This window comes from Embleya sp. NPDC025285 (assembly GCF_055558835.1).
This window is the reverse complement of the sequence record NZ_JBVHLU010000064.1, coordinates 1-57,671: the sequence shown is the minus strand read 5'-3', so window position 1 is coordinate 57,671 and position 57,671 is coordinate 1. Positions and strand designations below refer to the sequence as shown.

The 57,671-nt window shown below is 69.7% G+C and carries 45 protein-coding genes and 4 pseudogenes (1 of these 49 running past the window's edge); 37 read left to right on the top strand and 12 right to left on the bottom strand.

Annotated features, from left to right (window positions below):
- The 6 genes from ACZ4FV_RS33860 to ACZ4FV_RS33835 all read left to right on the top strand — a co-directional run.
- Positions 1-372: the 3' portion of an SAM-dependent methyltransferase gene (locus ACZ4FV_RS33860; RefSeq protein ID WP_395868602.1), read on the top strand. Its footprint begins 480 nt before the window's first position; only the last 372 of its 852 coding nucleotides appear in the window; its start codon lies beyond the left edge, outside the window; it ends in the stop codon at positions 370-372.
- Positions 373-823: 451 nt separating this feature from the next.
- Positions 824-1,195 (top strand): peptidase inhibitor family I36 protein, encoded by a 372-nt coding sequence (locus ACZ4FV_RS33855; protein ID WP_395868600.1) that lies wholly within the window; start codon positions 824-826, stop codon positions 1,193-1,195.
- Between the two features lie 381 nt (positions 1,196-1,576).
- Positions 1,577-2,281, top strand: coding sequence for a hypothetical protein (locus ACZ4FV_RS33850; protein ID WP_402235579.1), 705 nt, complete (start codon positions 1,577-1,579; stop codon positions 2,279-2,281).
- A 799-nt stretch (positions 2,282-3,080) separates the two neighbouring features.
- On the top strand, positions 3,081-3,278 hold the full coding sequence (locus tag ACZ4FV_RS33845) for a nitroreductase family protein (RefSeq protein ID WP_395868596.1): 198 nt from the start codon (positions 3,081-3,083) through the stop codon (positions 3,276-3,278).
- A gap of 516 nt (positions 3,279-3,794) precedes the next feature.
- Positions 3,795-8,072: an AAA family ATPase gene (locus ACZ4FV_RS33840; RefSeq protein ID WP_465324050.1), complete on the top strand. Its 4,278-nt coding sequence runs from the start codon at positions 3,795-3,797 to the stop codon at positions 8,070-8,072.
- The gene (locus tag ACZ4FV_RS33835; protein ID WP_465324049.1) at positions 8,069-8,917 is read left to right on the top strand and encodes a hypothetical protein; all 849 of its coding nucleotides are present in this window, start codon (positions 8,069-8,071) and stop codon (positions 8,915-8,917) included. The genes ACZ4FV_RS33840 and ACZ4FV_RS33835 overlap by 4 nt, the downstream gene beginning before the upstream one ends.
- A gap of 760 nt (positions 8,918-9,677) precedes the next feature.
- On the opposite strand, the pseudogene ACZ4FV_RS33830 reads toward ACZ4FV_RS33835, so the two are convergent.
- Positions 9,678-10,112: pseudogene (locus ACZ4FV_RS33830) on the bottom strand (MSMEG_6728 family protein); the annotation flags it as partial.
- A gap of 440 nt (positions 10,113-10,552) precedes the next feature.
- On the opposite strand from ACZ4FV_RS33830, the gene ACZ4FV_RS33825 reads away from it, so the two are divergent.
- Positions 10,553-10,861 (top strand): DUF4190 domain-containing protein, encoded by a 309-nt coding sequence (locus ACZ4FV_RS33825; RefSeq protein ID WP_395868590.1) that lies wholly within the window; start codon positions 10,553-10,555, stop codon positions 10,859-10,861.
- Between the two features lie 275 nt (positions 10,862-11,136).
- Here ACZ4FV_RS33825 and ACZ4FV_RS33820 read toward each other — a convergent pair whose 3' ends face one another.
- Complete coding sequence (locus ACZ4FV_RS33820) at positions 11,137-11,979, bottom strand: NmrA family NAD(P)-binding protein (protein ID WP_395868588.1); 843 nt, start codon at positions 11,977-11,979, stop codon at positions 11,137-11,139.
- 788 nt (positions 11,980-12,767) lie between these two features.
- A complete protein-coding gene (locus ACZ4FV_RS33815; protein WP_395868586.1) occupies positions 12,768-13,943 on the bottom strand; it encodes a MalY/PatB family protein in 1,176 nt (391 codons plus the stop codon).
- Positions 13,944-14,148: 205 nt separating this feature from the next.
- Here ACZ4FV_RS33815 and ACZ4FV_RS33810 point away from each other — a divergent pair, with 205 nt between their 5' ends.
- From ACZ4FV_RS33810 to ACZ4FV_RS33780, 7 genes are all read left to right on the top strand, one after another.
- A complete protein-coding gene (locus tag ACZ4FV_RS33810; protein ID WP_402235588.1) occupies positions 14,149-14,655 on the top strand; it encodes an Lrp/AsnC family transcriptional regulator in 507 nt (168 codons plus the stop codon).
- A 321-nt stretch (positions 14,656-14,976) separates the two neighbouring features.
- Positions 14,977-15,309, top strand: a complete 333-nt coding sequence (locus ACZ4FV_RS33805; RefSeq protein WP_465324048.1) for a hypothetical protein — start codon at positions 14,977-14,979, stop codon at positions 15,307-15,309.
- A 258-nt stretch (positions 15,310-15,567) separates the two neighbouring features.
- Positions 15,568-16,572, top strand: a complete 1,005-nt coding sequence (locus ACZ4FV_RS33800; protein ID WP_465324047.1) for a hypothetical protein — start codon at positions 15,568-15,570, stop codon at positions 16,570-16,572.
- 403 nt (positions 16,573-16,975) lie between these two features.
- The gene (locus ACZ4FV_RS33795) at positions 16,976-18,460 is read left to right on the top strand and encodes a glycoside hydrolase family 18 protein (RefSeq protein ID WP_402235595.1); all 1,485 of its coding nucleotides are present in this window, start codon (positions 16,976-16,978) and stop codon (positions 18,458-18,460) included.
- 105 nt (positions 18,461-18,565) lie between these two features.
- On the top strand, positions 18,566-18,784 hold the full coding sequence (locus tag ACZ4FV_RS33790; RefSeq protein ID WP_465324046.1) for a hypothetical protein: 219 nt from the start codon (positions 18,566-18,568) through the stop codon (positions 18,782-18,784).
- Positions 18,785-19,507: 723 nt separating this feature from the next.
- Positions 19,508-21,328 carry a protein kinase family protein gene (locus ACZ4FV_RS33785; RefSeq protein WP_402235598.1) on the top strand — a complete coding sequence of 607 codons (1,821 nt, stop codon included), beginning with the start codon at positions 19,508-19,510 and terminating at the stop codon, positions 21,326-21,328.
- Positions 21,329-22,071: 743 nt separating this feature from the next.
- Entirely contained in the window at positions 22,072-22,899 is an 828-nt protein-coding gene (locus ACZ4FV_RS33780) for an MBL fold metallo-hydrolase (protein ID WP_395868573.1), read from the top strand.
- A gap of 370 nt (positions 22,900-23,269) precedes the next feature.
- Here ACZ4FV_RS33780 and ACZ4FV_RS33775 read toward each other — a convergent pair whose 3' ends face one another.
- The gene (locus ACZ4FV_RS33775; RefSeq protein WP_402235601.1) at positions 23,270-23,608 is read right to left on the bottom strand and encodes a hypothetical protein; all 339 of its coding nucleotides are present in this window, start codon (positions 23,606-23,608) and stop codon (positions 23,270-23,272) included.
- Positions 23,609-23,647: 39 nt separating this feature from the next.
- Between ACZ4FV_RS33775 and ACZ4FV_RS33770 the strand changes: the two genes are divergently transcribed.
- Positions 23,648-24,658: a WD40 repeat domain-containing protein gene (locus ACZ4FV_RS33770; RefSeq protein ID WP_395868571.1), complete on the top strand. Its 1,011-nt coding sequence runs from the start codon at positions 23,648-23,650 to the stop codon at positions 24,656-24,658.
- Positions 24,659-25,295: 637 nt separating this feature from the next.
- Here the strand turns inward: ACZ4FV_RS33770 and ACZ4FV_RS33765 are convergent.
- Entirely contained in the window at positions 25,296-26,507 is a 1,212-nt protein-coding gene (locus ACZ4FV_RS33765; RefSeq protein WP_465324045.1) for a phosphotransferase, read from the bottom strand.
- A gap of 737 nt (positions 26,508-27,244) precedes the next feature.
- Here ACZ4FV_RS33765 and ACZ4FV_RS33760 point away from each other — a divergent pair.
- Genes ACZ4FV_RS33760 through ACZ4FV_RS33745 form a run of 4 tightly spaced genes read left to right on the top strand, consistent with a single transcriptional unit; the run spans position 27,245 to position 30,978 of the window.
- The gene (locus ACZ4FV_RS33760) at positions 27,245-29,590 is read left to right on the top strand and encodes a sensor histidine kinase (RefSeq protein ID WP_465324044.1); all 2,346 of its coding nucleotides are present in this window, start codon (positions 27,245-27,247) and stop codon (positions 29,588-29,590) included.
- Positions 29,587-30,021 carry a roadblock/LC7 domain-containing protein gene (locus ACZ4FV_RS33755; protein WP_395868560.1) on the top strand — a complete coding sequence of 145 codons (435 nt, stop codon included), beginning with the start codon at positions 29,587-29,589 and terminating at the stop codon, positions 30,019-30,021. Before ACZ4FV_RS33760 ends, ACZ4FV_RS33755 begins: the two co-directional genes overlap by 4 nt.
- Positions 30,018-30,401, top strand: a complete 384-nt coding sequence (locus ACZ4FV_RS33750) for a DUF742 domain-containing protein (protein WP_395868558.1) — start codon at positions 30,018-30,020, stop codon at positions 30,399-30,401. Before ACZ4FV_RS33755 ends, ACZ4FV_RS33750 begins: the two co-directional genes overlap by 4 nt.
- Positions 30,382-30,978 (top strand): GTP-binding protein, encoded by a 597-nt coding sequence (locus tag ACZ4FV_RS33745; protein WP_395868556.1) that lies wholly within the window; start codon positions 30,382-30,384, stop codon positions 30,976-30,978. Before ACZ4FV_RS33750 ends, ACZ4FV_RS33745 begins: the two co-directional genes overlap by 20 nt.
- Positions 30,979-31,382: 404 nt before the next feature.
- Here the strand turns inward: ACZ4FV_RS33745 and ACZ4FV_RS33740 are convergent, their stop codons facing one another.
- A complete protein-coding gene (locus ACZ4FV_RS33740; RefSeq protein ID WP_402235613.1) occupies positions 31,383-32,075 on the bottom strand; it encodes a hypothetical protein in 693 nt (230 codons plus the stop codon).
- Positions 32,076-33,071: 996 nt separating this feature from the next.
- Here ACZ4FV_RS33740 and ACZ4FV_RS33735 point away from each other — a divergent pair.
- A complete protein-coding gene (locus ACZ4FV_RS33735) occupies positions 33,072-33,713 on the top strand; it encodes a hypothetical protein (protein ID WP_402235614.1) in 642 nt (213 codons plus the stop codon).
- Positions 33,714-34,346: 633 nt separating this feature from the next.
- Here ACZ4FV_RS33735 and ACZ4FV_RS33730 read toward each other — a convergent pair.
- Positions 34,347-34,979 (bottom strand): TetR/AcrR family transcriptional regulator, encoded by a 633-nt coding sequence (locus tag ACZ4FV_RS33730; protein ID WP_402235616.1) that lies wholly within the window; start codon positions 34,977-34,979, stop codon positions 34,347-34,349.
- A gap of 62 nt (positions 34,980-35,041) precedes the next feature.
- On the opposite strand from ACZ4FV_RS33730, the gene ACZ4FV_RS33725 reads away from it, so the two are divergent.
- Together ACZ4FV_RS33725 and ACZ4FV_RS33720 are read left to right on the top strand one after the other, a co-directional pair.
- The gene (locus ACZ4FV_RS33725; protein ID WP_402235617.1) at positions 35,042-35,332 is read left to right on the top strand and encodes a hypothetical protein; all 291 of its coding nucleotides are present in this window, start codon (positions 35,042-35,044) and stop codon (positions 35,330-35,332) included.
- A 32-nt stretch (positions 35,333-35,364) separates the two neighbouring features.
- A pseudogene (locus tag ACZ4FV_RS33720) lies at positions 35,365-35,877 on the top strand (ATP-binding protein); the annotation flags it as partial.
- A gap of 308 nt (positions 35,878-36,185) precedes the next feature.
- Here ACZ4FV_RS33720 and ACZ4FV_RS33715 read toward each other — a convergent pair.
- Positions 36,186-36,737 carry a MarR family winged helix-turn-helix transcriptional regulator gene (locus tag ACZ4FV_RS33715; RefSeq protein WP_402235620.1) on the bottom strand — a complete coding sequence of 184 codons (552 nt, stop codon included), beginning with the start codon at positions 36,735-36,737 and terminating at the stop codon, positions 36,186-36,188.
- Positions 36,738-36,800: 63 nt separating this feature from the next.
- On the opposite strand from ACZ4FV_RS33715, the gene ACZ4FV_RS33710 reads away from it, so the two are divergent.
- From ACZ4FV_RS33710 to ACZ4FV_RS33690, 5 genes are all read left to right on the top strand, one after another.
- Complete coding sequence (locus ACZ4FV_RS33710) at positions 36,801-37,115, top strand: pentapeptide repeat-containing protein (protein ID WP_465324043.1); 315 nt, start codon at positions 36,801-36,803, stop codon at positions 37,113-37,115.
- On the top strand, positions 37,112-38,797 hold the full coding sequence (locus ACZ4FV_RS33705; protein WP_465324042.1) for an N-acyl-D-amino-acid deacylase family protein: 1,686 nt from the start codon (positions 37,112-37,114) through the stop codon (positions 38,795-38,797). Before ACZ4FV_RS33710 ends, ACZ4FV_RS33705 begins: the two co-directional genes overlap by 4 nt.
- Positions 38,794-39,048: a hypothetical protein gene (locus ACZ4FV_RS33700; RefSeq protein WP_465324041.1), complete on the top strand. Its 255-nt coding sequence runs from the start codon at positions 38,794-38,796 to the stop codon at positions 39,046-39,048. The genes ACZ4FV_RS33705 and ACZ4FV_RS33700 overlap by 4 nt, the downstream gene beginning before the upstream one ends.
- 31 nt (positions 39,049-39,079) lie before the next feature.
- A complete protein-coding gene (locus ACZ4FV_RS33695) occupies positions 39,080-40,291 on the top strand; it encodes an amidohydrolase family protein (RefSeq protein WP_395868540.1) in 1,212 nt (403 codons plus the stop codon).
- Positions 40,292-40,739: 448 nt separating this feature from the next.
- Positions 40,740-41,657: a DUF6891 domain-containing protein gene (locus tag ACZ4FV_RS33690; RefSeq protein ID WP_465324040.1), complete on the top strand. Its 918-nt coding sequence runs from the start codon at positions 40,740-40,742 to the stop codon at positions 41,655-41,657.
- A 1,183-nt stretch (positions 41,658-42,840) separates the two neighbouring features.
- Here ACZ4FV_RS33690 and ACZ4FV_RS33685 read toward each other — a convergent pair.
- A complete protein-coding gene (locus ACZ4FV_RS33685) occupies positions 42,841-43,260 on the bottom strand; it encodes a hypothetical protein (protein ID WP_402235630.1) in 420 nt (139 codons plus the stop codon).
- 397 nt (positions 43,261-43,657) lie between these two features.
- Here ACZ4FV_RS33685 and ACZ4FV_RS33680 point away from each other — a divergent pair, with 397 nt between their 5' ends.
- The 4 genes from ACZ4FV_RS33680 to ACZ4FV_RS33665 all read left to right on the top strand — a co-directional run bounded on the left by ACZ4FV_RS33680 (position 43,658) and on the right by ACZ4FV_RS33665 (position 48,384).
- Entirely contained in the window at positions 43,658-44,104 is a 447-nt protein-coding gene (locus ACZ4FV_RS33680) for a DUF4259 domain-containing protein (protein ID WP_465324039.1), read from the top strand.
- A 471-nt stretch (positions 44,105-44,575) separates the two neighbouring features.
- Positions 44,576-45,301 (top strand): HEAT repeat domain-containing protein, encoded by a 726-nt coding sequence (locus ACZ4FV_RS33675; RefSeq protein WP_465324038.1) that lies wholly within the window; start codon positions 44,576-44,578, stop codon positions 45,299-45,301.
- Between the two features lie 252 nt (positions 45,302-45,553).
- Positions 45,554-46,540 (top strand): tetratricopeptide repeat protein, encoded by a 987-nt coding sequence (locus ACZ4FV_RS33670; protein ID WP_402235638.1) that lies wholly within the window; start codon positions 45,554-45,556, stop codon positions 46,538-46,540.
- A gap of 497 nt (positions 46,541-47,037) precedes the next feature.
- On the top strand, positions 47,038-48,384 hold the full coding sequence (locus tag ACZ4FV_RS33665; protein WP_465324037.1) for an alpha/beta hydrolase: 1,347 nt from the start codon (positions 47,038-47,040) through the stop codon (positions 48,382-48,384).
- 481 nt (positions 48,385-48,865) lie between these two features.
- Here ACZ4FV_RS33665 and ACZ4FV_RS33660 read toward each other — a convergent pair whose 3' ends face one another.
- A complete protein-coding gene (locus ACZ4FV_RS33660) occupies positions 48,866-49,699 on the bottom strand; it encodes an arylamine N-acetyltransferase family protein (protein WP_395868526.1) in 834 nt (277 codons plus the stop codon).
- A 607-nt stretch (positions 49,700-50,306) separates the two neighbouring features.
- Here ACZ4FV_RS33660 and ACZ4FV_RS33655 point away from each other — a divergent pair.
- Entirely contained in the window at positions 50,307-51,065 is a 759-nt protein-coding gene (locus tag ACZ4FV_RS33655) for an LPXTG cell wall anchor domain-containing protein (RefSeq protein WP_395868524.1), read from the top strand.
- Positions 51,066-51,247: 182 nt separating this feature from the next.
- Here ACZ4FV_RS33655 and ACZ4FV_RS33650 read toward each other — a convergent pair whose 3' ends face one another.
- Positions 51,248-51,604 (bottom strand): CAP domain-containing protein, encoded by a 357-nt coding sequence (locus ACZ4FV_RS33650; protein ID WP_465324036.1) that lies wholly within the window; start codon positions 51,602-51,604, stop codon positions 51,248-51,250.
- Positions 51,605-52,497: 893 nt separating this feature from the next.
- Positions 52,498-52,641 (bottom strand): hypothetical protein, encoded by a 144-nt coding sequence (locus ACZ4FV_RS33645; RefSeq protein ID WP_465324035.1) that lies wholly within the window; start codon positions 52,639-52,641, stop codon positions 52,498-52,500.
- Between ACZ4FV_RS33645 and ACZ4FV_RS33640 the strand changes: the two genes are divergently transcribed.
- The 5 genes and pseudogenes from ACZ4FV_RS33640 to ACZ4FV_RS33620 form a co-directional block, all read left to right on the top strand.
- Positions 52,628-52,798, top strand: a complete 171-nt coding sequence (locus ACZ4FV_RS33640) for a hypothetical protein (RefSeq protein WP_465324034.1) — start codon at positions 52,628-52,630, stop codon at positions 52,796-52,798. The genes ACZ4FV_RS33645 and ACZ4FV_RS33640 overlap by 14 nt on opposite strands.
- 207 nt (positions 52,799-53,005) lie before the next feature.
- Positions 53,006-54,307: a phosphatase PAP2 family protein gene (locus ACZ4FV_RS33635; protein WP_465324033.1), complete on the top strand. Its 1,302-nt coding sequence runs from the start codon at positions 53,006-53,008 to the stop codon at positions 54,305-54,307.
- 567 nt (positions 54,308-54,874) lie between these two features.
- Positions 54,875-54,985, top strand: a pseudogene (locus tag ACZ4FV_RS33630) (transposase); the annotation flags it as partial.
- 129 nt (positions 54,986-55,114) lie between these two features.
- The gene (locus ACZ4FV_RS33625; RefSeq protein WP_465324032.1) at positions 55,115-57,175 is read left to right on the top strand and encodes an alpha-galactosidase; all 2,061 of its coding nucleotides are present in this window, start codon (positions 55,115-55,117) and stop codon (positions 57,173-57,175) included.
- Positions 57,172-57,671: pseudogene (locus ACZ4FV_RS33620) on the top strand (MFS transporter); the annotation flags it as partial. The gene ACZ4FV_RS33625 and the pseudogene ACZ4FV_RS33620, both read left to right, overlap by 4 nt.

Sequence of the window (57,671 nt, the reverse complement as noted above, 5' to 3'; positions counted from 1 at the left end):
ATCGACGTCACCGAACCGACCGCGGCGCTGTTCGTCTCGGTACTGCACTGCCTGCCGGACAGCGATGAACCGGCGGCTCTGGTCGAACGTGTCATGGACCGGCTCGCCCCGGGCAGCTTCGTCGTCATCTCGCACCTGGTCTCGGCAGACTCGGAAGTACGCGAGCGTCTCAGCGAATTCATGCTCACCGCTACCCAGGGCAATTGGGGCCGCGTCCGCGAGGCGGCGGACGTCGAGAGCTACTTCACCGGCCTGGAACTGCTCGACCCCGGCCTCGTCGAGGTATCCACCTGGCGCCCGGACGGAACGCCCGGGCCGGCCCAGGAGACCGCGGAATGGATCGAGTTCGGCGGCGTCGCCCGCAAGCGCTGATCGCGCGGGTCGACATCGGTCGGTCGCCGGATGCCGGGGCCGGTGGGTCCCGCCGGGCCTCTCCGAGCCCCTCGACCCCCGGGGCGCCCGAGCCATGCGCTCGAGGACGAACACGTGCCGTGGTGCCCATGCAGGTCGGCCCGCCACCACCTTCCACCCTCGGAAGCCTTCGCGGCCGTGACGGCGGAATTCGGCACCGCATGCCGATGCGCAGGCCAATGCGGCGCATGCGAGATGCTCGGCGACGCCGTCACCGCGGGTACGGCGCCACCGGAAGCCCACCCTCCGCAACCATCCTTTCGGGTGATCGTTGGCTCGGGCCTGCTTGGAGGTGGATGCGGATGCGTAGAACCCTGACATCGACCCGTCTCGGACCGCCGACGCCGCGAGTGGGCGACAGGGCCGAAATGCGTTTCGTCGGCGCCTTCGGGATGTGAAAGGAAGTGGCATCATGGCCTTCAGGACGCGCAGCGCCGCAGTAGTCACCGCATTGCTGGTCGGAGCCGTCACGATCTCAGCCCCATCTGCGACGGCACGGACGGACGCGTCGGCGTGGCCGTGCAACTCGAACAAATTCTGCATCTATTACGGTACGAACGGCACCGGCGCGCACTACGAGCTTGAGGACGGCGCCTCCGACCTGAGTGTCTTGTCGGGCCGGTTGAACGACCACGTGTGGTCGGCCCGGAACAACACCAAGGACGACTGGTGCCTGTTTCGCGATGCCGGGTACAGGAACAAGATCCTCAACATCCTCGACGGCCAGAGCACGAACCTGCCGTCGCCGCAGAGGAACGAGGTGAGTTCCGTCCGGCGGTGCTGACCGCGTCCGCAAGCAATACGCGAAAGGGCGCCTCGACCGGGTCGACACAAGATTGTGCGACCACCCGGGCAGCGGTAACACCGTCTGCCCGCCGCGCCGATCGGCGGATCGGGGCGCCAAAGCACCCTGCGACAGGCCGTCAAAGGAACCCCGTGATCGACCTCGTTGCCCCACGAGCGCGACACGGTCATGTCCATCGCAACGAGGCGTCGGGGCCGTCCGTCGCGGGCGGCGCTCGACGATCGGACAACGGGCGCGTTGTCATCGATGTTGCCGAGAGCCCTGGTGATGTGACTTCATGGGAGTCTCGATGAGTGTCCGGGTCGAAGTCGTCGCACGGGTGGCTCTTGCGCGGCGTTTGCAGAGTCACGATGGAGGGGCATGTTCGAGCGCATGAGGGCGAGTTGGGCCGCGCGTAGAGACGCGAACGATGCCCGCCTGGCCGGTCTGACGCCGGACGCGACGGCGATGGCGGTACGAATCGCCCGAGAGATGGTGTACGGCAGGCGTATCCAGGCAAAGTACGACCGACGGGTTTGGAAGGCCAACCGCCGGAACCCGGAGGTACCTCGAACAGCCCGTCCAGGTATGGAATCCGTCAAAGAAGCGAAGCGCGAGCTTCGCCGGGCACGGCGAGACGATCGCCTGCTGCGACGGGCGCATCGACGAGGGCGCAACGCGACGACGAGGACCGGGGATTCGTCACCATCGGGCCTTGACGCCCAGTTCTTCGAGGCCAAAGTCGACCATCACGTCGCGCATTTCGGAGAGTTCGCCGCGAGAGCCGGCATGCAACACTTCGGCGAAATCACCAGATTCGAGGAGGCCAGGAATCCTCCGGACGCCTCCGCCGCGATCTCCTCGGTAACGCGCGACCCGTCTGCCCGAGTACGCACCGCGGACACCGTGCCGGCCCTCTCCGTCGTGGCCCTGGGCCTCAAGCCCGCCGCGTGGAAGGCACCGCGGACGCCACTGACGCCGTCACAGGTCAACCATCGCCGTTCCGGCGTGGAGATCACCCCCTTCGTCACCGAACAAGGATCCCGCAAGGGCGCCATCATCGAGCGAAAACTCTGGCTGTCGTAGTCGCACGGCGATCACCGGCCACGCGGGCAACGCGCCTGCATTCACGGAACGGCGGGTTCGGAGGCAGGCCGTGCGCCTGGTCGTTTCCGCCGCCGATGTGTTCGAGGCGGGTTCCGGCGTCGGCCGGCGCACGGCGCGCCTGGCGTTCGTCGCCCGGCGACCGCCCGGGGCCGCGCGGCCGCGTGCCTCGGCCCCGACAGCCGCGCCGGCAGCGCCGTGCGTGGATTCCTGCGGCGCTGGCTCCGGCGCAGGCGAGGTGCGGCGTCGGGTCCGCGTCGTGGGAAGACGGCCCGGGTGGCGAGGCCGGAGATGACATGCGCGGCGAAGGCGGTCTCGCCTGCGGCCTTGGCCATGCGCAGGGCCGGGACGAACTGCCGTTGCGCTGCACCGTGGACGCCGGATAGCAGAGTTGTCGCTGGGCTGCCCGGCGGAAACCGGACCCGGCCCTCCTCCTGATCCACGGCGACCACCTCGGCGGTGACCCGCTGCCCGACTTGCACAGCCGCAGAGGGACTCCGACGCCAGGACGTGTCCAACGACAAGTTGCTCGGCGAGCCATCCCCGGTCCTGACCGCCGCGGCTCACTCGTGCCGGTGGGAGTGGATGGCGGGCAGTCCCAGACGAATGACTGTCTGCCGTGCAGCTGCTTGTCGATCCAGTCGGGCGGGCTTCCCTGCCGCCGTGCGCGCGGCCTCGTGTCACCGCCGTCACCGTCGGCCATGGCCGGTGCAACCACCCGGGCAAGCCGGCGGCCCCACAAGCCGGCCTTCACCTTCGCCACCAGACGCTTCTGCCGGCGATGACCGCGTACGGCGTGGCGAGCTGCCCGCAGGGGCTGCTGAGCTTCTACGCCGACGACGTACGCACCGAACTCGGCGGCACCGCCGGGAAACTGCTGGTCGGGATCTCGTTCGGATACGCCGACGACTCCGCGCCGGTGAACCACATCGACACCGGACGTGCCGCACTGGGGGAGACCACGACATTCCAGGAATGACGGTGAAGGAGCGGGACGGCTTCGCGTCGTCCACCAGGCCCGCCGGATCGAACGGCGCGGGCGAAAGTCCTTCCTCGAACGGCTCCCACCGCCCTTCCGACTCGGCGCCGGGGACGACGAGTGCCGGTTCCACCGCCGGCGCCCCTGACCCACACCGCTGTTGGTGGCCGCCGTGTGGGCGGGTGTCGCCGGGCTTGTACAGCCGCTATCGGCAGTGACCTGCGTCCGCCGGCGGATGAACGTCGGCGACAAGGTGAGGGCGGCCAAGGATCTCGACGGGTGGGTGCAGGCGGCGGTGCCGAAAGCGGGATCAGACGGTCGTGTTCCTCCGCGCGGATCGGCACGTTGCACCGGTGCGCGTCCTCGACCGGGTCCTGCGCCCGGTCTCGGCGCCTGCCCGCGGGAACCGGGAAGTCTCCCGGCGTTGTTGGGCTGTTCGTCGTTGTTGCGTCCTTTCGAGGGTGCGGTCGGGCAATGTCTGCCAGGCTGGTGTCTCCTGTCGGGTGGGGGGCGTGAGTGGGGGTTGTCCGAGCGTTGGTGGTGGGGATCGGGCGCTTCGCGGCGGGGATCGGCGAGGTTCCGGTCGGCGCGGTGGCGTGGTCGGACCTGCCGTTCGTGGACGAGGTGGTGCCGCCGGTCACGGCGGCGCTGAACCGCCTGGGCTACACCACCGAAGTGCACAGGGACGTGGGCGCCGCCGCGTTGCGCACGGCGGTGGACGAGGCATTGGGCGCCGCCCGGGTCGTGTATGTCGCGTCGCACGGGGACGCGGATGCCGCCAACCCGTACCGGGTGGACGTGGTGCCGGCCGACGCGTGCGTGGGTCGAGGCACGAACGTCGCGCAATGGGTGGACGACGCGCAGCGATTGGGGTCTCCGACGCTCTTCCTGTTCGACCTGTGTCGGTCGGGGCGGGCGGCGTCGTTGCCGCACATGGTGCACGGATCGGACACGCCGGCGTACGCGTGGGTGATGACGGCTTCGGGTGCGGGGCAGGACGCGTACGACGGGCGGTTCAGCGTCGCGTTGGCCGAGGTGTTCGAGGAGGTGGCCCGCACGGGGTTGGACACTGATCCCGCCCGGTCGCACGTACCGTTCTCGAAGGTGGCCCGACGGGTGGCGCAGCGGGTGGAGCGTATGCCCGGGATGGTGCAGAGCGTGCAGAGCACGGCGATGGTGCTGGCCGAGGACGAGCCGAACCTGCCGTTCTTTCCCAACCCGGTCCACGACCCCGACGCGGCGCGCCTGGCCGGTGTCGAGCCCGCGCTGCGAGTGTTTCTCGATCCCTCGGACGTGCGGCACTTCACCGACAAGGCCGGGGTGCGGTTCACCGGCCGGCGCTCGCAGTTGCGGGTGCTCGCGCCGTGGTTGGACGACGTCGCGGTGGGTGGCCTGCGGGTGGTGACGGGCAATCCGGGAGTGGGCAAGTCTGCGCTGTTGGGGGCGTTGGCGTGTGCGTCGCATCCCGAACTGGTCGCGGTCGCGGGGCATGTGCGCGAGCGGCTGGACGCGCGGGACGCGTCGGGGTGCCCGTCGATCAACGACCTCCTGGCCGCCGTGCACGCCCGAGGGCGCACGTCGGCCGAGGTGTTCGCGTCGGCGGCCCGTCAACTCGGCATGGATCCCGGGCCGGACGTGCTCATGGACGCGACGGTGTTCATCGCTCTCCTGCCCGCGACGGGCGAGGTTCCGGTGGTGATCGTGGACGCCTTGGACGAGGCTTCGGAGCCGGTGGCGTTGTGCGCGAACCTGGTCCGACTGGTGGGCGTGGCCCGTGCCGACGGCACGCCCGCGGTACGCCTGTTGGTGGGGACGCGGCGCAGGCCGATGTTCACCCCGCTGCTCGACCGCGCCATCGATGTGGGCGGCCTGCTGGACCTGGACGACGCCCATCCCGACGAGGTTCGCGAGGACTTGGCGGACCACTTGGGAGCCCGCCTGGCCGACATCTCCGCGTTCGGCCCGCCCCGGATGCGCGCGATCCGTCATCATCTCGCCCGGGCGATTGCCGATCGCCTCGCCCCGAACCCGGATCGCCGTGCGGAGTGGGGCGCGTTCCTCGTGGCCGGGATCTTCACTCGTCACCTCACGCAGGTCCCCGCACCGGCCGACCCGGACACGGCCGGGCGGTTGGGGAGTTCGGCGCCCACCACACTGCCGGCGGTGCTCGACCTGGATCTCGCCTCGCGTCCGGACGGTCCGGGCGTCCGCGCCATCCTGTCCGCACTGGCCCTGGCCCGGGGTGCGGGGATGCCCTTGGAAGTGGCGCTACCCCTGGCCGGATTGTTCGCCGACGTCGATCCCGATCGCGCCCGAACGCTGGTCTCCGAGGCGTTGTTCTACCTGCGTGCGACCCCCGACCACGACGACACGCTGCTGTACCGCCTCTTTCACCAGGGACTCGTCGATCATCTCGTGCGACAGTCGACGACGGACCCCCTTGCTCCCACGCCCGATGACGTCCTGGAGCACTTTCTTGCGACGCACACCACCCACGACGGCCACGTGCGCAGCTGGGACACCGCCCCTCCGTACCTCCTGCGGCACGCTCCGGCGCACGCCGAAGCCGCGGGCCGCCTGGAGGAACTCCTCACCGACACGGAGTACTTGGTCCACGGTGACCCGATCGCCCTCGTGCGTGCCTTTCCTCGCGCCGGCGGCACCGATGCGCTGTCGGCGCGTGCCGTCTACCGCGCCTCGATCGGCGTGCACCGTCAGGCCGATCCCGGCACCCGCCGGCGGCTCCTGGCCACCGATGCCATTCGCTACCGAGCCGCCGCTCCCGCGAGCACGCTCGACGACCGGATCGAGACCGGCGTGTGGACGACCGTCGCCGCCACCGGTGGAATCCTGAACCCCGCGCTTCGCGACACCATGACCGGACACACCGATCTGGTGGTCGCGGTCGCGTGCAGTGTGGTCGGCGGGCGTCCCGTCGCCGTCACCGGCTCCAACGACCGCACCGTGCGGGTCTGGGACCTCACGACCGGCACACCGTTGGGCGAGCCCGTCATCGGACACACCGGTGCGGTGGTCGCGATCGCGTGTACGGTGCTGGGCGGGAGACCCGTGGCCGTCACCGGTTCCAAGGACGCCACCATGCGGGTCTGGGATCTCACGACCGGAGCACCTGTGGGTGAGCCCCTCCTCGCCGGACACACCGGTGGGGTGGTCGCGATCGCGTGCACCGTGGTCGCCGGGCGGCCCGTCGTCGTCACGGGTTCCAACGACACCACCGTGCGAGTCTGGGACCCGACCACCGGCACACCCCTCGGCGAACCCCTCACCGGACACATCAGCACGGTGGTCGCGATCGCGTGCACCGCGATCAACGCGCGGCCCGTCGCCGTCACCGGCTCCCACGACGCCACGGTGCGGGTCTGGGACCTCACCACCGGCACGGCGCTGGGCGAACCCCTCACCGGGCACACCGACTGGGTGAGAGCCGTCGCGTGCACCCTGGTCGACGGACGCCCCGTCGCCGTCACCGGCTCCGACGACCGCACCGTGCGGATCTGGGACCTGACCACCGGCACATCCCTGGGTGAGCCCCTCACCGGACACACCGGCGCGGTGCGCACGGTCGCCTGCACGGTGATCGATGGACGGCCCGTCGCCGTCACCGGCTCCGACGACGACACCGTGCGGATCTGGGATCTGACCACCCGGACACCCCTCGGTGAAGCCCTCACGGGGCACACCGGTGCGGTGATCGCGGTCGGTTGCACGAAGCTCGAAGGGCGGCCTGTCGCCGTCACCGGCTCCGACGACCGCACCGTGCGGATCTGGGACCTCACCACGCACACACCGCTCGGTGAACCTCTCACCGGACACACCGACTGGGTCGACGCGGCCGCGTGCACGGTGGTCGGCGGGCGTCCCGTCGGTGCCACCGGCTCCCGTGATGCCACCGTGCGACTCTGGGACCTGGGCACCGGCACACCGCTGGGTGAACCCTTCATCGGACACACCGACTGGGTGGTCGCGGTCGCGTGCGCGGTGGTCGGTGGGCGGCCCGTCGCGGTGACCGGCTCGTGGGATGCCATCGTGCGGGTCTGGGATCTGAACACCGGTACACAACTCGGTGTACCCCTGACGGGGCACACCGGCGGGGTGGTCGCGGTCGCGTGCGCGGTGGTCGACGGACGTCCCGTCGCCGTCACCGGCTCCAACGACACCACCGTGCGGATCTGGGACCTGACCACGCACGCTCAACTCGGCGAGTCCCTCACCGGACACTTCGGCGGGGTGGTCGCGGTCGCGTGCGCGGTGGTCGGTGGGCGGCCCGTGGCCGTCACCGGCTCCGACGACGACACCGTGCGGATGTGGGACCTGACCGCGCACGCTCAACTCGGCGAACCGCTCATAGGACATGCCGACTGGGTGAGAGCCGTCGCGTGCACGACGATCGCCGGCCGGCCGGTCGCCGTCACCGGCTCCCACGACGCCACCGTGCGGGTATGGGACCTGACCACGCAGACTCAACTCGGCCAACCGCTCAAAGGACACACCGACTGGGTGAGAGCCGTGGCGTGCACGACGATCGACGGACGACCCGTCGCCGCCACCGGCTCCAACGACCGGACCGCGCGCGTCTGGGACCTGGCCGACGGACGGTGTCTCGACCGGATTCCCCTGCCCTCGGCGTGTGTGGCTCTCGACTGGGGCCCGGACGGTCGCCTGTTCGCGGGCTTCGGCCGGGACATCGCGGTATTGCACCGAAAGCCGCACCACCCGGGCGAGCGCCCGGTGCATGGAACAGGCACCGACTTCTTCCCCAGGGAGAGCTCGTGACAGCGGCGATCGTCGGCGTGCACGGCATCTGGAACCGCCGCCGCGGCGAGACTCCCGAACAAGCCGCCGAAACCCTTTCCCGGATCTGGGCCACACACCTCGCCACCTCCCTGCGACGCGCCGGAGGCGGCGCGTCGCCGCCCGACGTGTCCGTGGCGTACTACGCCGACCTGCTGGTCAAGTCCGGCCGCCAAGGCGCCGGCGACGACCTCGACCACCTCGACCCGTCCGAGACCGAATTCGCGCATCAGTGGTTGGACACGTTCGACCTGCCCCGGGGGGTCGCAGCGGGCGAGTCGACCGTCGAGGTGCGCCAGGCCGTCGAGACCCTCGCCCGCATGCGCCTTCTCGGCCCACCCGCCACCAGGTGGTTCGTCGCGGGGTTCTGCCGGGAGGTCCCCGCCTATCTGAAGAACCCCGACAGCCCGGCCCGCGCCGTCGCCCGGGCCAGGGTCACCGACGCCATCGAAGGAACCGGCGCCCGCGTCGTGATCGCCCACTCCCTCGGATCCGTCGTCGCCTACGAGGCCCTGTGGGCACGCCCCGACCTGAGGATCGACCTCCTGGTCACCCTCGGCTCGCCCCTGGCCCTGCCACACGCGGTCCTGCCCCGCCTTCGCCCGGCGCCCATCGACGGCCGCGGCGCCCGCCCGCCCGGAGTGGCCCGCTGGGCCAACCTCGCCGACCCCGGCGACATCGTCGCCGTTCCCAGGGGCGGGATCGGCCGTACCTTCGAGGGTGTCGACACCGACGAGCACACCGTCATCGGCGCCTTCGACTTTCACTTCGCCAAGAACTACCTCGCGCACCAACGCCTCGGCGAAATCCTGAACTCCACGCTCTGACACCTCCGAACCGGCACATCACGAGGCTCGGTCGAGCGCACCGGTACCAGAGCTTCCCGAGCTTCCCGATCTTCCCGGACAAGGCGACCGCGAGTTCCATTCGGAAGGTCGCGGACTCCTCCTGCGGGAAGCAGGTCCGTGGCAACGGCAGTTCGGCTGCCGCGCTCCGCGCGTTCATGGGCGACCGCCAAGCAGCACCGGATCGTGCCGAGCGACGGTCCACGCTGAGGCATCCGCGGTCGGCTCACGTCGCCCGCAGCCGCAGGACGGGTACCCCCTTCGGACGTGCGGGCCGAATCGGGCCGTCACCGTGGTTCACCACGAGCAGTCCCGGTTTTCCCCAGCGATCCACGATCGGCTGGCCGGGCCGCAGAAAACGTACCCGCACCGGTGCTCTCGCCTGGTCGTGCACGGCCTGGAGGGTGGCCGGGTCCGGTGCCCGGGCAATCGACCCGCCCGTTGCGGGAGTGTCCTCGGGGACGGGCACCCGGGTGCTGTCCGTGGCCTCGTTCGCGTCGGGCAGCGGCGTGCCGGTGAACCACACGGTGGGCCCCGCCCGCCCCAGGCTCACGAGCAGTGCGAGGTCTCGTCCCTGCGCGCCAGACGCCTCGGCCTCGAAGTCGCGTCCCCGGGTGATCGCCCGAAACGCCCCTTCCTCCAGCGTGGTTGCCCGATCGCGATCCAACACCTGCAACGCGGGGGCCAACTCGAACGCGGCCGCCGCTCCCACCGGCATCGGCCACCGGGGGAAACAGGGGAGCGGCCACACATACGGCAGATCGGCGGGCACATCCGGCCCGTATTGCCGCCGGTATCGTGCCTCGTCCTTGGCCACCAGCTTCGATCTATGGCTGAGGTGCAGGGCTTCATCGCCCAGCCACGGCGGCAGCATGCCCTCCCGGTACAGGCGGGGCCGGTGCGGGACGCGACCCGCGGTGAAGTCGAGCAGTTGCGCGGCGACCGTGTCGCGGAATCCACGACGGGTCCACTCGGCGCACATGGCGAGGCCGTAGCAGACCAGTGCCGGGACGAATCCCCGCCACATCGCGACGGCGGGGTGATGTTTCCAACCGTAGGTCGGCCAAACCAGCGCCCGCAGGATCTGGAAGGTCTCCACGCGCTGCTTGCCGAGTCTGCGATCGTCGAGTGACCTCGCGGTCGCCTCGAACCCGGGGTCGGGCAAAAAGGTCTGCACATCCGCTCCTTCGCAAGGATCGGATTCGAGTACCCGATCCGACACCGCGGAACCGGTTGTCGACCGGCGCCGTGCGCGTGCGGAACGACAGCGGTGTGGGCAAGGGCGCCCGTCACCCGATCTGCGCCGAGAGCGCGCGCGTCCCGTGCCACACCGCACTCGTAGACGAGATCTGCGGCGATGCGGAGTGCATCCCGCGGCCGGATCCTGGGCTGGTATGGGGGCTCCCGACTCGGATCGGAGGCGCTTCCCGCCGATCCCTCGGGATCGTGGTCAGGCGGTCGAGGTCGCGTATCGGCCTGTTCCGTCGGGGAGTTCGTATCGCGGCCGTTCGCTGTTCGGGTGCTCGGTACGCATTGTCGTCGGCATGGGAATCCCGCGTCGGGGCAGGCGTCGGTCAGGCAGGCACGACATTCGATCAGTACGGGAAGGGCGTCGACATGACGGGCTATGGCGGTTCCTACGAACGCACCGGCCGGGCGGCATCGGGGGCTCGCACCGGCACCAACGGTCTCGCGGTGGCGGGTCTGGTGTGTGGGGTCGTGGGCGTGTTCCTGTTCAACATCATCCTTGGCCCGCTCGCCGTGATCTTCGGTGCGGTCGGGCTGCGGCGCAGCCGTGCGGGCGCGGGTGGGCGGGGCATGTCGATCGCCGCGATCGTGCTCGGTGTTGTGGACGTCCTACTGTTCGTGGTCCTCCTGATAGCGGCAGCGAACAACGGCGGCAGTTTCTACTTCAACTACGGCTGAGCGCCCTACGGTCCGCGCGTAATCGACGGCGGAGCCACACCCATTGCAAATCTTGGGTGCGGCCCCGCCGTCGATTCACGCGCTTGAACCACCACTCGATCGATCCCGCGCCTGCGGGCGTTCCCAGTCCTGAGCCGGTGCGGCCGTCCACGCGCCGGACGTAGTCGCCGGCATGCGGTGGCAGCTGATCCCGCCGCGGCGCCGGTCCGTCGTTCGCCGGCCGTTCTCCTGTGTCCGGACAGGGGTGGGGAGTCGGGGGCGGGTTCGTGCGCAGGTCAGGAGAAGTCCGCGCGATGGTCGGTGGCCCATTGGGCATAGGTGCGTGCGGGGTGTCCGACGAGTCGTTGGACCGTGTCGTTCACCGGCGCGGCTGTGTCGACGGTGGCGGCCATCAAGTCGAACAGGGCGTCGACGAATGGGGCGTCCAGGAAGCGGCTCATCTGTTCGCGGACGGGGCCGTCGTCGAGTTCCTCGAGGGCCAAGGGGCGCCCCAGTGCCTCGCCGAGGACGCGCACCTGCTCGGTCTGGGTGAGGGAGGCGGGGCCGGTGAGGTCGTAGGTGCGTTGGGCGTGGCCGTCGCCGGTGAGGACGGCCGAGGCCGCCTCGGCGACGTCGCGCTCGTGGACCACGGAGGCGGCGGCACCGGCATACGGGGCGCGGACGATGTCGGATTCCTTGAGCTGCGGGGCGAAGCTCAGCGTGTTGATGGCGGGGAACAGCAGGCGCAGGAAGGTCCAGTCGAGACCGCGGGCGACGACGGCCCTTTCGACTCCGGCGTGGTAGGCCGCGATCACGTCGGACTGCACGGAGTCCGCGTCGCCGACCACCGCTCCCGAGGAGAGGAACACGACGTGCCGGACCCCGGCGACGGCGGCCTCGGTGAGCAGGGTGCTCGGGTCCATTCCGTAGGGAAGGACGAGGAAGACCTTCTCGACGCCGTCGAGGGCCGGGCGCAGTGATGCGGCGTCGGTGAGGTCGCCTCTCACCACGTCGACCCCGGCAGGCAGGCCGGCGTTCTCCGGCGTGCGGGACAACGCCCGGACCTTCGTGCCTGCGGCGGCAAGGGTCTCGACGGTCTCACGCCCGAAATGCGCGGTTGCTCCGACGATCAGAATCACGACGGCTCCATAAGGGTTGGGCTGCTTGAACGGCACGACTGTAGCCACGCATGCGGAAGGTTCCGTTCCTATATGGAGCCCGGCCCGGAGCGGCATCAGCGCGTGACGCGTCCATCGATCGGGGTGCTTCGCGCACCGCGGCCGAGCTGCGCGAGGACCTGGGCGGCGCGCAAAGGGGCCTCGAAGCCGCCTGGGCGGGGTGTACGGCCGACGACCGGGGCCGGCCGGTTCGCTTTCGTCATGCCACCGTGCTGGACACGGTGAGGGCGCGTTGGCGGGAAGCCGAGTTCCGCGCGGTCGATCTGGGCCTTGGCTGCTCTCCTCGCCATTGGTTTGCCGAATTCGCGCTCCACGCCCTCGACTTCCTTGAGCCGAGGACACCGAACGGAGTCCGACTCGTCCTGCACGCGGACGATGCCGCGTTCACCCCTACTTCGGGGGCGGGGGAGCCGGTGGAGGTCCGCGGGGCGCCGGCCGATGTGGCGGCATGGATGACGGGCCGGGCGCCGGCCGGGGACTGCGGGTGTCGACGGGAACACCGCCGGAACCGGGACCCTGGCCACCCGACCCGGCGGACTGACCGTTTGGCGTGGAGGTCGTCCGCCGCAACCCCGACGACCGTGGCCGCGGCTTCACGGTCGTCGCCTGGCGCCGGATCGTTGAGCGCTCCCTCGGTCGGCTCGTGCACCATCGTCGGCTCGCCCGCCACTACGAGGCCTGTCCACGCCGTTCCGAAGCCACGATCCGGCTTGCGATGATCGACCTCATCCTGGCCGGCGCGCGCTCGGCTACCTCGTCGCCGGGTCGGGGGCGCGTCGGTCGACGGCGGTGCGCATGCGGTGCAGGATCTCTTCGAGGACTCCTCGGGAGGTGGCGAAATTGAGGCGGGTGAAGCCGTCTCCGCCGGGTCCGAAGTCGGAGCCGGGGCTGAGCCGGACCCCGGCGTGGTCGAGAAAGAACGCGGTCGGATCGGTGTCGAGTCCAAGCGCGCGGCAGTCCAGCCAGGCCAGGTAGGTCGCCTCGGGAAGGTGGTGGCGAATCCCGGTGGGCAACGACTCGGCGACCATGCGGCGGTTGCGGGTGAGGGTCGCCCGGGCCTCGGCCAGCCAGGCGTCGCCCTCCTGCCACGCCGCCAGGGTGGCCAACACACTGAGCGAACTCACCTCACCGAACAGCAGGGGCGGCTGACTCTCCAGGGCCCGCCGGACGCGCTCGTCCCCGACGTGCGCGACCGAGCAGCGTAGACCCGCCAGGTTGAACGCCTTGCCGGCCGAGGTCAGGGTGACCGTGCGAGCGGCGGTGTCCGGGCTCAAGGAGGCGATCGGGATGTGCCGGTTCGGCTCGTAGGTGAGGTCGGCATGGATCTCGTCCGAGATGACCAGGAGGTCGTGGCGGGCGGCGATCTCCGCCAACGCGGAGAGCTCCCGATGGCTCATCACCCGCCCGGTGGGGTTGTGCGGGTTGACCAGCAGGAGTACCCGGCATCCGTGACGGGCCACGTCCTCGGCCAATCGCTGCGTGTCGAAGGACCAGCCGTCGCCGTCGTCGACCATCGGGATCGGGAGAAGCCGACGATTCATGTCGGTCAGGGTCTGCAGGAACGGCGGATAGGCCGGCACGTGCATCGCGACGGTGTCCCCGGGACGGGTCGCGACATGGAGAACGACCTGGAGCGCCTGAATCAGGTCCGTGAACAGACGCACGTGTCCGGGGTCGAGCACGAAGTCGTGGCGGCTTTTCATCCGTTCGGCGAAGGCCTGGTTGAGCGGGTTCGCTTCGGGGTGGTCGTCCCACGCCGGGTAGCCGAGGTCGGCGTCGAGATTGCGCAGGAGCGCGTCACGCACCGGGGCCGCGACGGGGAAGTCCTGATCCGCGATCCACGCCGGCAGAACACCGGGCGCGACCGCGCCCCACTTGACGCCTGGCCGCTGCCGCAGGGACTCGAGGGTGACAGCGTCGAACACAGGGGGCTCCGATCCATTGAAGGCCGGCCGCAGAGCAGGGCGCCGGCGCCTCGCCCGCCCGTCCATCGGGGGGCGGTCGCAGGGATGCTGCGGTGGCGGCGGGAAAGCCGCTCTCGGGCGCGGAATGCGCCTGGGTTCGATGATCGTAGGACGGACAGCGGTCCATGCGATTGACGATTTTGGCGGCTTGGTGCAACTTTATTGCGTGCCCCCGACCCCCTTTCTCGACGAGATCGATCACTTGCTGCTCGACCTCGTGCAGACCGACGCGGCCCAGCCCCTGCACGAACTGGGTGACAAAGTGGGACTGTCGCCGAGCGCCGTACAGCGCAGGATGAGCCGACTGCGCCGCACGGGCGTGATCCGGGCCGAAGTCGCCGTCGTCGATCCACAAGCGGTGGGACTGGGCCTGACGACGGTGGCGCTCGTGGAACTGGTGGAGAACGACGACGCGCAGCACACGGCCTTCTGCGCACGGCTGCGCGCGGAGCCGACGGCACAGCAGTGCTACTCCGTCCTCGGCCAATGGGACTACGTCGTCGTGCTGGTGACGCCCGACCTCACGGCATACCGCGAGGTGTCCCGGAAGCTCTTCATCGAGGACAAGACGGTGCGCAGGTACGAAAGCCTCCTGACGCACGAACAGGTCAAGTCGGGATTCAAGCTTCCGCTCCCCGGCACCGGGGGGCCGGGGAGCGCGGGTCATCCGTGACGTCGTCTCGCGCTCTGCCGGCGCTGCGGGCGCTGCGCGAGGGCCGATGCGGACGGGACCGCCGGACCGTACGGGGCGCGGCGTCTGCCGCAACGGCCGGTCTGCGGGCGGCAATGCCGCCGGCGCGCCGCCGGCCGGGGACCGGACGACCGCGCACACGGGCCGATCGGCTGCGGCGACACATTCGACGGTAAGGCGTCGGGTGACAGTCGATTGTCCGTCGAGATACGTGGAGTCCACAGGCCGGCCGCAGACCGCCCCCCGTTGGTTGACTACGTGCTGCGGTCGGACACCGGAGCGCGTCTCCTCCAGGGGGCACTCATGCCGACGGCCGTCATCCTCCGCGACGGCAGGGTGGTGGCCGGGGCCCTGGTGGCCCGGCGGGGACCGAACGCCCCTGAACGGTACGGTTCGGCGATGAACGCCGTTGAGTGGAATTTCACCGATCGTACGGAGATCTCCGGCGGGGTACAGGTCGATGACTACCTCTGTGGCTCGCCGACTTGGCAGAAAATCGGGCAGAACCCACAGCAGTACCAAGTCGCCATTGCCCTGGGGCCGGCCTTCCCGACCGTCGACGGGCGCGTTACGGAACCCCTGGCACCGGGGCCGCCGGCTCAGATTCATTTGGTGACGGTAGCCGCCTTGGAGTAGATCGGTCGGGACCCCGGAAAAGCTGAGGTCCCGGCCGGCCGACTCAACGACTCGGACTGACCGTGATCGCCGCCGGACCGGGCGCGCAGGGCCGGTTGTTGGGTTCGTCGTGGGTCGTGGGTCGTGGGTCGTGGTCGTGGTCGCCGGTGTCGTCGAGGGCCGTGCTCCTCGACCCTGCTTCAATGATGGAAGCTCCAGCGTCATTCTCGATCAAGGAAACAATCCATTGCACCGGACACTCAGGCTGCTGCGGTCACCATGGTGATCACCGAAGACGACGTGAGTACCGCGACGCTCGTTGTCGGGATGGCGTGCCCATCCTGGCGTCGTGACCTCTACCTGACGTTGGAAACCCCGAACAACACCGCGCCACTGAGGAACGCGATCGAGCGAGCGGCGGCGACGGCGGCCGTGTCCGCCGCGGAACTTCGCCGGATCGTCGAGACGGTCGTCGCCGAAGGGCACGAAGACCTCGGCGCCGGATTCCTCGACAACCCGAGCATGTCCGAGGCGTACCTTCTCCAACTGTGCGACCGTGGCGTGCTCATCGGTGCGTTGGGGCATCGCACCGGGCCTCGAAGCCTGCTGTTGCGCATGTGTGAGGTCCACCGGTACCCGGAGTCGATCCTGACCGTGGGGCTGGAGTTCTATCGCGATCCCGCCGTCCGGCCCGACGAGTTCGCCGCCTTCGTCCGCCGGTACCACGATGTCCCGGGTGGTTGGCTGCTGCGGGCGCTTGCCGAGATCGATCCCGACTCGACGCTCAAACAGACCGCGTACGAAGACATACTCGGCGCCGCGTCGACGGACCTCGCGTGGAACGCGGCCGCGTTCCACGCCCGGCACCTGGCGAACGCGGAGGCAAGCGACGCCGTCCGACTCGCGGACTTCCTCGACCGGCACCCCCACGCGCACGTCCTCGCCCTCGTGCTCGAGTCGCCCGTCCCGGACCCGGCACGCAACGAACTGCTCGAAGATCGCGCCCGCGCCTCGACCGACCCGCACGTCGCCGACGCGCTCCGCCGTCGCGAACACCGCAGGCTCGCGTCCAGTTCGTCCCTCGACGCAGAGGAAGCCGCCGTACTCGCCGCCGGCGATGCCCCGGACGTCCTCGTCCTGCTGGCCGCCAATCCGCGAACCCCGCGCCCGATCCTGCGCGAGTTGAGCCGCCGACGCGCATCGCGAGGCGCCCGAGCCATCCGCAACGCCGCCACGGATACCCTCCGCCGCACAGCCCGAGGCGAAGAACCTCCCGCACCCTGACACGTCCGAACGCGCGGCACGCGGCGCCGGCCGGGTTTCGTCCTGCGGATCATGTGCGGAGCCGGATGATCAATGCCGCGCCTACCGCGGCGCTGCTCAACGCCGCGTCGTCGGGGAGGGGGCGTAACGAAGGATGAATATTTCCAGGCTTCTGCCGTCGAGGGTCGGATGTCGTGGAACTCTGGTCCAGACCAATCTGGTTCAGACCATTGACCGGTGGTTCGGACCTTTCCTAGGCTCAGGCAGCCGCGACGGGTATGTCGAAGCTCACGACGCGCCCGCGTGGCGGCGCAGCGTCCCCGCACGTTCGGACCGAGTTCGAGGAGTTCCCTTGAGCACAGGCACCGCACGACCCGTCGCACACTCGCGAGACCCCGACCGGCCGGGCACCAGGCGCGGTCGTATGCTCATCGCTCTGCTCACGACCCTGCTGTTGCCCCTGGGGGCCATGGTCGGCCTGACCGGGCCGGCCCATGCCGAGGGCACCGGCGGCTCGGAGACGTCCGAACGGGGCTCCGACTGGGGCAGGGACCGGCCGCCGACCGCGCCGGGCAGGCCCCACGCGAGCCACGTCACCGACACGTCGGTCAAGCTCTCCTGGCGCGCGGCCTGGGACGACCGGGGCGTGCGGAACTACGACGTGCTGCGCGACGGCGTCAAGGTCGCCACCGTTCGACACACGTCCTATGTCGACCGCGGCCTCAACACCGGGACCGGCTACACCTACACCGTCGTCGCGCGCGACACGAGGGACCAGGTCGGTCCCGCCGGCGCCCCCCTGAAGGTACGCACCACCGGCGAAGCGAAGATCAAGCTGGGTTACTTCACCAACTGGGGCCCCTACCTGGCGAAGAACATCGACACGTCCGGCACGGCCCGCAACATCACCCACATCAACTACGCGTTCGGCAACGTCGTCGGTGGCAAGTGCGTGGTCGGCGATCCCTGGGCCGACTACCAGAGGCCCTACGCCGCGGCCGACAGCGTCGACGGGGTCGCCGATACCCCGGAGCAGCCGCTGAAGGGCCACTTCAACCAGCTGCGCGAGCTGAAGAAGAAGTACCCGCACATCAAGATCCTCTACTCGTTCGGTGGCTGGACCTGGTCCGGCGGCTTCACCGAGGCCGTGCAGAACCCGGCCGCGTTCGCCGAGTCGTGCCACAGCGTGGTCGAAGACCCGCGCTGGGCCGACGTGTTCGACGGCATCGACCTGGACTGGGAGTATCCGAACGCGTGCGGTCTGACCTGTGACGCGAGCGGCTTCGGGTCGATCAAGACCCTGCTGGACGCCACGCGTGCCCGCTTCGGCACCGGCAACCTGGTCACCGCCGCCATCACGGCCGACGCCGCCCCGGGCGGCAGGCTCGACGTCGCCGACTACGGCGGCGCCTCGGGGGCCGTGGACTGGTACAACGTGATGACGTACGACTTCTTCGGGCCGTGGATGGCGCAGGGCCCGACCGCCCCGCACTCGCCGCTGACGTCGTATCCGGGTATCCCCGTGCCGAGCTTCAACTCGGCGGACGCCATCGCCAAGCTACGGACGAAGGGCGTACCCGCGAAGAAGCTGCTGCTCGGCATTCCCTTCTACGGCCACGGGTGGACGGGCGTCACCCAGAGCGAACCGGGCGGGACCGCGACCGCGCCCGCGTCGGGTGACGGAAGCTACCGCGCGCTCAAGGTTCGTTGCCCCGCCACCGGCCTGGCCGGCGGCACCTCGTACGGCCACTGCGGCAACGAATGGTGGGGCTACGACACCCCGGCCAGCCTCGCCGTCAAGACGAAGTGGGCCAAGGAACAGAAGCTGGGCGGCGCCTTCTTCTGGGAGCTGAGCGGCGACACCGAGAACGGCGAACTCGCCGCCGCCCTCAACGGCGGACTGGGATAACCCACCCGCCGCACCCGAGAACGGTCGCGGCCGGACCCAGCGAGGCCGGCCGCGACCGTGCCCCACCTGCAACTGCGGGGCGACATCGGCAGGATCGGGGACCCGTTGAACGTGTCCGTGCCCGGCGACGGGAACCCGCACGATGTCGATCTCGCCACCCCGTTCCGGGCCCACGCCGCCACCAACGGATCCGACCGGTTCGTCGCCGAGCTCTACACCGGTAGCGACACCGATGGCGAACCCGCACACACCCTCGCCAAGGGGCAAACCGCCGTCTTCGCAGGCGGCCACGACGTGGAAGCGATCCGCTTCGTCGAAGGGTGAGAGCACCCCGGACCGCCGGCAACCCGCACGACGCGTCGCTCGAGAACCACTCCCGCGCTTCTTCCCCGCGTACGACGTCACACCCGGCCGGTCCCGCGACCCGCCGGTGAGGTCCCACGAGGCTGCTGTTCGAGGCGAGTACGTGGTCGGCGACACGGCCGGCTTCGGCCCGCGGGTCGGCAGCACCGAGGCCCGGCGCCCGCCGCGCCGCTGCACCCCGGCCGGATCGTGCCGCGGTCGACCGGCGGCCTGCGGGCCGCCGAATCGCGGGACAACTGCGCCCGTGGGCCGGTTCGCCCCGGCGAACCGGCCCACGGGCGGGAGGTCGCCGCTGGAATCAGTCGCGGGCCCAGGCTCGACTTCCGCCCCTTGGAGCGTGATCGGGGGCAGGCCAGGGCGATGACGGCGGTCGCGGTGGGGGACCAACGGGTGACGTCGGTGTCGATCAGGACCTGGGCGGCGTCATCGACAGACCCGATGTCCGAATGGCGCGTGCTCTTCCTGTGGGGATGTGGGCCCTCGCGGAGCCAGGTCCTGACAGGTGCGGCACGCAAGGGCCGTCTTTTCGCGAGGGCGGATGGCGAAGGGCCGGACGCCACACGGATGGCCGGGTCGGTCTGCCGGGCGAGAGCGCGGCGACGGGTACCCGCGCCTTGGCGTACGTGCGGTTTCGCGGCTCGGTATGCTTCGCGCCACGCCACGTGCGGCGGATCGGGAGGCCGAGTGAGTTCCAGGCGTTCTTCGGTGCCCCGTTCGGCGGACGGTGCCGATGTCGGCGAAGACGACGAGTTCGTCGTCAGCGGACTGCACAACCGCGCCGAGGGCGGCTTCAACCAGGTCGACATCACGGTCGAACGCTTGCCCGCTCCGGGCGGGGAGACGGCCCCGATCCTCCGCGTCGAGCGGGTGCAGAAGACCGCCGGAGACGCCTACGACTTCGTTGTCCTGCCATCCGGGGCGGTGCATCAGGCCGTCTCCGGTCACCCGGCGATGAGCTGGGTGGACCCGCTGGTGTATCAGTGGACCGATGGCGATGGCCGGGTACACCAAGAGCTCCTGCATGCCGGGGACACCGAGGCGACGCAGGCCGATCAGAGGGACGGCGAGTCCGCGCAGGCCGAGTGCTATGCGGACATGGCCGGCGTGGAGACAGCCCGGCTCGAACAGGCCCAGACCGCGGTGATCGATGCCATGCGTGACCCCGCCCGCCAGGAACACCCGCTGGTATTCGACGGCCCGTCGACGTGGGACGCCGGCCGGGTACCGGCGTTTTGGCGGTTGTTCGGCGAACTCGAGCGGCGGATCCCGGGCCTGCTCAGGTCCTGGGGCGTCCCCCCGATCGAGGAACTCCGCGCCGTGCTGGGGCCGCACATGCCCGCCACAACATCCGACGGCCCGCCGCGAATCGTGCACAACGACCCCAAACCGGGTAATCGTCTGCACAACGGCGTCCTGCATGCCGTCATCGACTGGGATATGGCCGCGGTCACCCGTGCCGCCCCCTCGCACGCCGCGGTGATGGACCTCGCGCAGGAACTCAACCTCACCGGACGAAACGCCCTCGCCCCGACCACCACGCCGCAGCAGTGGCGCCCCACCGCGGACCGCTGGATCCACGCCAACCCCCAAGCGGGCGTGGGATCCGCCGCCACCCGCGCCACCCACCCCCAGCAGGGGCACATCCCCTCGGACCATTTCGCGCGGGAGAGCGCCTACCGGTTGGCCTACTCCTTCGCCTGTGACCTCCTGCGCGGCACCGAGGGTCGCCTGTCACCGGACATAGGTGCGCGGGCCACCCGCTCCCTGCTGACGATCCTGGGCCTGCCCGCCGCTCCCGCGGAACGCATCGCGGCCGACCTCGCCCACACCGCCGGGCGGTTCCCGGTGATGCGGGCCTGGGAACTGCGCGGCGTCCTGCCCACCCCCGGCCCATGGAACGCCGCCGACCGTGCGGCCGCGCAAATCACGATGAACACCGGGATGTTCACCGCCCTGCGGAAGATCAACGGGGCGCAGATCCAGGCCGCGGCGGAAGTAGCCCGCCTCAGCGGGCGGAACGCCCGGCAGGTGCTCGACGGCACCGAACTGTCAACGTCCGTCGCACCGCGCCTTGCCGCGGATACCAGTGCCGCGTTCGGCCTTGACATCGCTCTGCGCCGGGCCAACCTCGACCGCCGCGCCACCGAGGCTCTGGTGCGCGGCGCCCAGTCCGGCCAGGTGTCGCTCAACGACCCGACCACCTGGGGGCGCGCGCCTGGCATGCCCCACCAACATCAGGCCCGATTCACCCCGGCCCGCCACGACCGCTCGCCCTCGGCAGGCACCCCCACGACACAACCGGCCCCGTCAATCGCCCTCGTGAACACGTCGGCCGCCAAAGGCTTCTCGCCGGTGCGCGCATTCGAAGCCAAGCCGGCACTTCGCTCGGAAACCGCCCCCAACGCCCCGCACGCCGGGATCGGCACCGGGCATGACCCGGGTCGAACTGCCGCATACGACAAGGGATTCGGGCACAAGCCGACCCGCCCGTCGCGCGGGCGATGAACGGCCGGCCGACCAACCGTGCGGTACTCGCGGCCGGTGCTCCGTCATGCGCCTACCGGGTCCCACCGCGATTGCCCTCCTGCGGTCGTGGACGGTCAGGATCGGCCGGCTCGCCCGGCACCAGCTCTCGCCGTCGAGCTCTGCGGCGGCCTCGTCCAAGGCATCCCAGCCCAGTTCGTCGGGGATGCCGGCACGGAGTGTCCGGGGCAGCGGCGTCACCATGTCGATCTCGGTCAGTGGCTCGGCCGGTTCCGGCATCGGTGCCGCGCTGCGGCCGGCGTCCTCCAGTCCGCGGAGGGCCGAGATCACGTCCTCCAGGCCGCCTGTCGAGGCCGTCCCCAGTGACGCGGCGAGGGTTTGACAAAACGTGGGCTGCACGGGCTGCTTCGGAGAGGTGATGCCGCCGACTATGACAGCGCCTGCCGACGGTCGTATCGGGGTCGGTTCGTCCAGGATCCAAGGGACATCCGCATCGATACCTCGGTACCGGATGTCGACGGAATTCGCCCCGCGCCGGTGTGGTGGTGTCGGCGGTCGGGTCTAGCGTGCGAGTCCTGGCAGTAGGGCTCGGAGTACGTCGAGCCGGTCCCTTCTCCGACCCCGGGGCCCTGAGGGCGGCAGCCGAACCGTCCGCCGGTCGTGAGGTTCGCCGTCCCGGCCGGTGTGCCGGAAGGCACATACCACCACCGTCAGGCCATACGGTCTCGACAAACGGTTGGCAATCACAAGCGGAAGGAGTCCCCATGCTGAGGCGGGTCGCGGAGGGCGTGCTGGTCCACCAGAGTGCGTTGCTTCGGAACAACACCGTTGTCGTGCAGGGCAGGGCGGGCGTGTTGGTCGTCGACCCCGGCATCACGGGCGACGAGATGGCCTGCCTCGCGAACGACCTTCGCGAGTTGGGGCAGCCCGTCGTCGCAGGCTTCGCGACGCATCCCGATTGGGATCACGTGCTCTGGCACGCCGATCTCGGCGAAGCGCCCCGTTACGGTACGGCCGGCTGTGCGGCTCATATGCGGGATGTGCTGTCGAACGCGGACTGGAAGGCCCGCGTAGCCGAGGGATTGCCGCCGGAGATCGCCGAGGAGACACCGCTGGACCTGTTCGGCCTCGTCACCGGTCTGCCCGCCGGAACCACGTGGATTCCCTGGGACGGCCCTCGAGTCCGGATCATCGAGCATCCGGCTCATGCCCCGGGCCACGCGGCGCTGTTGATCGAGGAACGCGGCGTTCTCGTCGCCGGCGACATGCTTTCCGACGTCCTGATTCCGATGCTCGACGACACCGCCGACCCGATCGAGGACTACCTCGTCGGACTGCGGCTGCTCGAGGGCGTGGCGGGCGAGGTGGATGTCCTCGTCCCCGGTCACGGGTCCGTCTGCGGGGCCGACCGGCTACGCGCACGCATCGACCGGGATCGGGCGTACGCCCATGCCTTGCGGGAGGGTCACACTCCCGACGACCCGCGCATCGGCCCAGCGGCAGAACCCGGCTGGGAATGGGTGCGCGACATTCACACGGGGCAACTCCGGCGCCACGCCCAGAGAAGCGAGCACGACGGGACGCCCGGCTAGCGATCGGAACCTGTGTCAGATCCCGGATTTGAGGGTCGGTTGAGTCGTACGCCGGTGGGGCGTCCGAGGACGTCGGACAGGCCGGGAAGCGGGATTGTCCGGGGTGCGGCGAGCGGCTGCGGCCGGGAGCGGGACCCCGGGCGGTGTACTGCTCGGGGGCGTGTCGGGCCAGGTCGTGGGGGAGAGGGCGGCGTCTGCGGTTGCGCACGGTCGCCGAGACGAGCGGCGTGGGCGAGGCAATGTGCCCGGTGTGCGGGGCGTGCCGGGTGGCCGGGGTGGACCGGCGCTCGACGGCGCTCCATTGCTCGGGTCGGTGCAAGGTGAGGGCCTGGCGCCCTGTCGACTGAACTATCCGCGGTATTTTCGCAGGTCAGGGCATGTTTCTGTGAGCGCTCCTGCGGCCGGATCCGGCGCAGCGGACACGGCTTGCCGAGATCAGCGAGAACCTGGCCGCCCGCATCGCCGAGGCCGAACGCGAAGCGTGGCTCGGCGAGATCGAGGGACTGCGGATCAGCCTCGCCGCGGCGCCCGCGACAAAATCGCGCAGCTCGACGCCGAAGTAGCCCGGCGGCAGCAGCGCGTGGACCTCGGCGTCCCGACGTTCCGCCGAATTGCCGGCCTGACCGTCGGGGACGAGATCTGTTAAAGCTGCATCGATCTGATGTCCGGGTTCTGGCCGGCCGTCGATCTGCGGCAGTAGCCAATGCACCGGCCTCAGTGGAACCGTGCATCGGCTAGATTCCGCTGCATGCCTGACAACTCGCCCCTGCTGGCCAGCAAAATACCTTCCTCGACGCGAATCGAGGACCTCGCGGTGGTAACGATGAACGGCGATCCCCTGGTCGTCTGCGTGGATGTGTCCTACCGCGTGTGGACCTGGGATCCGTTGCGGGATGTCTGGCGGCAACGGCCACTGCCGTTCGGATACGACCAAGACATCATCGACGACTACCCCGATGCCGAAAACCAGATCGACCAGGTGGCGGTGACCGTTGCCGGCGGGCGCGTGGTGCTGGCCGCCGGTCACGACGAACAGCCCGTCTCCTTCTGGGACTTGGAAACCGGTGAGCTGCTTCGCCGCGCAACCCTTGGCGAGGACGACTACCTTGGGGCCGTCGCCACCGTGCGGGGTCCGGGGCCGGCCCGGTTCGTGTCCTCGGGACACAACTCCGATGTCCTCCTGCTGTGGGAGGAGCCCTTCGACTCCTGGACACTGCTTGCGGAGGACGTGCACGTCTGGAGTCTCGCCACCGCGGAGATCAACGGCCGCTCACTGGTCGCCGGAGCCGATGGATCGAGCGTGTTGGCCTGGGATCTCGCCCGACCCGACCGGAAGCAAGTATTCAACACGACCGAGTCGACTTGGGCCGTCTCGTGGTCCCGCGTCGAGAACCGACCTGTGGTGGTCGCGGCGGCCGATCCCGGGCAACTGTGGGTCTGGGAACTGCCCGACACGGCCGAAGACCGCGAACATGAGGACGACGCGATCAAGCCGCGGTACGAGCCGATCAACGGCCATGACGGCCGGATCGAAGCGGTGGACACCGCCATGGTCGGCGGCCGGCCCTTGGCGGTGACCGGATCCGAGGATGCGACCGTGCGCGTCTGGGACCTGGCCGAAGGCGTCGCGGTCGGCGGCCCACTGGTCGACCACGAAGGCCGCGTGCTGGCCGTAAAGACCGCAGTGCTGCGTGGCCGCGATGTCGCGCTCAGCGCCGGCCAGGACGGCGTGATACGCGTTTGGGGTCTGCCCACATGATCACGAGCCGCCCCAAGTACCCCTACTTGGGGAGCTGCGCCGACGTGCGGTACGGATGGTCGGTGAAGTCCGTCTGATGACCTAGCGGATCAAGCAGATCAACCATGTGCGTCTGCACCGGCCCGCCCAGCCAAGTACTGATCCAGCGCAGTCAGTTAGGAAAAGGGAACGTAGGGAACCATTCGCGGACGGGGCACGGTAACCGCAACGGGAACGGTGCGCTTCTCGGGTTTCATCCAATTTCGTTCAGTTCCGGGCGAGTTGATGTGATCATGCGGTTTCGGGTCGTCCCTGCTATGGAGCGGGTCCCGTTATCTCCCCATCAGCCTCACCATCCTGACCCGCGCGGCGCGACGACACGGACACGACCTGCGGCGTAGTGCCCGAGTGACGACGATCCGCTCACGTTCGCCGTCGATTACGTCCGCGTCCACCGGAAGTCACGCCCCGCCACGCGAAGCCCCACCGCGGTCACCGACCCGGTCCTCGCGTACGAGCCCCGAGGCAGCCGGAGTTCCAATACCGCGGTGGGGTTTCGCGGCCCGTGTCTTTTCGAGGTCGAGGGTGGGCGGCGATCCCGCCCGCGTTCACCCGGCGTGCTCCGGTCGACCCGTCCCCGTCGAGATGGCGCCACGGGCTACCGGTCGACGGTGTCGAGCGCGTCGAGTGAGTCCAGGTCCACCAGGGCGTTGGTTGTGCGTTCGATGACGCTGAGGCTGGTTTCGGATGGTTGCATCTTCGGTTGGAGGGGGCCACGTCCGATCGTGTACAACCAGGCGAAGCAGGGATAGAACGTCTGACGACGGTAGGCGAGCCACGCGGCGTCGAAGTCCGGTGCCTTGACGCCGGCCGTTTCGAGCTTCTCCAGGTAGAGGCTCAGCAGATCCTTTTCCCAACTGCGCCGGTCCTCCACCGCCAGCGCGGTGGTGACGGTGTAGGTGTAGTCGAAGGCCCAGTTCCCCCGCATGACGACCTGCCAGTCGGTGAAGCCCATCCGGCCGGCGGAGGTGACGTATGTGTTGCCGACATGGCCGTCGCCGTGCAAAAGGGTCTGCGGGCCCTCGTCGGCGACCCGAAGCGACGCTTCGAGCCCTGCATAGAGAGAGTCGAACAAGGGTGTCAGCGCGTCCGGAATCACGGCCGCGGCTCGTTCCGTGCCGACTTTGGAGCGCTTCCGCATCTGGATCAGCCGATCCAGATTGTGGAAGTGATCACTGGGTTGCTTCAACCAGGAGGCGTGCTCGGTGAGTTCGGGGGCCTCCCAGTAACGCGCGTGCCAGGTGGCCATACTCGCGACCAAATCCTCGATTTGCGGGCGCGAGATGGGCGTTCGGGGCGTGCAGAAGGTGGCCCCCTTGGTCTCGCCGAGGTCTTCCATCAGCACGATCGACCGTCCGGACGCCTTGTCGGCGGCTCCGTGGTATCCATGCGGCGCCTCGATGTCGAGATCGTTCCGCAGGTGCTTGAAGAACCCGGGTTCTCCTTCGAGGACATCCGCCAGTCCCAGCGTCAGGCGCTGGGTGAAGGAAGCGGTGGTCTTCGCGAAAAGTGTCTCCGGAAGCCCGGCACGGCCGCCCGCCTCGTTGTAGGCGACGTGGATGCGCAGGCGGGTGGACGTACCGCTGGTCGCGTCCTCGACCCGGAACGACTCGATCGCCGTGCCGGGATGCCCCTCACACAGGACCGCCGTCAACCATTCCCTGGTGATCTGTCGGCCGAAGACCGGCACATCGGTCGGCCCGTTCACACGTGGCGACGAGATTCGCTCCAGGAGGAAGTGGCGACCGTAGCGCAGAACTCCCTTGGCCATGTCGAGGGCGGGACTACCGGCGTGTGTTCGGGGTGCCATGAGCGTCCTTTGCGAGATCGGGTCGGGCTGATGCCGTGGTCGGCGGGTGGCGTCGACATCGGGACGACTGGGCCGTGGCGGTCCACACGGCGGGTGCGAAGGCACCGTCGGGCAACGGGACTTCACCGTGATCGAGAACCCTCCGGCGACGGCCGGCCGGAAATCGACTCACGATCCGCGGATTCGGGCAACCGTGGCCGATGGCTCCACCGGGACGTGCAAGGGGTGCGGTCGGCCCGCAACGCCGTGACCGAACCCGTCCGTGAACCCGCCCGAAGCCACCCTGCGGCCCCGGGCGTTCGCCACGCCGGCGGCAGACTATCCAGAACATCTCGTCGAAAAAACGCAGAGGTACGAAATGCGCCGGCGCTGTCCGAAACACGAACGCTGTGGCTCAATTGTGGCGCGTCGCCACGCGGCTGTGATCAACTTTGCCGGCAGGCGCCACGGGTTATCCACACGGCCCGGCGGCTTCGGCTTGCGATGCGGTACGACGATGAGCCCGGTTCTTCCAGAGGAAGGACAGTCTGCCCGAGGCATGGAGAACCAGACGGGGGCGGTGCGACACGACTCCCGCGCCCATCCGGGTTCACCACGTCGGACAGCGGATTCGCGACTTGTCCATGGCAGCTCGGCAACCGCCCTAGCCCCACGAAGAGAGCATGAACCTACTCAATCGGGCGCACGGCCCGCGGAACCGAACCAGGCGCCGCGCGTCGATCCGCACGCTTCTGATAGTGCTCACGGTCATCCCCTCCCTGACGTTGTTGCTGTTGTGGGGCTTCACAACGCAGCGCTTGTGGAAACAGAGCGACAACCTCAACAACCAGTACAAGCTCTCTCAACGGGCGGGATTCCCCACGCTCCTGGTCCTGGGGGCACTGCAGGAAGAACGGCGGCTCAGTGCCGCGTGGCTCACCGCGCCTGACGATCCGCGGACCCTCGGGGCCCTCAAAACCCAACGGGCGCAGACCGATTCGGTCGCGGCACGATTCGAGACGCTCGCCCGGAAGGGATTGCCGGACTCCCTCGGCGACGTCCGGCGACATGCGAACACGATCCGCAGTGCCCTGTCGCTGCTGCCGGAGGCGCGCTCCCGCATCGATGCCCGCCAAGGCGGGCAGACCGACCTGCTGCGCTTCTACGACAATGGCGTGAATCTGCACGTCACGATGTTCAACGCGTTCACGTATCTCGACGACGGCCCGTTGGTCTTCCTGTCCCAGATGCCGGTCAACGCCTTCCGCGCCGACGAGATGATCGCGCGCGAAGACGTGCTGCTGATGTACTCGCCGAGGAACGGCGTCATGCCGGCCGCGGACTACGCCGAGTTCCTCCAAGCCGTGGGCAGTCGACGCACGTTGTACGACCAGATGCTGACGTTCACGCCCAAGGACCTTCGAGACGCGTTCGTCGCGATCACCCAAACTCCCGCCTGGGAGCGGATGGTCGCCGCCGAAAACTCGATGATGACCGCGCGTCCGGTCGTCTCCGGGAAAGAGCAGGGGTTCACCGTTCCGGTACGGGCGGCCGAGTGGCGCGCGGCCATGGACGAAGTGAACGCGGCACTCGACCGGTTCGCCAATCAAACAGCGCTGCGGGCCAACGGCGTCAACAAGGACAGGGCCGACGAACTGGAGCTCACCGCACGGCTGGTGGCGGTCCTCGGACTCCTCGCGGTGGTTGTCGTGGCGGTTCTCTGCTGGCGCATCACCCGCTCGCTGCGCCGCCGACTGCTCAGCCTCCGGTCCGCGACCGTGGAACTCGGCGAGGAGCGCCTGCCCATCGTCGTCGAACGGCTCCGCCGCGGGGAATCGATCGAGGAGGCCCGCGCGGCTGCGGGCGGCGCCGAACTTCCCTACGGCAACGACGAGATCGGTCAAATCGCGCACGCGTTCAAGGCGACCGAGCGGGTCGCTCTCGACAGCGCCGAGCAACTCGCCCACGAACGTCAGGGCTATGCCAAGGTCTTCTACAACGTCGCCCTGCGCACCCAATCCCTGATCAGTCGTCAGCTCAGTGAACTCGACGGCATGGAACGACGCCACCAGGATCCCGACGTACTCAAGGACCTGTTCACCCTCGATCACCTCGCCACCCGCGTCCGCCGGTACGAAGAGAACCTCGTCATCCTGAGCGGGCACCAACCGCGACGTCGGTGGAGCAAGTCGGTGCCGGTGATCGACGTCGTGCGCAGCGCGCTCGGCGAGATCGAGGACTACGAACGGGTGACGGTCACCGCGGACGCCGGCACCGCCCTCGCCGGGCCGTCGGTGGGAGCGGTGGTCCACCTCCTCGCGGAACTGATCGAGAACGCCATTTCCTTCTCGCCGCCGAAGACGCCCGTGCAAATCCGTGCGTCCAGCGCCGCCAAGGGCGTCGTGATCGAGATCGAGGATCGTGGTCTCGGCATGTCCGACACCGAATTCGACGCGATCAACGCGAACTTGGCCAATCCGGCTCCGTTCGAGGTGGTGGCGCTCGCGAAGGACGTGCGCATCGGCCTGTTCGTCGTCGCCCAACTCGCCGCGCAGCACGACATCACGGTGACCCTGCGCAGTTCACCCTACGGAGGGACCCTCGCCATCGTGTTTCTCTCCGGAGAACGGAACGTCGAACCGTCGCCGGAACCGGGTGACGACGAGGCCGGCAAGCGCGAGGAATCGGGGCCCGAACCGAGCAGTGCCCGGGGCGAGATCGACGTCGCCGAGTCGTCCCAGGACGCCCCGGCGACCGTGCTCGAACCGCCCTCCTCGCCGCAGCGACAGACCGTCACCGTGATGCCCGCGCGGGGCGAGGAAGAACGGCCCTCGGGGCGCAGACCCCTACCACGGCGAGTACCCCAGGCAGACCTGCCCGCACCGCTGCGGGGGGAGGCCCCGGTACCGGAACCGGCGAAGGAGCCACGCGAGTCGACCCCGAGGTCCCCCGAATCGGCAGCCGCGATGGTCAGCGCCTTCCGGACCGCGTCCGAACGCGCCCGCGCGGGACACCAGGCCCCACAAGTAGTCCGTACGGACGCCGCGCCGGCGTCGGACGGAGATCCGATCGACAGCACATCGGCGATTGAGGAACCACGATGAGCCAGCCCACGACCGCCACGAACAGCCGACTCGACTGGCTGCTGACAGACCTGGTCAAGCGCGTTCCGCGGACCAGGCACGCCGTCGTCCTGTCCGAGGACGGCCTGATGATCAGCCAATCCGAGACGTTCGGACGCGACGACGCGGAACAGCTCGCCGCCGCCACCTCGGGACTGCAGAGTCTGGCGCGGAGTATCGGACGGGGGTTCCAGGGCGGAGCCGTCTCCCAGACGCTCATCGAGATGGAGGACGCCTTCCTCTTCGTCACCTGTGCCGGCCGCAGCGCACATCTGGCCGTTCTCGCGGACAGCGACGCGGACGTCGGCATCGTGGCCTTCGAGATGAACACCCTGGTACAGAAGGTCGGTGAATTCCTCGGCACGGCTCCTCGGGACGACGCCGACGACCCGTCGAGAGGTGGGCCTGGGTGACCGACCTCACCGAGCCGGCCTGGGATGACGAGGCCGGACCGCTGGTCCGTCCCTTCACCTTGACGCAAGGACGCACCCGGGCCGCCCGGGACGACCTGACGCTCATCACCTTGGTGACGACCGTCGAGAAGGACGCCGAAGGAGCCGCGGAACGCCGGGAGTTGTACCCGGAGCACCTCGCGATCCTGCGCATGTGCCGTGAGCCTCAGGCCGTTGCGGAGATCGCCGCGCGTATCGACCTGCCGGTCAGCATCGCGAAGGTGATCATCGACGACCTGTTCGACGCCGGACACGTCCACGTCCGCCCACCGGTCGCCATGGCCCGGATCCCCGACCTCGAAATACTCAGGAAAGTGCGTGATGGTCTCCGCAGACTATGACCCGGGCGGCGGGGGTGTCCCCGCGAACGCAGCCGCCGTCAAGATCCTCGTATCGGGCGGCTTCGGCGTCGGCAAGACGACACTCGTCGGCTCGATCAGCGAGGTCCCGCCGTTGCGCACCGAGGAGGTGATGACCTCGGCGAGTGCATGTGTCGATGACCTCGAAGGCATCGAGGAGAAGGTCACCACCACGGTCGCACTCGACTTCGGTCGTATCACCGTCAACGACGACCTCGTGCTCTACCTCTTCGGCACACCCGGCCAAGAGCGCTTCTGGTCCATGTGGAACGACCTGGCGGTCGGTGCGCTCGGCGCGGTCGTCCTGGTCGACTCGCGTCGGCTGGGAACCAGCTTCGGCAGTATCGACTTCTTCGAACGCCGCGGTATTCCCTTCGTCGTGGGGATCAACAACTTCCACGGCCGGATGGAGTACACCGAGGACGAGATCCGCGAGGCGCTGAGCCTGAATCCTCGGGTGCCGAGCATGGTCTGTGACGTCCGCCGCCGGGATTCCTGCCGTGACCTGCTGCTCACCTTCGTCGAGCACATGATGGCCGAGGCCGGCGCCCCCGGGTAGGCCGCCACGACGGCTTCGCCCGCCGTCCGAAGACTTCGGACGGCGGGCGAAGCCGCGAGCGGCGTCACCGCCCCGAGGCAGGTGTGGAGGCCCGACCGTTGGTCCACCGGCACGACCTCGGCGCCGACGATCTCGCGTGGTCCGTCGTGGGGAGCCACCGTAAGGGTGAGAAGCTCAGCACTCATCACGGGATCCTGGAACAGACGAAACGCGTGCGGGATCGACTCCGTCGCGCCGGCGTCGTGCCGACCCCGCCCGCGTGCCCGCGCCGGCGTCCGGGCTCGTGTGCACGCGCCGGTGCACAGCCGGACGTTCAGCCGAACGCGAGGCTGCCGGCTCGGACACCGTCGGAGGGCGCCCGGGTACGTTCGCCTCGGCATCTTCGTCGGCCGGGGCGGCCTCGGTCACAACCTCTCGAGCACGAACATCGCCAGAGGCGGGGTGACCTCGGGGCCCCAGTCGAAGGTGCCCAGATCCTCGCCGTCCGTTCCGACGAGGTCTCCGTCGATGGCGATACCGAACAGATAGGGGCCCTTCCGAAAGACGACGTCACCGGAGACCAGAAACGCGTCATCGGCGCCGAAGGTGCGGCGTAGGTCCTTGAAGATCGAATCGTATTTCGACGACCGAGACTTGCGTTCCGCGTAGTCGGCCGCGAGAACCGGCTCCGTGTTGACGTCGAGGAGGTTGAGGTCGAGCTTGATCGGGTCCTTGACCGGATCGGCGGCCTGTCCCGTCTTCACCGCGAAGTGGCAGGTGTTGTTGTGCACGACCGGGCGGGGATCGTCCTTGTCCGCCGGTACCACTTCGCCGGTTGCGATCACCTCCGTGGCCCCGGGTATGGCCGCCTTGACCTCCGCGGCCTTCAGGAGCATGCAGGCGTCGGGCCAGGTCGACGGATCGTTGACGACCGGCGTCCAGGGGCCGGTGCGCTGCGGCTCCGGGGCGGCGGTCGTGGGCGCGCCGCCCGGCGCGGACGGTGCGGCCGAGGAGGTCGCGCCGGTCGTGGGCACGGCTGCCGGCGGCGATGCGGGATCCGGGTCCGAGTCGTCGCCGATGACGATCACGGCGACGGCGGCGATGACGCCGACCGCCACGGTGGCAGCGAGTCCGACGACCAGGCCACGCCGACCGCGCGGCGGAGGGGCGGGCGGCTGCGGCGCACCCGGATGGAACCCGGCCGGCGTCGGCTGCCAAGGCGGACCCGAATAGATCCCCGGGGGCGGAGTAGGCGGACTCATGCCGGGCTGGGGCCCGCCCGGTGGAGGCGTCTCGGGCCGCGGTGGCCGTCCGGGGTAATCGCCGGACATGGATGGACCTCCCGGACCTGAACGAACAGTGCGCAACAACCATGATCGTTGGCGGACATCCGGTCAAGCAGGGCGGTTCCGGGCGTGCGGAATACGGATGAGAACGCGCAAACGGGCCTTTGGAGGTGGTCGAGACGACTGTCTCACCGTCCCACGACGCTGATTCGCCGGTCGGGTGAGGTGCCACGAAGGTTCCGGACAGGGATCCGACAGGAGTACCAGGCGGCTCGGCCGAGCCGACGGCGTCTGTGCGTACGGCCCGACACCACGGCGTGGACCTCGCGGGCAGAGCGGCCTGGATGGGAGGAGTTCGAGTGGTCGTCCTCGCGAGGTTCTTCGGATCGCCGCGCGGCCGTCGAGGCCGACGCAGCCTTCGTGCGTCGCGGCGGAGCGGCCGCAAGTCGGGAATCCCCGCCGGAGGTTCGGCTCGCCTTTCGGCAGAACGGGATATGCGCGCCATGTCTTGGTTCGGGCGTCTGCGGCCGGGCTTTCGCCGATGGTCATCCCTCGTCGTGGTCTCCGGGGGCCCGCTCCGGGAACCGCCGCCGGTGCGGTGCCGTCCATCCGGACATCGACGTCGATACGGCTTCGGCCCGGGTCGACGATGCGAATACCCCACACAAGTCACACAGGGGTCGGAGCGGGGGGCCCGGTCCAGTCGGCGGTTTCCGCGAGGGGGGTCCTGCGGACGACTGGGCGGGATCCGGCACGGCCTGAAGTCCACCCGGCGCGCGCGTGCGCGGGGTATCGAAGCTTTGGGAAACGCGGGGATCCGGAGACAGAATGCGTTATCGACAGGAACAGCCCTATCAGTCGTATCCGCAGCAGATGCCGCCGCCCGGGGGCGAGCGCAGACGCGAGGAGGGACACGGCAGGCTCATGCTGGTCCTCACACTGGTGGGTACGCTCGCGACCGTGCTCAGTGTGCTGGTCGCGCTGGGCATCGGCCCGCTCGACGTGACGGGCGACGGCGGGAGCGGGGGAGGGGTCGACAACCCGCGTGCCGGTGGGGACTCGGGTCTCAGGGACGACGGCAAGCCGGCGCAGACGGGCGCGGCGTACGTCGAGACGGTGAACAGGATCTGTGGCGACAAGATCGACGGCATCACGCGACGGGTCACCGAACTCAACCAGGCCGTCGCCGATCAGGACCTGAACGCGGTCGGTCTGAGTCTGTCCCAGGCAAGTACGGAACTTGCCGCGTTGACGACGCGCATCAAGGGCGTTGCCTTGCCGACCGACCCGAACGAGGCGCGCCCGCTGCGGGAATGGCGGGACCTGTACCAAGCCAACGCCGAGGCGATGAGCAAGGCCTCCAGCGAATGGCAGGACGGCAGCTACGAAGTCGCGAGCGCCACGTTGGAGGGCGCGCCGAGCGCGGCGGCGGACGCGAAGGGGGACGAGGTGCGCATCTCCTGCCCGTGACGCCCGTGCCGTGCTGCGGACGGTGCGGTCGGCGTGATGAGGGGTGCCGGGGCCGGTGGCCGCCGGTCTACGTCAACCCGGCCCCGGCGCGGGTGGTTCACCGACCCACGGGCCCCGGCGGTAGGAGCGGGAGAACCGCTCCTTCCGTCACCGGTGAACGCTCGCCGCCGCGTACCGATGCCGTTCTGCCGAACGCATCGAGTTGTACGCGGACACACGGGGGTCGCCGGCCGGCGGCACGGCAGAGCGGGGACTACACGCGGCGGAGCGGGCGGGCCGGGGTCACGTGCCGCAGGTGGACGAGGATGTCGACCCACTCGGCCAGGGATCCTCCCGTCATGTGGTGGGCGGTGTCGTGGGCCGGGTCGTGGCGCGGTCCGACGACCCGGGTCTTGGCGGTCCGGGCGAGCCAGTCGGCGACCGGGTGCGGGGGTTCGCGTGAAGGCCGGCCCCGACGAGGCGGACCGGATCGTCCGGGTGGGCCTGGTTGAACGCGCGCATCCACCGGAGGAGGGCCAGTGTTCAAGTCCAGTAGAGGTCAAGCACCGCGTCAGCCTTCCGCTACGGGAACGATGGACGGCCGGCGGGGTGTCCGGCCGCGTCGTCGACGCCGTTGCCGGCCGCTCTTGCTTGTCAGATGAGGAGTAGTCGGCACCATGTGTCGGCGAGCCATTGTTCGAACCTTTCGGGTGGCCAGCGGCGGTCCTCGACCAGCAGGCAGTAGAACTCGGGCGAGTTGGTGGCCCAGATGACGTCGGCCACCTCGTCCGGGTCGAGTTCGGGTCGCAGTTGTCCGGTGGCTGCCAGGTCGCGGGCGAGCAGTCGCATGTTGTCCGCGCGGCGCAGGGTGATGTCCTGCCAGATCCTGGCGACTTCGGGGGGTCCGGTGCGGGCGACGCGCAGCAGCGGTGCGAGTCGGGCGTGCATCTCCCGGATGGCCCGTGCGTAGCGGCGAAGTTTGCGGGCCGCGTCCGGCTCGGCGCGCATCTCGCGCACGTAGTCGCGTCGAGCCGCGGGAACGGCGTCGTCGGTGCCGGAGACGGCGGCCTCCACCAGGTGCAGGAACAGCGCGGGTTTGCGGCCGGCGACCGTGTAGACGGTGTCGACCGCGACGCCCGCGGACTCGGCGAGTTGCGCCATGGTGGTCGCCGCGTAGCCGTGTTCGACGAACAGCCGCGTGGCCGCGTCCAGGATCGCGCGACGGGTCTCCTGCGCCGCCGCTCGGCGGCGGCTGGTGTCGTATTGCCTCTTGTGCTCTCTGTCCACACGGTCGATGCTAATCGTATTCATCCGAAAGAGCTTCGGTTGAATATGAGGGATGTGGTTCCGTGACGTACGCGTTCACCTTCGAGGTGCCGATCGACCCGGCCACCTACGCACGCATCAAGGAGGCGTTGGGGTCGGAGAAGCCCCCCGGGCTGGTGGCCCACCTCGTCCACCGCACACCGGGCGGGCTGCGGTACACGGATGTCTGGGAGTCGGAGGCCCACTGGAGGAGGTTCGCCGGGGAGCGCCTGCATCCGGTCGTGGATCGTGTGGTCACCGCGGCGCTGGGTTTCCGCCCCCCCGAGCCTGTGGTCGAACACCTGGAGATGGTCGACGCCTGGATCGGCGACTGACACTCGCCGACAGCGGCAGCGACCGCCCGCCAAGGCTGGCCCCGCTTCACGACCCCGCTCGGGACCTCGACGAAGCCGCCCACAAACTGGTCGCGAAGATCGGCCCGGCCAACCCGGCCGACGACATCGCCCTGCTTCTGGCGCGGGTACGAACCGTGGCCTCCCGTGACGTCGCGGCCTGGGAGATCCCCGCCGATCCGGCCGCCGTCGCCGGTGCGCGTGAGCTGGTCACCCGACAACTCACCGCGTGGGGGCTGGAGGACGCGGCCTTCACCACCGAACTCGTCGCCAGCGAACTCGTGACCAACGCGATCCGCTACGCCGGCGGGCCGGTGGTGCTACGCCTGATCCGCGACAAGATGCTCGTGTGCGAGGTGTCCGACCCCAGCAACACCCAGCCCCGGCTGCGGCGTGCCAAGTGGAGTGACGAAGGCGGGCGAGGCCTGTTCCTGGTCGCCCAACTCACCACCCGGTGGGGCAGCCGCTACGGCCCCACGGGGAAGACCATCTGGACCGAGCAACCCCTGGGCGGCATCATGCCGTAAGGGCAGCCGTGGCCCCGGTGCGCGCCGTGTCCCGCGCCCTCGCCCTGCGAATCCCGGCTCGCCCCCCACCGACATCGACGTCGGCGTTCTGCCGGTGGCCGCGCGAGTGCTCGGACGCGTCTGGGACATGGGGGCCGGACGGCGGGCCCGGCTCTGGTCCGCGGTGCCGTCGGAGACCATTCCCCGTCGGGTTTGGTAGGTGGTTCCGGCGTTACGGCTCCACCCGGATTCCGCACCGAGTGCTCGCGGGAAGGGCTGTTCATCCGTGGGTTCGGCATCCGCCGACGTTCGAACCGGGGCATGTCCGATCAGGTCGGCGTTTCTCCCGCGGCCGCCCGGCGGCTCAGTGTCGCCTCCATGGCGGCGGTGACGTATTCGAGCAGTTCCGCCAGTTCCGAGCGCTGGCGGCCGGAAAGGCCGCTGAGGACCTCCTGCATGAGCGCGTAGCGGTCGCGCTGGATCCGGCGGCTGATGCGGCGACCCGCGGCGGTGGCCTGGACGATGACGTACCGCCGGTCGCCCTCGTCCGGCCGCCGTTCGGCCAAGCCGAGTTTGAGGAGGCGGTCGGTCGTGCGGCTGGCCGCGCCCCGGTCGATGTCGAGTGCCTCCGCGAACTCGTGCATGCGCCACTCGGGCCGCGACGCGAGGGTTTCCAGCGCGTCGACCTGGGTGGGAGTGAGTTCCTTTCCGCCGGAGCCGTACAGCGAATGCGCCAGCTCGGCGTGTGCCGGGCTGCGGGAGAACTGCTGGATGGCCCGGATCACACGGTCGCCGGAATCCTCGCCGCCGGCGTCCGCGGCGGCGGGTTCGGCCGGGGGTCGGGAAGCGTTCGGTGTGCTGCGGGCACGGCGATCAACCATGGCAGAACGGTACCGGTTGACCGGTGATTCCCCTGGTCCGAGGTGCCTGTTCACATTCAAGGAATGCCTAGGGCAACTCTTGCCTTAGGCATCTACTCCGGATACGTTGCGGGCAAGGAACGGGCGAGGCCGTCGGGGATTCCCCGGCGTTCCGCAGGCTCGCAGAGACGCCGCGGCACGCCGGAGGACCCGCCGGTCGTCGTGGACGTCATGGCGGCCACCACAGACCACCGTCCGGGCGCGGTGCGCACCCACCTCCGGCGAACCCACCTCCGGCGAACCCACCTCCGGCGAACCCACCTCCGGCGCACCGACCTCCGGCGCACTCACCTCCGGCGCGTCCGGCGCCGAACGCAACGACCGGGAGAACAGACATGAGTACCAACGACATCGCCGTGCGCGGTGGGAGGGTCGTCGACGGCACCGGCGGACCTTCGCGCCGCGCCGACATCGGCATCCGCGACGGGCGCGTCACCGAGATCGAGGACACCGTGACGGGCCGGCACGAGATCGACGCCACCGGGCGCCTCGTCGTGCCGGGCTTCCTCGACATCCACACCCACTACGACCCGCAGGTCCTGTGGGACGGGCTCCTGACGCCGTCGTCGTGGCACGGGGTCACCGCAGTCGTGGCCGGCAACTGCGGCTACAGCCTCGCCCCCGCCCGTCCACAGGACCGCCGTTCGCTGCTCGGCACGCTGGAGATGGTCGAGGACATGCGCGGCGCGACCCTCGCGGCCGGGGTGGCATGGGACTTCGAGACCTACCCCGAATACCTGGACGCCGTGCGGCGGCGCGGGACGGCGATCCACTTCGGGGGATTCGTGGGGCATACCGCCGTCCGCACGTACGTGATGGGCGAGGGGGCGTACGAACGCCCCGCCACCGACGACGAACTCGCCCGAATGCGCGCTGTCGTCGCCGACGCGCTCCGCGGCGGCGCTCTCGGATTCTCCAGCGACCGCGCCGGCTTCCACCTCGGCGACGGCGGCCGCCTGGTCCCGTCCATGGTCGCCACCCAGGAGGAGGTCGAAGCGCTCGCGTCCGTCACCGCCGAGGTCGGCCTCGGCATCGTGCACATCGCGACCGGGGAGAACTACCGCTGGGTGTACGACTTCCAGCGCCGCCTCGGCCGCCCGCTGACCTGGACGTCGATCCTCACCTACCCGGAGGGAACGGCCTCCCGGGCGCCGTACCGGGACAAGCTCGCCGATCATCTACGGGGCCGCCGTGACGGCGCGGACGTCTGGGCGCAGGTCACCTGTCGACCCATCACCCAGGAGTTCTCCGTCGCCGAGCCGACCTCCTTCTACGCGCTGCCCGCGTTCGCCGACCTGGTCGCCGTGCCCGTCGACCGCCGCGACACCGTCTTCCAGGACCGGACCTGGAGGGCGCGTGCCTGGGACGAGTTCGAGAGCGGCCGGTGGCTCGACCCGCGCTGGCAGACCATCACGGTCACACACTCGCCCTCGCGCCCGGACCTGGTCGGCGCGCCGGTCGCGGCGATCGCCGCCGAACGCGACACCACGCCCTTCGACGTCATCTGCGACCTCGCCCTCGACGACGCTCTGGCGAGCCGCTTCACCGTCACCTTCGCCAACGACGACAAGGACGGCGTCACCACACTCATCCGCGGCGAAGGCTGCATCATGGGCCTGTCCGACGCCGGAGCGCACGTCGGACAGATCTGCGACGCCGTCATGCCCACCGACTTCCTCGCCAACTGGGTCCGCGACCGCGACGTCCTGCCGCTCGAACACGGCATCCACAAACTCACCGGGGAGATCGCCGACGTGCTCGGCGTCGACCGCGGACGGCTGCGCCCAGGGGGCCACGCCGACCTCGTCGTTGTCGACTACGACGCCCTTTCCCCGGGCCCGACCCGACGGGTGCGCGACCTGCCCGCCGACGGAGAACGCCTCATCGCCGACGCGCCCACCGGACTCGACCACATCCTCGTGGCCGGCGTCGCGATCCGCGAGCACGGCACGCAGGTCACCGACCGCTTGGACCGCCTGCCCGGCACCATCCTGCGCAGCGGCGCCCGGGACGCGGAGTGAGCACGATGCCCTGCGACCGCTCGGCCCCCATCACGATCCGCGTCACGGACACGGACCGGTCCAGCCGCTTCCACCGGGACAACCGCCGCGTCACCGAAGCGCGCGAACCGACCATCGACCGCTCGCACTCGTTCGAGGAACACGGCATCACCGGCGCGACGCCGCACGCCCTCTTCCTCCGCCGCGACGGCGCGGTCGTTGAACTCGACGGCCACGCGGCCCCGCTCGGCACCCCCATCAGCGCGCCCTGATCACCGCACCCCGAATCTCCGGAGGCATCCCATGGCCGACCTGCTCGAACGCATCCTCGCCTACGCCGGTCCGAAGGGCGACCTCGTGCTGCGCGGCGAAGTCCCGACCGGCACGAACCGATTCCACATCATCTCGGTCGACGACCATCTCATCGAAACCCCCGACCTGTTCCGCGACCGCGTGCCCGCGCGCATGCGAGACGCCGCGCCGCACCTCGAACGCGACGCGGCAGGCAACGACTGGTGGGTGTTCGACAACGAACGCGTCCCGCTGCTCGGCTCCGACGCCATCCGCGGCTGGGAAGCGGGCAAGGGCTACCTCGGCCCGGTCAACTTCGACGAGCTGCACCCCGCGACATACGACGCGGGCGAACGCGTACGCCACATGGACGCCGCCGGCATCGCCGCACAACTCAACTTCCCGTCGGCGCCGTTCGGCTTCGCCGGACGACGTTTTCTCACCATGAGGGAGCACGACCTGGGGCTCGCTTCCCTGCGGGCCTACAACGACTGGCTGCTCGACGCCTGGATCACTCCGTACCCCGAACGATTCATCGCCTGTCAGCTCCCTTGGCTCGGCGACCCCGAACTCGCCGCCGCCGAGGTCCGGCGCAACGCCGAACGCGGCTTCGTCGCCGTCACGTTCAGCGAGAACCCGGAGCGTCTCGGGCTGCCGTCCCTGTACAGCGACGCGTGGGATCCGTTCTTCCGCGCGTGCGAGGAGACCGGCACGGTCGTGAACCTCCACGTCGGTTCGTCCTCCGAGACGATCGTCCCCTCCCGCGACTCGACGGCCGCGGTCCTGGGCGTGCTGTTCCCGATCAACTCGATGGCGACCGCCGCCGATTGGCTCTTCGCCCGCATCCCGGTGCGCTTCCCGGATCTCAAGATCGCCTTGTCCGAGGGAGGTATCGGATGGGTGCCGATGTTCATCGACCGCATCGAGTTCATGGGCCGCGACCTCGACTACCGCGCCGACTTCGGGACCCACTCGCCCGTCGACTACCTGCGCCGCAACTTCTGGTTCACCGTGCTCTCCGACCCCGCGACCATGCGGCTGCGGCACCTCATCGGTGTCGATCACATCATGGTCGAAACCGACTACCCGCACCCCGACTCCACTTGGCCGGACAGCCAGGAAGTCCTCGCTCGGCAGTTCGCCGGCGTTCCGGACGAGGAGGTCGAGCGCATGACTCACGGAAATGCCGCGGCGCTCTACCGGCACACCGTCGCAACGCCCTGACCCGGCTGCTGCGCGAGGTGCGCTGAACGGGCAACCGGCTTCTCTTCATCCGCTTGTGCCGCGTTTCACCGACCTGGCGGCGGCGATCGAGGTGGGGGCGCGGGCTGTGCGGGGTAGGCCGGCGGCGGGCCCGCCGAGGCGGTGGGCCAGGAAGGACCGAGTGCCGAAGATCTGTTTCGGTGCGTTCGGCGACGTCGGCCGGACGCGTGAATCACTTCGTTCGGCCCGCATACGGACGGCGCCGACCAGGGGGTCCGTGTTCGGCGTCCCCGTAGCGTGGGCGCCTATGGGTCCGAGCGTGCCGGTCGGGATGCCACGGCCGAGGCCCGGTCGCCCCTCCAGCCCATCCATACGAGATGGCGGTCGCTGCGACACGGGAAGTGTCGGCTTGCCGCTCGCCCCCCGAGGCCGGTGCGTTGTTGTCAGGGGGTTGTGTCAGAGTCTGGGCATGCTCGAGATCATGGTGGGGACGGAGAGCGGGCGGCGGTACGTCCGTGTGTCCGCCGAGGACTTGGCGGAGTTGGTTCGGCGGATCGGCGGTGACGGTGATCGATTCCTGGTGGTCCAGCGGGTGCCCGACCTGCCGGATGTCTTCGCTCAGGTCTGGCACGCGGCCGGCGGGGACTACACGCTGGAGCACCGCGACGGCGCCGCCGACCGGCACTTCCAGGTGACGGTCGCCAATCCCGAGGCCGTGATCGCGGCAATGACCGGCTGGGCCCGCAAGGAGTCCGGCTGGGACGCCGGTCTGGCCTGGGCGGTGCTGGACATGGGTCCGTCGTGTGAGGTGCCGCCGCTCGACCTGGATGAAGGCGATTACGAGCTGTTGGAGAGGCGGGTGCGCGAGGAACTGGTCGGTGGCTACGCCTCCCGCGCTGAACTGGCGGAACTCGCCGAGGAGTACCTGGTCACCAAGGATCGCCGTCCCGTTTCGCGTGAACAGGGGGCGGCATTGGCCGATCGGTTGTGGTTGGAGCGCGTCGCGGAGCAGGCCGAGTGGCAGGGCGAGACCGACCCGGAACGGCTTGCCCGCGCGTTCGCCGTCCTTCAGCAGGCCGGCATCACCGCCCGTGAGCACTTCACCTGCTGCCGCACCTGCGGCGACTCCGAGATCGGCGGCGAAAGCGGGCCCGGCGCCCGCGGATACGTCTACTTCCACACCCAGTGCACGGACTCGGCGGCGGCAGGCCACGGATTGTCGCTCCTCTACGGCGGCTTCGACGGTTCGTCCGAGACCACCGCAGCCGTCGGCGACGAGGTTGTGGCCGCGCTCGAAGCGGCCGGCCTGGCCGTCGAGTGGGACCGCGACCCCGGTCGGGCGATCACCGTCAGCCCCCTGGACTGGCGCCGCCGCCTGGTCGGATAGCAACCGGGAACGCCTCGATGGCAGCCTGCCGCGCAGGTGTCCGGGCTTTCGGCGATCACATGTGACGTGGGCGGCCTACGCCTGATGCTGTGCTTCGACCAAGAGCCACATGACGGATCGGGGCGAAGGCCCGTGGCGCCCGAGGCTGTCTGCCGCACAGGCGAGAACGCGCTGAAGCGCTCGCGGAACTGTCGTACGTCCAGGGTGAGTTGCCTGTCTGCCTGTCCGGCCCGGCGCTCGGACGCGCTGCTCAAGCCCGGCGGATGCTCTGCCGTGCGCGGACGGGCCGGTCAAGACGCCGGTCGGGCTGCCGCTCGATCCGAAGGCTACTGGTCAACAGCCCTTTCGTCGGCGGTGGAGGACTGACGGCGGTCGCCTACGCGGCCGACGGAACGGTCCTGGCCAGTTTGGACCCGCCGGCCACGAGTCGATAGCCGGACCGGACGAGGAGGCCGAAGGCGGACAGGGTCGGCGTGGGGAGAGGACGGCGCATGGCACTGGGATCGGGCGGCGGGGGCGGCGGCTTTCAGTGGGATCCTGCCGGTCGGCCTGGCCGCGAACGCGACGTGCCTGGGCGCGGATGTGCTCCGGGTGAGTGGGCTCGCCGAGTTCCGCGCCGCGCCGGCCACCGCCCGCGCGTCCTCGCGCACGACGGTCGCGCACGTCGATACCGACCCCCTGATCGGCTCTCCGTCCTCGCAGGCGTGCTGGGACGTACTCGTGGCCGAGGTCTCGACGTCCCCCACGACCGGTGAGGCCCGCCACCGTTACGAACGGGAGAAGACGCCCAACCCTACTGCTGCGCCCCGCGCGGCCCCGAGCACCCCCGCGTCACCACAGGCCCGTGCCGCCCCACCGGACGGGCTGATCAATCGTCGGGTGTCGACTCTCGGCGCGCCGGCGGCTGTCGCGCGGGTCGTCCGCTGTGCCCTGTGTCGTTCATGCGCTCTACGGGCAGCGATCCGCCGGAGGTCGGGTGCGCGCGGCGAGTGGCCATCCCCGAAGTCCCGTCGTGCGCTCACGTCGACGGCGCGGCTCCCTGCCGTTGCCGGCGCGGGCCAGGGACACACAGATCCCCAGGGGTTCTCCAACGCCTGCTCGGGATCAGCACTTCGGCCGCCGAGCGATGGGCGGCTGGGGCTGTCGGAACCGCCTACGCGGCATAGATCGCCAGGTCAGACGCTTAGGGACGAGTAGCCGCAGCGGGGACGCCGGACTTCCGAAGCGCGCGGGCCAGATACTCCATCTCGGGAAGCGTTCCTGAGTAGTCACCATCCAGCACTTGGCGCAGCACAGCCCTGGCGTTCATCAGGTCAACGCCGAGCTCGGCCCGCAGCACGCGCATGATGGCGACGCTCGTCGCCGGCGGAGTGCTCACCTGCAGCCACGCGGGCCCATGCTCGGCGAGCATCTGATCCCGCCGTTCCGTCGGTACGGTGCCACCGCACACGGCTACAGCAAAGCCACAAGTGGAACAGGTCGACTCGACGTCCCAGCGCAACCGGCCATTCACCAGGGCCTGGACTCCCCAGCACCCCAGCTCCGCATCGCAGTCCTGGCACACCGCGGAGTACCGGACGGATTCGAAGACAGCCTGATCCATACCCACCCCCAACCGAGACGAGGGTAAACGACAAGGTCAGCCATCGTCGTCCACGCCTCCTCGCAGTCCCCACTCATCGAGGCTGGGGTGTCACCGACTTCATGGGCGAGGCCACCCACGGCAACTGGGGCCAGGCGCGGCCCCTTCCGCGGTCCCCGACTTCCTCGAGGAGCTGGAGGTCGTCCCGCCCGGGCTGATGGAGGTCACCGACCGGTGCCCCGACACCGAACCCCGCAATCGGAAACGGCATCCTCGTGGGGCCAGGCTTTGATTGCCCCACTGTCAACTGCCGCTTCCACGCGATGCCGACGGCTTCGAACACGCCGCGCTCGCGTCGCCGGCCGTGTGTCGGTGATCGATGCGAACATGCGCGAGAGAACGCTGCGAGAGGAACGGCATGGGCAGCTGGGACATCGGCCCCTTCGACAACGACATGGGCGCCGACTTCGCCGACACCCTGGACGAGGCCCCCGAAACGGAGCGCGAGAACATCGTCCGCACCGCGCTCACCTCCACGATCGCCACCCGGGGCTACCTCGACGCCTTCGAGGGAACGGAAGCCGTCGCTGCCGCCGCACTGATCGCGGCCCAATGCCCGGGAGGAGCACCGATCACCTCCTCCCACGGCCCCAAGGAGTCGATCCCGCCACTCTCCCTCGACCTGCGCGCACTCGCGCTCGACGCGCTCGACGCGCTCGACCGAGTCCTGGCGGAGGACAGCGAACTCGCCGAGCTGTGGGACGAGACCGGCGACGGTCCCCGATGGCGGCGAAACATCACCCACACGCGGCGGATCATCGATACTCGAGGCCGGCCCGCGCCCGATCGTCTGCTCGACCGGTAGGCTCGGCGCGCACACGACCGTCGGGAAGTTCCCATGGCTCGCCGCTGACCGGGCGAGATCAAAGCGCGGCTCTCACGGCGCATCAAGGCGCGTCGGCCCTCGACCATCCGCGGTCTTTCCGCCTCCGCCAACCGGCAGATCGCGATGTTCGAACGCCTTTACAGGCCGGCACCGGGCGAGGTGGTTCGGCGCCCCCTGCAGCGGGTTGCGGCAATCGTACTTCCCCGTGCGTTGGCGAGGAGAGGCACGCGTATCCGGTGACGACTATCGCGCATCCTGAGCGCGTGGTCGCAGGCGTGTGCCCGTCGAGGATGGCAATTGCCGTGTATTGGCTCAGTCGTCATGCGGTCAAGGGCGTGCAGGGAAGGTCGGTCGGATTTGCGCGCGGCTTGGCGAGTGGCGCGCGGTGGACTCGCGGGCCGGGGATATTTCGCCGGCGCGCCGGATACCCGTAGGCCAGACTCGACGCCCATGGAGGATGTGATCGCGCGGCGGGTCGGTGAGTTGGACGCGGATTCGGGTGAGGTGGCCGAGGACGCGCAGCATGCACTGATCGCCCTGGGGCCGCGGGTGCTGGACCGGTTGATCGCGGCAGCACCGGGGTTGGGCTCGTTCGGGCAGCTGTGCGCCATCGAGGTCTTCACCGCGCTGGGCGATCCGCGTCCCGGGGACGCTCTCACGCGCATGCTGGGCAGCGACAACAGCGTGGTCCGGCAGTGGGCCGCGGAAGCCCTGGGCGATCTCGGCATCCACCGTGCCGTGCCGTGTCTGTCGCAGGCCTATGAAGCCTTCCGGCGGCGGGGCGAGGATCCCGACGACTGTGAAGGCGGAGCGCTGCGTTGGGCGCTCACCGAACTCGGTGCCCGCGATGTCGTGCTTCCGGCCCGGGCCGCCGCGCTGCGGCATCAGGTTCCGGGGTTGGGTTCCGCATGGCCGACGGCCCATCTTGCCGAGGCCATCGAGGATCTCGCCGGCCACGGGCAGGCGGTGCTCTCCTTTCAGGTCTGGCAGATCGAGGCAGACGGTGGAGTGTATGGAGGTCACGGACCCGGCATCGACTGGAACATCGACCGCGGCAAGCTCTGGCCGCAGATCGTCGCCGAATGCCGGGAGTGGGCTCTGCTCGCGGCCGAATCCACCGGCACAGCTCGGGACTTGGTGGCGACGATCTGCTGGATCGACGCCGCCGATCTGTGATCGGTCCTCGGCCGTGACTCCGGAAACGAGCCACCAAGAGCCCGGACACCACGCCGGCCCCGACGACTTGGCCTCGTGGGACCGGTTGTGGACCGGTCGTCGCCGGCACCCGGAGGTCGCCGGCGCGACGCCGGTGGCGATGTACCGGGGCGGGACGTCCGTCCGATCGGTCCTGGCCCCTCGTGGCGAATGGACATATGCAGGTGCCGATGCACGTGTGGCCCGGCGGTCCCGGATCTCCACTATCTTCGGATGATGTTGAATCGAACGGCTGTTGCCGGGGTCGGCCTTGCCCGAGTGATGGCGCACTGTGGGGGCGATCCCGGGGCGGCCGTCCGGTACCTGGCGGGCGCCATCGCCTCGGCGCCCGAGGCCCCGGAGCCGTACGCGGTACTCGTCGACTTGTGGCAGGAACAACGACAGGGTCTGGCCGCGGCACTCGAGGGGGCCACTTCGCTGCCGGCGGTGTTGGCGCGGTCCTATGTCGCTTTTCTCGAGAACGACATGAACGTCGCGGTGATGGCACTCGGTTCGGTCACCGGCGCGCGACCCACCGTTGCCTGGGCCAAGGCTCCCTGGTTCGGTGACGCACGCTTCCTCGGCGCGGTGGGCGCAGAGGCGGTGGCCGAGGCGGTCATGCGGACCATGGACCACGGCCACGACCTTGACACACCAACGGTGCGGGGAGGGCTCCTTCCCTGGTTCGATGCCGTCGCCGTGGTCTGCGACCGCGAGCCGCTACCGGAGGCGATGGCCAAGATGGCGATCTTCCTGCGGGCATGTGGACTCACCGACGAGTCGTTCGCCCTCTGCGACCGCGCCGACTCGATGGAACGAGTCATGCTGACGGAGGTCGTACGGGCGGGCACATGGCGCAGGTTGGGTGACCCGGAAAAGACCGCGGCGGCGTTCCACCGCGCACTCGCCCTGGAGCCGGACAACTGGTCGCTGTACCTCGACCTGGCCGACCTGCACGCCGAGCAGGGCGATTTCGCCGCCGCGGCGCGCTTTGCGGGGGAGGGGATAAAGTACGGCCCGACGGAAACCACGCTCCGTGCGGCCGAGGCCGCCTACCGCGCCCGGCACACCGGTGAGCCGGACGCACTCCGCGACCTCATTGCCCTGGTCCCCCACCTGCCCAACGACTCGTACCGGGCACTGCTGATCGATCACGCGTGCGCAGGCCCCACCTTGCCTGCCGAGCTGATCACCGAGGCTCGTCGTCTCCTCCACGGCTGAGACACCGCTTCCGACACGGTGCGGGGCGGGAGCACGACCCTCGTCTACGGCGTGGACTTCGGGACGCGGGACGGGGTGACCTTCTTCTCCCGGACCGGGCCCGGTCCCGGCTGAACCCGGCGGCGGCCTCGTCGTCACTTGCAACGGCGACGGCCCTGGGTCTGTCCCGGGTGGGGACGACGATCCCTCCGACCTGCCGGGCAATTGCGAGTACGCCGACGTGCATCCGCCCTCGCCGCGTCGAATGCCGGTTCGCGTCGGCCGCGTTGCGGATTCGACGCGACGCGACGCGACGCGACGCGACGGGACGGGACGGGACGGGACGGGACGCGATGGGACGGGACGCGACTCGACGCGGGCGGGCTCGGCGTCCCGCGCACGAAGCGCAGACAGGTGGCTCGACGTCCGGTGCAACCCTTCGGCGTCCCACTCACGTATGCCTATGAGATCACCGGAAGTCGTCGAGATGGCCGGTGCGCGGAGACATGGAGGCATGCATGAGGTTTCGCGACTTGCGGCGAGCAACGATCGGTAGTGGTTGGGTCAGAACGTGCCTGGCCGCAGCGGGCGTTGCGGCGCTGCTCGTGGTGCCGACGCTGGCGCCGGCCGAGGCGGCGGCGTCGGCGGAGGCGTCGGCGGAGGCAGCGGGCGCGGTGCAAGCCGGCTCGCACCGGGTTGCGTCGGTGCAGTACAACCTCGGCGATCGGGCATTCGTGCCGCCGCCGGTCGAGGCGGGCCAGTACTATGGGGCGAACGAGCTTGCCGGGGTGGTGCATTACCCGACCGACCTGGCGCGCGGGCGCTTCCCGCTGGTGGTGATCCAGCATGGCCTGTGGGACACCTGCGCCGACCGCCCGGCCTCCGTCGACCTCGCGGCGGCGCTCAAGGCCAGGGACGCGGCCATTGCCGCCGGCGACACCGTCGAGGCCGAGCGGCAGCAGAAGTTGGCCGACGTCGCGGGCGACAGGCTGCGCGGTTGGCCGTGTGCGCCCGGGGTCGGGCAAATCTCCAGCAAGAGCGGATACGACTACCTCGCCCGGGACTTGGCCGCGCAGGGTTTCGTGGTGGTGTCGATCGGTACCAATGGCATCAACGCGACGTCGTTCGGGCAGGCGCCCACGGTGTACCACGCCCGGGCCGCCCTGCTCAATCGGCATCTGGCCATGTGGCAACAGTTGTCCGCGACCGGTGGCGGCGAACTCGCGCACCGCTTCACCGATCCGCGCGACGGTAGGCTCCGTCGGATCGACTTCCGCGGACGGTTGGACATGGCGAACGTCGGCACGATGGGCCATTCGATGGGCGGCGGCGGGGTCATGCAGCAGGCCGCCGACCTCCGCCGGGGCAATTGGCCGGCGGGTGTGACGGTGAAGGGTGTGTTCGGTCTGGCGCCGACCAGCAATTGGGACAACGAGCCGGTCACCCACATCCCGTTCGCGGTGATGTGGGGCACGTGCGACGCGGTGCGCGGCGGCAACTACTTCGAGTGGAACGCCGGGCGGAACACCGTCCCGATTCACAAATTCACCGTACGCGGGGCCAATCACGCCTTCTTCAACACCCAGTGGTCGCCGAGCAGCGGCCAGGTCAGCGCGGAAGACGACGCGGTACCGGGCAGCAAGCCCGGTACCTGCCTTTCCCAGGACGACCGCAACCTCGACCAGATCCAGCTGACCGAGCCCGCTCAACGCACTCTCACGTCCGCGTACGCCTCGGCGTTCTTCCGTCGCTACCTCCACGGTGAGACCACGTTCGACCCGATCCTGGACGGTACGCGGCGCCCGCCGGGGGTGCCGGCCGACGTGGTCGATGCCCAGGTGAGCCGGCCCGGCCCGGCCGGCTGAGCACACGGACCGGCGGGCCGACCGGGAGCGGCCCGCCGGGTCCGGGTCCGTGAAACCAACCGCTCGCGCTGCGCCCGGCGCCCAGGGACCGGCCCTGACGCAACATCAGGTGCGGGTCGGCAGTGGACGATCGACCACCGTCGGCCCCCATAGCGCGGCCGGGTCGCGTGGTTTGTCGCCGACCACGGCGAGGTCCTGCGTGAGCGGCGTACGGCGAGGTCGAACATGGATCGTCAGCCCGCCGACCCAGCCGGGGTGTCGGCGCGATTGCGTGGTGTTCGCTCTTGCCGACCGTCCGGCCCCGGCAAGACGTCGACGTCGATCGATCACGTGCTTCTCCGGTCGTTGCCTGCCTGGCTATCCCACGGCACCGATCGACACATCACAGCGTGAAGAGGCTCCCGACCTGCGGAAAAGCCGGTGGTCACGCCCCGGACTCGTTGAACCGTCAGCGGAGCCGGGCAGCGAGGCAGGCGTGTGATCACGTGTTTGCCGCAACCGCCTCCGCGGCCCGCTCGAGAAGGCGCTTTTCCTCGTCCGTCGTGAGCGGGACCTCCAGAACACGCAGCCAGTCGGCGAGTTCGCCGTCGCGGAGCGGGCGGTGCTCGGTGGGCGCATCGGCCCGGCGCACTGTGAGCGTGGCGTGGGTGACGGTGACATGCCGGTCGGGCAGGTGGCGGGTGACCATCAGCGTGCGCTTGAAGTGCGACTTCGGATGGGTGCTCGTGTAGTAGTGACCGATCTCGACGTCGACGGGCAGTACTGCCAGTTCGTCGGTGGAGTGCATCATCAGCCAGCTGTTGTCGCGCCGGCGGCGCATCTCCCACACGCCGTCGGAGTGGTCGACCCGGTAGCGCCAGCCGAGGTGGTCGTCCTGCGCGCCGTCCGCCAGCGGGATCGGGCGCAGCACGCTCATCCCGAATCCCGGGTCGCACAGCAGCCGTTGCCCGTCCAGCGCCACTTCGACGACCATGTGGGTACGGCCCTGCAGGCTGCCGTCCGCCGGGTCGCCGACACGCCCGAGACGGCGGCGTACGTCATAGCCCAGCCGCTCCAGTACGGCCGCGAAGAGCGTCGAGTGCTCGAAGCAGTAGCCGCCTCGGCCTCGGCCCACGAACTTGTCCTGTACGGCCGCCAGGTCCATGCCGCCGGGCCGCCCGAGGAACACGTCGATGTTGTCGAACGTGAACGTCCGTACGTGCGCCTCGTGCAACTCGTCCAGCGCCTCCCGCCCCGGCGTCCGCGCCGGGAGGCCGAGCCGCGCGAGGTAGCCGTCGAGATCGAGCCCGCCAACCTGCCAAAGATCGGTACTCACGCAGCCAGTCAACCAGTGCCCGGGTCCGGCCTGTCTGGAGGGTGTCGACGAGGAGACCGCGCGGATGTCACCGCCGAAGTAGTCGGCCCGGACGACACCGTCGACCTCGCGAGAGGCGAACGTGCTCGCCGCGTCGACTTCGCCGCAGAGCCGGATTGTCGCCGTTCGGCCGCCTCGAGGTGCGTGGATCGAGGAGGCGTCGAGGGTGCGGCGCGCGTTCAGTGGCCGGAAATGCTCGGCCGACATGGTTCGTTCGGCATCGCAGGGCTTCGCGATGTGCCGAAGTGGGGCATATTGGCGTGAAATCGGGTCCGGTCAACGCGTCCGGGTGTGCTGCGACGGCCAAAAAATACCGTGTTGTAGGAAATCGTTATACCCGAGCAAGGTGGATAAAGCGGATATCTACTGCTACTCGGACAATTCTATCTTGACGTGGAACTCTCCGTGATGGGAATCTCGGCTCCCCTCATCGAGGGTCTTTTCGGTTCCGGGCGGACGAAACGGTCTTCCGGGCGAGCGTGTCGAGAGGTCTCGGCTGCGGCTCTCGTGCCGGGCGGCACGACGGATTCCCTGGGCCGCAACTTACTTCTGCCCAAGAGGTATCACCATGTCTTCGCCTTCCAAGGCAACGCGTTGGGCCACCGCACTCGCCGTGCCGCTCGTCCTGGCCGCCGGCACGGCGCCGGCCTTCGCCACCGGCGACACGTACACCGTAAACCTGCACCAGAAGCTCCCACTGACCGCCACCAGCGATGGGGTGGAGCGGGGTGAGTGCCCGAACACGATCCCGGCCGACAAGGACGGGTGGCACTTCGTGCTTCCCACGAACGGGACGGACTTCGTCAAGCTGACCGTGACCTTCCAACCGGGCGGTCAGCAGGTGATAACCACCTTCGGTCCTCCCAGCGACAAGCACGCGTACGTGGCGTCGCCGGCCGGGGCCACGCTGACCTCCGCGGTCGCCCAGGTCAAGGGTGGCGAGGTGAAGTGGTTCAACCTCTCGCATGCCTGCCCGGCCAAGCCGCCGACAACGCCGCCGACCACCAAGCCCCCGACGACCAACCCGCCGACCACCGCGCCGCCGACCACTACTGTTCCCTCGACCAGCAAGCCGCCGGTCGACGGCACGAAGACCCCCGCGCCCGTCACCTCGTCGGCGGGTACCGGTAGTCCTTCGTCGTCCGCGTCGCCGACCGCCTCGGACTCGGTGGCCCCGACGACCTCGAAGCCCGCGACGACCGGAGGCGGCGGCAAGTCGCTCGCGCAGACCGGCACGGTCGCGGTGGGCGGACTCCTAGCCACCGCCGCGATCCTGGTCGGCGGCGGCATCCTGTTGCGCAGGCGCCGGGGCAACCACGCTGCCTGACGGTCCGAATCGGGCTCGACCGTGAACGACGGACCCCGTCGATCGTCCCGTCCCGCCGAGCTGATACTCGGCGGGACGGGACGACGAACACCGATCACGAGGATTCGCCCGAACTACCGTGCCTGCCGCGCCGGATCCTTCACCGACGCCCCGCGCTTCGCCCCCGTGCGGGGCAGGTCACGTCACTGGGGGGCTCCGAAGTTCTGGGTCCAGCGGGGGCCGCCGGGGGCGAAGTCGACTCCCACGCCGATGTCCTTGAACGAGCAGTTGAGGATGTTGGCCCGGTGGCCCGGGCTGGCCATCCAGGCGTTCATCACCGCCGCAGGGGACGCCTGCCCGGCGGCGATGTTCTCGCCCGATGCGCTCCATCGGTAGCCGGCCGCGCTGATACGTCTGCTCGAATCGGCGCCGTCCGGATTGATGTGGTCGAAGTAGCCGCGTTTGGCCATGTCGTGGCTGTGCCCCTGCGCCGCGGCCTGGAGCTTGGCGTTGTCGGTGAGCGGCCCGCAGCCGTGCTTGGCGCGTTCGGCATTGGTCAACTCCACGACCTGCCGGGCGAACGGCGTCGCAGAACCGGCCGCGGTGGTGGCCGGGTGCGACGGTTTCGCCGTTCGCGACGTGTTCCGGGAGTCCGGGCCGGTTTCGCCCGGTGGACGCTGGGTGCCGGGAGCGGTGGTGGCCCCCGCCGGGGTGCTGCCGCCGGAACCGGACGGCGATGAGGCGGCCGATGGGGGATCGGTGCGTATCGGGCTGGGTGTGCCCGCCGTCGACACCGCTGCGGGACTGGTCGCGGCGACGGCGTGGGCGGGCGAGTCGCCCGACGCTAGCGCGGCGCTCTGCGAGTTGCGGTCGGCCGCCGTGCGGTCACCACCACTGCCGCCCACTGTTGCGGCCGCTGTCGCGACGGCCGCCACGGCCACCGTGATCGCCACCGCGCGGGCGGTGTTGTGCCCGCGCCGGCGGTGTCCGGACCCGGCCGCGCGCCGCCGGCCCGAACGGCGCCGCCTTGATGCGGTGCGGGAGTCGTTGTTCACGTACCTGCGCCCCTTTCCTGTGAGCCGGCCCGGAGCGGCCGACACATAGGAGACCGGGTGGCCGGAGAGGCATAACGAAAAAGCCGAGCCGATTTCCGAATCCGCCTCGGCCCCGCCGGTTCGGTGGAAGCGGCGTGGTCGGCCGCCGACGACTTGTGTTCGCGCGCGACACCGCGTTCGGAGTAGTGCCCCGGCTTTGCGAGGGTCCCGACGAGGTCGAGGTCGAGGTCGACGTCGACGTCGACGTCGACGTCGCCGGCAGTGTTGACGGCTGGGTGGGTCGCGCGTCGCGGTGTGACCCGGAGAACTCGCTATGGCGGATGACGTCGCTGCCGACGTACTCGGTGAGCACGACGGCCAAGCCGCCAAGCGTCCATGTGGCCACCGCACTCCGCCGGTCAACCGGATGCGGGCCGCAGATTGTTCATGAGCAGGCCGAGGGCGAACTCGAAGCGCTCGTGTCCGGTACCGGAGATCAACTCGGCGGCATGGCGTCGAGTCTGCGGGAACTTCTCGGCAGGCAGTGCGGTGAAGCGGTCCAACAACTCCTCGCGGCTGAGTACCCATTCCTGGTCCTGGTGCCGGCGCCGTTGCCGGACCAGCGACTACGAGCGGCGGATGTTCGAGTACGGCGCCGAGGCCGTGCGCAGCAGTCTCGAGAAGCTGCCCGCCTTCGCCCCCGAAGCGAACCTGTCCTGAGACCGGGATTCACCCTGCGCGATCGACCGGACCCGCCCGGTCGATGTGTGGCGAACCCCCGAGAACCCGGAGCAGGCCGTGGCCGCGATACTGGAGCCCGGCTTCAGTGCGCCGGTGGACTTTGATCTGTTACTGGAATCTAACAAATTGGCCGAGTAATTGACATTCATAATACCGCGAATATTTTCGCGAATACGTCGCAAAACCATGGTCGCCGTGCAGCGCCGGCCGCAGGCGATTTCGTGGGTCGCAGTGGGTGTGGCGGTCCTCGGATTTCTCATCACCATGGAGATGTTCGCCCGTCGCTACGGCCTACCGGGGCCGATCACCAGCCAGGCGCGCGAGGTGATATTCGCTCCCCGTTCGGGGCAGCTGCTGTATGCCGGGTTGACGTTGACGATGGTGGTGCTCACCTGGCGGCAACGTTTTATTGCGGTGAGTGCGGCAATCGGCATCGACATCGTCTTCTGGCTGGTGCGGTGGGTGGTCGATGCCAGGATGAACTACGGTAACGGCGCGTTGTGGGTGATTTTTGGCTGCGCGGTCTTTGCTCTCACGCGCCGCACCGGCCGGGAACGCGTCCTGATGCTGAAGGGCGCGGGACTGGGACTGCTACTGGTGGCAGGCCACAAGACCGGCGCTACCTGGCTGCTCATCACGTCGGAAACCCGCCCGACTGTGCTCGACCAGTACGTGGCGACTGCCGATCACGCGCTGGGTGACCCGTCGTGGCTGGCCGGCCGGATGGTCGCGGCCACCGACCCGATCAGCTCCGATGTGCTCGGCACCGTCTATGGTCAGCTTCCGCTGGCAGCGGCCATCGTTGCGCTGTACCAACTGCGAAACGTAGTGGTCGAGCGCCGCTTCCCGGGCCATCACCTGGTGCGCACCTTCCTGGCCATCGGCCTGCTCGGGCCGAGCATCTACATGATCTTCCCGGTGGTCGGACCGGTCTTCGCCTACGGCCCCGACGGCGGGCCCTGGGCAATGGCCGACCTGTGGCCGAACACGCCGCCGCCGATCAGTACCCCACTCTCGATGCAGTTCGACGAGATCACCCCTCGCAACTGCATGCCCAGCCTGCACACGGCGTGGGCTACCATAATTTTCGTTCACTCTCGCAAGGGCTCGCGGTTTATCCGATTCGCAGGAACGTTCTGGCTGATTGCCACGCTCGCGGCCACGCTGGGATTCGGCTACCACTACGGCGTGGACCTCGTGGCCGGTGTGGTTTTTGCGCTCACGATCGAGACTGCAATGCGCTCGCTCGACCGGGGCTGGGACTGGCAAGGAATCTGTCTGGTCATCTACGGCGCGACGGTTTTCGCTGTGCTCCTGGTGTCGTACCGCTATCTGCCGATGGAGATGGCCAGATATCCGTGGGTGTTTGGACCACTGCTCATTCTGGCGATGACCTCGGTCATCTACGCCTATGCGCGGACCACCAATGTGTGGGACCCGAAGGCCGCGCCGGCGGAGCAGGTGGAACCGCAACTCCAACCGGCGTGATCGCTGTGCACCCGGTCACGTCACCACCGACCGTGTGCTCAGCGGTGGTTTCACGGCCCCTGGACGACTGATGCAAGGGGTCCCCGCGGACACGAGGTGAGGGTGTCCAGGCTCGGTGTGCGAACACGGAGACTGGACACCCTCGTTGCCGCACTCTACGCGCGGGTGCGGGTGCGGGTGCGGATCGACGATCGGTCGAAGGCTCCGCCGGAACTGCTGCCGGTGCGACCAGGGATCGGCATCGCCCCGAGGCTCGGCGACGCGAAACTCCCACCCGCCCCGCTGCTGGTTGCCCAAGCCCTCGCGCGGGCCCGGCTCTACGACGCGGAGCACGACCGGGCCCGTCAGTTGCAGCAGGGGCCGCTGCCTCGTGCCCTTCCCCCGACGCCGGCCCACCGCGGCGGCCCGCTACCTGCCCGCGACCGAAGGAACGGAAGTCGGCGGGGACTGTCCAAGGGGCCCGTGTCGCTGCGCCTGGTGCGCAGCCGGACCCTGATCTGCGAGGTCACCGACGGCAGTGCCAGTCTGCGTCGGATCCGTCGTGCGGCGACGAGGATGGCCGCGGCTGCCGAGTTTCTTGCCGTGGTCGGCGACACGTCGGCGGGCCGAGACGCCGGGCACCTCGCTGCCCACGCGGGGCTCGCGCCGGTGCCGCGGGACTCGGACCGAGCATTGGGATGCCCCGCCCTTGGGGAGCGATCATCCCCCCTTTCCCGACAACAGCCCCCGTCAAGGGCTTGGCGTCGTGGGTGCGCGTACCTAACATGTGAGCGAAACATGAGCACGACTCATATTTAAGGGTTCCGTATGATCTCTCATCACTCCGAAGCCCGCCTGTGGTTGCTGAGCACGCCCGGCACCTCCTACGCCTTCCGGTTGGACGCCGACGACGTCCCCCGGCACGTGCACTGGGGTCGGCTGCTGACCCTGGAGCAGGCCGTCGTGATAGCGGCTGACCTACCCGCCGAGGATCCCGGCGGCGACGATCCCGGCGGTGAGGAGTACGCGGTCGAGGGCGCACTGCGCTTCGGGGCGCCGTCGCTGACCGTCCGGTTCGAGGACGGCGTCCGCGGCTTCGAGTGGAGGTTCGTCTCGCACACGGCCGAGGACGGCCGGCTCACGCTCCACTTCACCGACCGCGTCCGCTCCCTCGGTCTCGGCCTGAACTACCGGATTCGGGACGGCGATGACCAGATCGAACGCTGGGCCGTCCTCACCGCGGACGAGGCCGTGGACGTCATGCGGTTCGACTCCGCCGCCTGGACACTGCCTGCCCGTGACGACTACCGCGTCAGTCATGTCGTGGGGGAGTGGGGCCGGGAGTTCCAGCTCCAGCGCGACCGGTTGCCCGTCGGGGAGACCGTGCTCACCAGCCGCCTCGGCATCACGGGACAACACGCCGGACCCTGGCTGATGCTCGACGCGCACGACGCCGCAGAGGAGCACGGCGAGGTCTGGAGCGCGGCCCTGGCCTGGAGCGGCAGCCGCCGGATCACCCTGCGCCGCGACCCCTACGGCCGCGCCTCCTGGACCGGCGGCTTCGGCCACGAGGGCCTGGTCTGGAAACTGGCTCCCGGCGAGAGCCTGGAGACCCCCGTCTTCACCGGGCTCTACGCCTGCGACGGCTTCGGCGGCACCAGCCGCCGCTGGCACGCCTACATAGAACGCCGGGTGTTGCCCGCCCGTCCGGCCGAACGCCCGCTGATCTTCAATTCGTGGGAGGCCACCGAGTTCGACATCACCGAGAAGCAGCAGACCGAACTGGCCGAATTGGCCGCCGGTATCGGTGTCGAGGTCTTCGTGGTGGACGACGCCTGGTTCGGCGCCCGCACCAGCGACATGGCCGGGCTCGGCGACTGGTGGCCCAACCCGGACCGCTTCCCGGACGGTCTGAGCCCACTCGCCGACCACGTTCGTGCGCTGGGCATGGGCTTCGGCCTGTGGGTGGAGCCCGAGGCGGTCAACCCCGACAGCGACCTGTTCCGTGCGCATCCCGACTGGATCCTGTGCCAGGACGGCCGCGCCCGTACCCAGCGCCGTAACCAGCACGTACTGAACTTCGCCCGCCGCGACGTCCGTGAATGGGCGGTCGAATGGCTGGTCAGGACGGTCACAGAGCTGGACGTCGTCTTCCTCAAATGGGACATGAACCGGCCCTTCAGCGAGGCCGGGCAACCCGGGGCCGCCGACCCCGACCGGGTGTGGATCGAGCACACACGCGGCGTCTACGAGGTGATGGACCGGCTGCGCGCCGCCCGCCCGGGCCTGTACCTGGAGTCGTGCGCGGGCGGCGGCGGCCGGGCCGACCTGGGCGTGTTGGCCCGCGCGGACCAGGTCTGGACGTCCGACAACACCGACGCCGCCGACCGGGTCGCGATCCAGCACGGACACTGTCAGATGCTGCCCGCCCGGACCATGGGCGCCTGGGTCACCGACAGCCCGAACAGCTTCACCGCCCGCCCGACCTCGATCCGGTACCGCTTCCATGTCTCGATGGCCGGAGCGATGGGCATCGGCGGCGACCTGCGGAACTGGAGCGAGGAGGACATGGCCTGGTCCCGGACGCTGGTCGAGCAGTACAAGCGGATCCGGCCCGTGGTGCACGGCGGTGTCCAATACCGCCTGGGGGACCACGCCGTGCAGTACCTCACCCGGGATGAGGTCGTCGTCTTCCGGTTCCAGCCGTCCGCGCTGATGCGCTCGGTTGCCCGCACCCGGCTCAAGGGCCTGGATCCCGACGCCCGTTACCGGGACGAGGCCACCGGCGCCGTGCACGAAGGTGCCGTCCTGCTCGGTCACGGCCTCCCGCCGCTGCTGTCCTTCGACCGGACGAGCGAACTCGTCCACCTCGGCAGAGTGCCCCGATGACCCTCGCCCCGGTACGGCCCGAGGCCCTCGCCGAGCCGACCCACAGGGTCGGTCCCGGCTGGGTTGTCCTGTACGTCCTGGCCAACGCCGGGATGTACATCCCGATGCTGGTGTCGACCACGTTCCTGATGCCCGAACAGATCGCCAGGATCGACCCGGACGGAAAGGTCGGCAGCTACGCCTGGGTCAGCGCGATGGGCGCGATCTCGGGAATCGTCGTCGCGCCGCTGGCCGGCGCGCTCTGCGACCGCACCACCGGTCGGTTCGGTCGCCGCCGGCCGTGGATGATCGCGGGCTCGCTGGCCTGCATGGCGGCGCTGGTCTGCACCGGCGTTCAGACGACGGTCGTCGGGGTCGCACTCGGCTCTCTCGTACTGTCCGCCGGCTTCATGATCATCGGTGCCGGGCTCGCCCCGGTGGTGGGGGGGGGGGGGGGGGGGGGGGGGGGGGGGGGGGGGGGGGGGGGGGGGGGGGGGGGGGGGGGGGGGGAGAGGAG

Excerpts from the sequence above, each read along its gene's own strand:
- ACZ4FV_RS33690 (WP_465324040.1), top strand. The coding sequence starts at position 40,740 with ATGCTCGAGATCATGGTGGGGACGGAGAGCGGGCGGCGGTACGTCCGT.
- ACZ4FV_RS33745 (WP_395868556.1), top strand. The coding sequence starts at position 30,382 with ATGGTCTCCGCAGACTATGACCCGGGCGGCGGGGGTGTCCCCGCGAAC.
- ACZ4FV_RS33680 (WP_465324039.1), top strand. The coding sequence starts at position 43,658 with ATGGGCAGCTGGGACATCGGCCCCTTCGACAACGACATGGGCGCCGAC.
- ACZ4FV_RS33795 (WP_402235595.1), top strand. The coding sequence starts at position 16,976 with ATGCTCATCGCTCTGCTCACGACCCTGCTGTTGCCCCTGGGGGCCATG.
- ACZ4FV_RS33845 (WP_395868596.1), top strand. The coding sequence starts at position 3,081 with ATGACCGCGTACGGCGTGGCGAGCTGCCCGCAGGGGCTGCTGAGCTTC.
- ACZ4FV_RS33625 (WP_465324032.1), top strand. The coding sequence starts at position 55,115 with ATGATCTCTCATCACTCCGAAGCCCGCCTGTGGTTGCTGAGCACGCCC.
- ACZ4FV_RS33675 (WP_465324038.1), top strand. The coding sequence starts at position 44,576 with ATGGAGGATGTGATCGCGCGGCGGGTCGGTGAGTTGGACGCGGATTCG.
- ACZ4FV_RS33755 (WP_395868560.1), top strand. The coding sequence starts at position 29,587 with ATGAGCCAGCCCACGACCGCCACGAACAGCCGACTCGACTGGCTGCTG.
- ACZ4FV_RS33705 (WP_465324042.1), top strand. The coding sequence starts at position 37,112 with ATGAGTACCAACGACATCGCCGTGCGCGGTGGGAGGGTCGTCGACGGC.
- ACZ4FV_RS33635 (WP_465324033.1), top strand. The coding sequence starts at position 53,006 with ATGGTCGCCGTGCAGCGCCGGCCGCAGGCGATTTCGTGGGTCGCAGTG.
- ACZ4FV_RS33715 (WP_402235620.1), bottom strand. The coding sequence starts at position 36,737 with ATGGTTGATCGCCGTGCCCGCAGCACACCGAACGCTTCCCGACCCCCG.
- ACZ4FV_RS33655 (WP_395868524.1), top strand. The coding sequence starts at position 50,307 with ATGTCTTCGCCTTCCAAGGCAACGCGTTGGGCCACCGCACTCGCCGTG.
- ACZ4FV_RS33765 (WP_465324045.1), bottom strand. The coding sequence starts at position 26,507 with ATGGCACCCCGAACACACGCCGGTAGTCCCGCCCTCGACATGGCCAAG.
- ACZ4FV_RS33780 (WP_395868573.1), top strand. The coding sequence starts at position 22,072 with ATGCTGAGGCGGGTCGCGGAGGGCGTGCTGGTCCACCAGAGTGCGTTG.
- ACZ4FV_RS33850 (WP_402235579.1), top strand. The coding sequence starts at position 1,577 with ATGTTCGAGCGCATGAGGGCGAGTTGGGCCGCGCGTAGAGACGCGAAC.
- ACZ4FV_RS33670 (WP_402235638.1), top strand. The coding sequence starts at position 45,554 with ATGATGTTGAATCGAACGGCTGTTGCCGGGGTCGGCCTTGCCCGAGTG.
- ACZ4FV_RS33685 (WP_402235630.1), bottom strand. The coding sequence starts at position 43,260 with ATGGATCAGGCTGTCTTCGAATCCGTCCGGTACTCCGCGGTGTGCCAG.
- ACZ4FV_RS33800 (WP_465324047.1), top strand. The coding sequence starts at position 15,568 with ATGGTGATCACCGAAGACGACGTGAGTACCGCGACGCTCGTTGTCGGG.
- ACZ4FV_RS33805 (WP_465324048.1), top strand. The coding sequence starts at position 14,977 with ATGCCGACGGCCGTCATCCTCCGCGACGGCAGGGTGGTGGCCGGGGCC.
- ACZ4FV_RS33695 (WP_395868540.1), top strand. The coding sequence starts at position 39,080 with ATGGCCGACCTGCTCGAACGCATCCTCGCCTACGCCGGTCCGAAGGGC.
- ACZ4FV_RS33710 (WP_465324043.1), top strand. The coding sequence starts at position 36,801 with ATGCCTAGGGCAACTCTTGCCTTAGGCATCTACTCCGGATACGTTGCG.
- ACZ4FV_RS33735 (WP_402235614.1), top strand. The coding sequence starts at position 33,072 with ATGCGTTATCGACAGGAACAGCCCTATCAGTCGTATCCGCAGCAGATG.
- ACZ4FV_RS33825 (WP_395868590.1), top strand. The coding sequence starts at position 10,553 with ATGACGGGCTATGGCGGTTCCTACGAACGCACCGGCCGGGCGGCATCG.
- ACZ4FV_RS33770 (WP_395868571.1), top strand. The coding sequence starts at position 23,648 with ATGCCTGACAACTCGCCCCTGCTGGCCAGCAAAATACCTTCCTCGACG.
- ACZ4FV_RS33665 (WP_465324037.1), top strand. The coding sequence starts at position 47,038 with ATGAGGTTTCGCGACTTGCGGCGAGCAACGATCGGTAGTGGTTGGGTC.
- ACZ4FV_RS33855 (WP_395868600.1), top strand. The coding sequence starts at position 824 with ATGGCCTTCAGGACGCGCAGCGCCGCAGTAGTCACCGCATTGCTGGTC.